Genomic DNA, 53,472 nt, shown 5'->3' with positions numbered 1-53,472 from the left:
ACGATATCTCCATAAGTTATAGAAAACTATGCACGAACTTGTCACGTGATTACCCCGTGGCTATGGGAAAGAATTATATGAGTCCTCCCCATACTATGTGATGTATTATGACTGGATACTATGACTACGTGCTCGGCCTCATCCCGCTTGCGCTGCTCGGAATCACACTCACCCTCAGCGTCGTCGGGTTCCCCTTGACGACGGCCGTGCCCGTCGCCTCGGGCGTTTCCGGTCTCTTCATCGGGCACGCCCTCTTCGTCAGGAGTCCAGTCGACCCGACCGCGCCCGCGGCGTCGCCCAAGACGCAGCGGATCAACGCGGACTGAACGCCCGGCCCTTTTCACCCGCATCGTTTTGGTCCTTCCCGCCGTCGCTTGACCCATGACGGAGACGGTATTTTTGACGAGCGACGACGTGACCGGGCTCGCCACGCCGGCGGAGTACGTCGACGCCGTCCGCGACGGCTATCGCCAGCGAGGCGAAGGCGCACCGGCGGAACCGCGGACGATGCTCGAACGCGACGAACCGCGCGGGATGCTCACCACGTACGCCGCGATACTCCCCGAGACGGGGGCGATGGGCGGCTACACGTACTCGGCCGGCTTCGGCGCGAGGGACGCCTGGTTCGTGACGCCGCTCTTCGACGCCGACTCCGGCGAGCCGCTGGCGCTCGTCGACGGCGCGAGCATGAATCCGTTCAAGACGGGCGCGGCGGGCGCGGTCGGCGTCGACGCGCTCGCCCGCGATGACGCGGAGACGGTCGCGATCATCGGCAGCGGCGCGCAGGCGCGCGGCCAGCTCCGCGCGGTCGACGCGGTGCGCGACCTCGACACCGTGTGGGTGTACTCGCCCACGAAGGAGAACCGCGAGCGGTTCGCCGGGCGGATGAACGAGCGCCTCGACGCGAGCGTCGCCGCGGTCGCCTCCAGCGCCGCCGCGATCGAGGGCGCCGACGTCGTCATCACCGCGACGACCGCCTCGGAGCCGGTGTTCGACGGCGACCTCCTCGAACCCGGCGCGCACGTCACCGCGATGGGGCAGTACCACCCGGAGCGGCGAGAACTCGACGCGACGGCCGTCGCGCGCTCGACGTACGTGCTCGACCTGCGCGCCCGGGCGACGCGCGACGCCGGATCGCTCATCCGCGCCGTCGAGGAGGGCGCGGTCGGCGAGGACCACGTTCGCGCCGAACTCGGGGAGATCGTCGCCGGGGTGGCCGAGGGCCGTACAGACGACGAGGAGATCACGGTGTTCGACAGCGGCGGGACCGGCATCGAGACCGTCGCCGCCGCGCACATGCTGTACGAGAAGGCGCTCGACGCGGGACTCGGGACGACGGTCGACCTCGCGCCGGCGAGCGAGGCGCTCACCGGAGAGTGAAATCCGGCTTATTCCGATCGAGGATCGGGCGTTCACGCCCCCATCGACCACTTCGCCGTCCGTCGGACGCCAGCGAGCACGCGCGGCAGCGGCGCGAGCAACGCCGGAATCAGCGCGACCGGGACGACGACGCCGACCCACCACCGACCGGTGGCGAGTTGCGCCGCGCCGCCGAGGTACGAGCCGAGACCGAGGAGCCCGCTGTAGTACGCGGAGCGGATCGGCAGCGTCACGAGGTCGCCGGCGGCGGGCCAGCGCCCGTCGCCGACGTACCCGCCGCGGAACGTTCCCACCGCGAGCACCGTCGCGACGAGCGCCGCCGTGGCGGACAGCGACACCGCGACGGGGTTCGGCGCGAAGAGCAGGAGAAAGAGCGCGGGCATCCCGAGCACGCACACCTCCATGCCGGCGAAGAAGACGTAATCCAGCCACCGCTCGACGCGGGCGGTCACCGTTCGGTTCGATCGGTGAGCCACGCGCGAAAATCCGGGTTCGACGCGCTAAACGGTTACTCTAATTAGAATTTTTATATATTTCGCGACGACGATCACTGGAGCCGGTAGCGCAGCAGCGCGGCGATCCCGCCGAGGTTCTTCAACTGGTCGCCGGGCGCGAACTCGACCGAGAAGACGGTTATCTCGCCGCCCTTGCGCTCGACCGTTTGGATCACCTCGTTCACGTCCACGGTCCAGTCGCCGCGACCCTGTCGCTCCTCGCGCAGCCGCTCGTCGAGCACGAGCAGCGTCTCGACCGCGCCGAACTCGGCCGCCTCGGCCACCTCCTCGATCCCGTAGGCCGCCTTCGCGCCTTCGGCGATGCGCTCCATCAGCTCGTCGATCAGCGTCGCCTCCTGCGCGATGCGCGTCTCCGCCTGGATCTCCTCCAGCGCGCCGCGCTTCAGCACTTCGTGGACGCCGCGGCCGCCGCTCGCGCTCGTGTCGACCGTCGTGACCTTCTCCGCCACGTCGGGGTAGTTCTCGTCGAGATAGTCCTTCGCGTCCTGCTTGGTGAAGCCCGGTCCGGCGAGGACGATCGCCGCCACGTCGAGGTGCGACAGCGCCGACCCGAGTTCGGCGAACAGCTCGTCGCGCGGACGGGCGTACTCACCCTTCCCCGTCGGCCGCGTGAACGAGGCGTACTCCTCGACGCCGTGCTGGGCGACCGTGTGGACGTACGCCTCGCCCTCCTCGACCGTCGCGATGGCCACGTCCGGGTTTTCGGCGGCCTCCTCCGCCTCCTCGATCCGGTCGATCTGGTCCGGCTTGAACCACTTTTCGATCGTGATCTCGGAGTGTTCCTCGACGTTCAGGGTGTGGTGCTGGTTGAGCACGTCTTCGCGGGACGCCGACCTGATGACGCCGCCCACCCGCAGGCGGTTGGCGAAGCGGGCGAACTCCACGTCGTCGACCTCGATCGTGGCGTTGATGTGCTCGCGCTGGCCGCCCGTGTCGCGCATCTGATCGTCGGCGCGCTGGATGCGCCGGGTGGTGTCGCCGGTGACGAGATCCCCCGGTTCGAGGACGTAGGAGAGGTGCCAGAGGTCGTCGACGTTCTCGGGCACGAGCGTCAGGCGCTCGCGACCCTCCTCGCCGCGACCGCGGCTTACGATTCGCATGCTCGGTGGGTCGCGCGCGAGGGTAACAACGCTTGCCTTCTCGCGCGCCGTGAACGGGCGGGTGCGACGGAACTCCCCGATCAGCAGGCGACCGTCGACGCCGCGACCCCTCGGCCCCACACGGCTGCGGCGAGCACCTCGGCGTAGAACGCGAGGAAGAACCCGATCACGACCGGCGTGAGCGGCGCGGCGACCGCCGCGGCGACCGTCGCGACGGCGACGCCGGCCCACCACGCGACGAAGTAGTCCGCGTCGATCGCGGCCCTTCGGATGGTTCGAAGCTCGAACGCGGCCCGAAGCCGGCGTTCGACCGCGTAGTTCGCGAGCGCGGCCGGCAGGAGGTAGGCGAACGCGAGCGCGACGAAGAGCGTCACCGTTCCCCCCGCGAGCACGCCCGCCGTCGCCGCAGCGCCGAGGTCGCCGGTTTCCCCCGCCCGCGTGACCGCGCCGCCGACGGTCACGAGGAGCACGACGGTCGGGACGAGCAGGTACGCCGCGGCGATCCCGACCGCCGCGAGCCCGTCGCGCCCGAGCCGCCGCCAGTCGTCGAACGTCGGCGGGTCCGTCGCGCCCCGGAGCGCGTCCCGGCCGCCCGTCGACGCGTGCGCGAGCACGCGAACGAGGTAGCCGGCGACGAACACGAGCGGGACGACGGGGAGAAACGCGGCGAGGAGGTGCAATCCGCCGCCGACGAGCAGCGTCTCGACCGCGTCGTCGCCGCGGAGCGGGTAGCGGAGCGCCTCACGGAACACGGACGGTCCCCCGTCGGTCGCGGGACGACCGGTTCGGACTCATTCGGTCGGATCCTCCGCGCCGCCCCAGACGAATCCGTCGGCGGCGACCGCCTCCGGGTCCGTCTCGTCCGCGGGGGTCCCCCCGTCGTCGAGGTCTCTCCCGCCGTCCGGCGTTCCCCGCACGGTCGGTCGTCCTCTCGCTCTCCGTCGCGCGTCGATCGTTCGACCCGTCTGGATCTCCGGCGGGACCTCCGGCGGGATCGCCGGGTCGAGGGTCGAGGCGTCCGCCGTCGAAGCGTCCGAGTCCGAGGCGGTCGAATCGGCCGCCGGACGATCGAGGTCGACGGCCGTCGACGCCGCCCGGCCGTACGTCGCGTGGGCCGCAGAGCGGACGTAGAACGCGAGGGGAAACCCGACGACGAAAAGCTCCAGCGGGAGGGCGAACGCGAGTCCGACGACGAGGACGAGCGAGCCGACGAACCAGCCCGCGGCGTAGTCGTCGTCGCGGGCGACCCGCAAGACGGTGCGCGGGGCGAACGCCGCGCGCAGGCGGCCGGTCGCGACGAGGATCGAGAGCGCCGCCGGACGGACGTAGACGTAACAGAGGAGGTACGAGGCGCAGAGCAGGCCGGTCAGCACGATGAGAGCCGAGACGGCGGGGTCCGCGCCCGGGAGCGCGTCGAGCCGTCCCGACTCGGAGGCGTAGGCGACCCCGCCGGCGAGGCCCGCGAGAAGGCCGACCGGCAGGAGATACCCGAGACTGAGCAGCAGCGACTTCCCGCCGTCGGCGACGAGGTCGCCCCAGCGGACGAACGAGGGCGTCGCGGGGTCGCCCCGGATGCCGGTCCGGACGGCCCCGACGTAGTACCCGCGGAGGACGAGCGGGGCGACCGCGACGAAGGGAGCGAACGCGAACGCGAGCGGCGTCGTCGCGACGCCGACGAGGAGCAGGAGGGGCCCGACCGTCGAAACGAACACCAGCACTCCGCCGAGAAAGACGGTCGAGACGGCGTCCGGCGTCCGCGCGGGCGCGTTCAGGGCGTCGCTGAACATTCGGTCGACTAGATGAATCGCGGGCACATAACGGTACCCCAGTTCGACGTGGGTCCGCCGGGCACGCGTTTCACCGCACGAAGTGCGAACCGCCAAAAATATCATATATACGTCTTTTTCGGCGCGCGACGCGCGAATAGTCACCGACAAAAGAGGTCGTCCGATACCAATCGTCCGAAAAAAGTCCGAACCGCGTCAGACCGCGGGTCGTTCGTCGGTCAGCTCGCCCTCGCGCATCTCCACGGGGTGGAGCTTCGCCCAGGTGCGCCCGATGATGTAGTACGCCGCGACGGCCGCGTAGAACGACACGAACGCGCCGACGACGAAGCCGACGAGCGGAATCGCGTTCAGCAGACCCGAGACGGCCCCGCCGGCGACGACGACGAGGAAGGCGTACAGCCACCCGGTCGCGTAGGTGCCCGACGCGAGCACCGGGCGGAGGTCGGAGACGGCGAAGCCCGCGCTGAGGCGGTCGTGCTCCGCGTAGTTCGCGAGCGCCGCCGGGATCACGTACGCGGCGAGCAGGCCGAACACGAGCGCGATCAGCGCGCCGACGAGCGCGACGATGCCCCCGAGGGTGCTGACGACGCCGGAGTCGCCGGCCGACGCCCCGATGACGCCGAAGGCGACCAGCGCGACGCCGACGACGGCCGGCACGAGACCGTAGATCACCGCGATGACGGTGCCTTTCACCCCGTCGACGAGGAGGTCGCCCCAGTCGTCGAACTCGGGGGCCTCGTCGACGCCGCGCATCGTCGCGCGGACGACGCGCAGGAGGTAGCCGACGACGGCGAACGCCGGGATCACGAGGAAGGACAGGAGGGTGAGGAGCCCCCCGATGAGGACGGTCCGGACCCAGTCCTCGCTGTTCCGCAGGTAGGTGAGTGATTCGCTAATCATGGTTGATCGGAGAACGTAGTCACTTCGACTCGGGTAGTTCTCACCGCAGTGATACGTGCGCCGAGGGATTAAAGATTTCTTCGGAGTTCGGACCGATTCGGTCTCGACGGGCGTCGAACCGTCCGATTTCGGGACGATCGCTCCGGAGTCACTCCTCGACGATCTCGCTGCCGCCCGGCGGGAGGAATTCCTGGATGAGGTCGGGGCTCGCCACCTTCCGGACGAACGACTGGTCGGCGAAGCGCTTTCGCAGTTCGCGGTAACACATCTTCGCGGCGTCGTTCTGGGCGTACCGACCCGGTTCGAGTCGGATCGACGTCTCCGCCCGCGATTCGATCGCCGAGGGCGGGCCGCCGACGACGCGCGTCTCCGGTTCGCAGACGATCCCGACGGCGACGCCGACGGCGACGTCGCGGTAGTACGTCCGATCGCCGCGGATCGCGAACCCGCCCTTTTCCAGATATTCGCCGCTCTCCGGCGTCTTCGACACCTGATCCGGCGTGACGAGGTACGCGTCGTCGGCGAAGCGGCCGTCCTTCCACACCGAGGAGTAGGAGACGGCGAACTGGGCAGCCTCCTCCCTGCTCCGCTCCGGGATGTCGACGTTCCGGGCGGGCTCGCTCGGCCCGGTCGCCTTCACGATGGTCACCGGACCGCCGTGCGCCTGCGTGTGGACGAACAGGTCGTTGCCGCTCATGTACTTCTTCACCAGCTCCTCGTTCTGGTCGGCGTTGCGCCCGCCGATGACGAGAAAGCCGTCGCTCGTGTGGAACCACCGGAACCGCTCGTACCACTGGTCGTCCCGCCGGATCGGGACGGACGATCGGGAGAGCCAGTCGATCTCCCTCGACTCCTCCTCCTCGTCTTCGTCGTCTTCGTCGTCGTCCGCGTCCCACTCCTCGCGGCGTCGCTCGACCGCGTCGAGTTCCTCGCGCGTGTCCTCGATGGCCGCGAGCGCGCCCTCCTTCTTCTCGGCGATGCGCTTCGCCTCGGTGTAGAGGCGGTCGGCGTTCTTCTCGACGCCCGTGGACGCGTCGAGGTCGATCCGCGTCCCGTCTATCTCGACCGTCACCGTGCCGGTCGATCCGTCCACGCCCCTGACCGCCTCAGCGGCGGGGATGCCGCGCTCCGCGCCCGCTTCGAGCTTCGCCGCGATGTCGTCCCACGGGACGCCCTCCTCTCGCACGCCCCGGACCGTCGAGAGGATCTCGTCCGCGAGTTCGTAGTTCGCGTAGAGCAGCTCAGCCTTCTCGCGCTCGGCCTGCGCCTGCTCTTCGAACCCCTCGATCGCACCCTCCTGCTGTTCGATGATGCGCTTTTGTTTTGCGATCTGTTCTTCGAAGTCGGGTCGGTCGTTCCCACCCCCGCCCGACCCCTCGTCCGCCGCGAGATCGAGCCGGTAGAAGTAGTCGTCCAGCGCGGCGTTGAACGAGTCGAAGCCGACGCTGTCGAGCTCCGCGTACTCCTCCAGCGGGAACGGCGTCACGTCCACGACGCGCCGGGAGCGACCGTCCCCGCCGTCGCTGGGCTCTCCGTCGTCACCGTCCCTTCCGCCTTCGTCGCCCTCACCGTCCTCACCGTCGTCGACCGTCTCGTACACCCGCGGGTCGAACTCCCCCGTTCGGAGCGGTTCCTTGAGGCGCTCTATCGCGTCGTACAGCCTCCGGTACTCCTCGTCGCCGGCGTCGGCGATGTCGAGCGTCTTCTCCACGCCCGCGCGGGTGCACACCTCCTCCGCGTACAGGCCGCCGAAGTTGACCTGCGTCGCGAGCGTCCGGACGACGTCCGTGTCGGACTGGTCCATCCGCGCGGCGAACGCCTCGTAGCTCACGTCGAGGGGGTTGAGTCGAGAGGAGGGAAACTCGTACTGCGACCCCGGCGCGACCGTGCGTGACTTCAGGCGGACGGTTTCGAGGCTCCCCACCACGTCGCGGTTCTCGTCGAGCACGGCGACGTTCCCCCGGCCGAACAGCTCCGCGACGATCTCCGTGTCCCCGTCCTCGCGTTCGAACGAGAAGACGAGGATGCGGTCGAACTCGTACTGTTCGACGCCCGCGAAGTCCGCCCCCGACAGGCGGTTTCGGAGCATCATCGCGAAGTTCGGGGGACGGCCGGGCGCGTCGGGCACGTGCTCCGGTTCGGCGACGTGGGCGCGCTTCACCTCGCCGACCTCGATCAGGAGTTCGACCCGGCCGCGGTCGAAGTCACGAAGCTTCAGCCGCAACAGATCGTCGCCGTAGAGGTACGCCTTGTCGACCTTCGCGCCCTCGTAGCGGCCCAACTCCCTGACGAGGGCGGCGAGGTCGACGCTCGAAAGCTCCCGCTTCGGATCCATACCCCCGCCTACCCGGGGCGACGGAAAAGGCGTGTCGTTGTCGGATGCACGCGAAAAGAACGCGACCGATCACGCACAGTCCACCGTCGGCGAAGGGTCGTCGCCGCCGTTCAGGATGCGGTCGGCGATCTCGCCGAAGTCCGGTGGACTCTCGTCTTCCGGTTCGTCCGACGGATAGTGCGGAACGATTGGCATGCGTTCACACCTCTCGGTTCGGTGAATAATATTCACGTCTCTACACATAACTTTTTCGTCGCCGGTTCGGCGGTGCCACCGAGGATCGTCGGCTCGCACCCGCGTCCGGTTCCTCAGATCTCCTCGACGAGTTCCGACAGCGACCGCACGACGGCGTTCGGGTCGGGGGCGAACGGGTCGTACGGTTCGTTCGAGCGGTTCACCCACGCCGCGCCCATTCCCGCCTCCGTCGCACCGACGACGTCCCAGACGTTCGACGACACCAGCCAGCACTCGTCGATCTCGCGGCCGAGGCGATCCGCCGCGTGCTCGTACGCCGCCGGATCCGGCTTGTACGTTCCGGCCTCGTCCGCGCTGACGATCTCGTCCACGTGCTCGTCGATGCCGACGTTCGCGGCGAGCGGTTCGAGCATCTCCCGGTTCCCGTTCGAAAACACCGCCGTGTCCAGGCCGCTCTCCCCGAGCGCCGCCAGCGCGTCGAGCGTCTCGTCGAACGGATCGAGCTCGCGGTACGCGGCCATCACCGCCCCGATCTCGTCGTCGGTCAGTCCGCGACCGTAGTAGTCGAGCGCGTACGCCAGCGCGTCGGACGTCACTTCCGTCAGCGGGCGGTAGGCGTCCATCGCGACCGCCCGGAACATGTATTCGAGCTGTCTGTCGCGCCACGTCCGCGCGATCTCGCCGACGAGGGGGTCGGGGGCGTCGACGTTCTCGCGGAGCGTCGCCGTGACGGCCTGCGTGTCACAGAGCGTGCCGTACATGTCGAAACAGAGCGCCTCGGGCATGCCTCGGGGTCCGGGCTCCAGCGGCTTAACGACCGAGGCCGCTCGGAGGCGGTTCTTTTCCCGACGTTCGGACGCAAACCATTACCGTCTGCTCGTCGTACGAGAACGCCGATGGTCGAACCGACGCGCGCCGAACCGACGGTGAGCGTCGTCGTCCCGGCCCGAAACGAGGAGGCGTACCTGCCGGAGGCGCTGTCGAGCGTCCGATCGATGGACACAGAGGTCGAGTACGAACTCCTCGTCGTCGACGGCGCGAGCGGCGACGCGACCCGGGAGATCGCCGAGTCGTACGGCGCGGCGGTGTACGACAACCGCGGCCGAGGCATCGGCGACGCCCGCCACCTCGGGGCGACCCGCGCGCGGGGGGAGTGGTACGCGTTCGTCGACGCCGACACGACCGTCAGACCGGACTACCTCGACGAGATGCTGTCGTTCGTCCGCGAGCGGAACCTCGTCGCGGCGTCCTCGCGCTGCCGAATGCCGGGGCTTCGACCGAAGCCGATGCAGGCGACGATCAACCGCGTCTTTCCGCGACTCGACCCGCCGATCCTCCCGGGGTTCAACTTCTTCGTCGCGGGCGACGCCTACCACGAGGTCGGCGGTTTTCCGAACGTCCCGAACGAGGACACCGCGTTCAGCCGCCGCCTCGGCGCGTACGGCGAGACGGCTTACCATCCCGGCGCGCTCGTCGAGACGTCGCCCCGACGGATCCGAGAATCGGGGCTCACCGGGACGCTGTACCACTACCTGAAGCTGGACTGGGGCCGGTACCGCGCGGATTACTGAGGGAAACCATCCCCCGACGACGCGGTCGCGACGCCGCTCGAACGACTCGTCGTCGACGGCGCGTGCCGATCCTCCACTCGGACGTCACCGCTCGCGGATTCGCTCGCGAATCGCGCGCTCCTCGGCGTCTTCGAGGGTCTCCGTTTCGAGCAGCACCTCCAGCTTTCGCTCGAACTGCGCCTCCGTTAGCTCGCCCGCGGCGTACCGCCGCCGAAGCGTTTCCAGCGGCGTCTCCCTCATACCGTCGGGTTCCGCCGCGCGCGCCTCGTCCGTCTCCGTCTCCGACTCCGACTCCGACGATCCCCACCAGTCGCTCCACCAGTCACCGCCCCACCAGTCGTCGTCCCACCACTCACGTCTGTCGTCGTCGTCTCCGAACAGGAGGGCGACGATCGGCACGACGACGATGTAGCCGAAGAGCAGGGCCGCGAGCCACCAGCTCTGGCCGGAAACGAGGGCGGCGAGCCAGAAGCCGGTGACGAGAACGGACGCGATCTCGGTCGCGTTCTCGCGGAGGCGATCTGCGGGGGTGTCCTCGCTCATACGGGCACGTCGGAGGGAAGAGCCGATAAAGATCGACCTTTTGCGCTACACTCCCTCGCTTCGCTCGGTCGTTCGGCAAAAGCTCGACCAAAAGCCTTCGTCGCTCCCTGCGGTCGCTCCTCGGCCCGCTCGCTTCGCTCGCGGTCAGAGACGCTTGCTCACCCCGACCTTTTGCGCTGCACTCCCTCGCTTCGCTCGGTCGTTCGGCAAAAGCTCGACCAAAAGCCTTCGTCGCTCCCTGCGGTCGCTCCTCGGCCCGCTCGCTTCGCTCGCGGTCAGAGACGCTTGCTCACGTACGGGCCGTCCTGATAGTACCCCAACTTGTCGCGGTAGTACCGCCGGACCCCGATGCCGGAGATGACGCTCACCTTGTCGTAGCCGGCGTCGGCGGCGAGTTCCTCCGCTTTCCGGATGAGCTTCCGGCCGTACCCCCTGTGCTGCCAGTCGCCGTCGGCACCGATCCCCGCCTCGCTGCCGTAGACGTGCAGTTCGCGGACGAGCGCGGCGTCCCGTAGCTCCCGCCGGACCGGATCGCCGGGGAACCGAAGCCGGCAGAAGCCGATCAGGAGGTCCTGCTCTCGGTCCTCGAAGCTGATGAAGTGCTCCGTCCCGCCGACGGCCTCGTACGCCATCACGTCGAGTTCGACGGCCGCGGGATCCGGGTCCGCCTCGTTCATCCCGACCTCGCGCGCCCGGATATCCCGAAGTTCGATCCCCCGCTCCTCGGCCGTTTGCTCCGCGAGCTGGCGGAGGTTCGACTTCCAGACGCCGGCGTCGATGAAGTCGGCGGGGATGTCGCGCTGGACGCGCTGGAGTCGGGTGTACTTCGGGATCATCCCCATGACCTCGGCGACGACCTCCGCGGCCTCCTCGTTCGTGAGCGGGTCGTACTCCTCCCTGCGCCACATGTCGTAGACGCGCGTGTCGCGGACGACGAGCGTCGGGTAGATCTTCAGGTAGTCCGGCCGCCAGTTCGGATTCTCGAACAGCTGCCGGAAGTCCTCGACGCACATCTCCCTCGTCATGCCGGGCTGGCCCGGCATCATGTGGAAGCCGACCTTGAACGCCGAGTCGCGCAGCCGGCGGTTGGCGTCGACGGAGTCGCGCGTCCCGTGCCCGCGGTGCATCTCGCGGTTGATCCGCTCGTAGGTCGTCTGGACGCCCACCTCGACCTTCGTCCCGCCGAGGTCCAGCATCCGGTCGATCTGCTCGGGGTCGCACCAGTCGGGCTTCGTCTCGAACGTCGTCCCGACGTTCCGCACGTCGGCCGTCTCGTTCGCCGCGATCACGTCCTCCAGGTACCGGAACTCGACCGCCTCGGGGTCCGGCTTGAAGGACCCATCCTCGCCCGGTTCGGGCTCCGCCGAGCGGTCGTAGTCGTTCATCGCCTCCAGCGCCCGCTTTACGAACCACTCCTGGTAGTCGTGGCTCCGGGCGGTCATCGTCCCGCCCATGAGGATGAGTTCGACCTTGTCGACCGGGTGGCCGATGTGCCGAAGCTGTTCGAGCCGGAGCGTCACCTGCCCGTAGGGGTCGTAGTCGTTCTGGACGCCGCGGGCGGCCGCCGGCTCGTGGCCCGTGTAGCTCTGCGCGGACGAAAACTCCGAGGCGGGGCCGCCGGGGCAGTAGAGGCACTTGCCGTGCGGGCACATGCGCGGGCTGGTCATGATCGCCACCGGCGAGACGCCCGACGCCGTGCGGACGGGTTTGCGCCGGACGACCTCCTTCACGTCCTCGCGGTGGGCGTCGGGCGCGTGCTTCAGGATGTCGGCGTTCTTCGGAACCTTCGGCGAGGAGAACTCCGAGCACGCCTTCAACTTCTCCGATTCGAGGCCGTCGCGGTCGACCTCCCCCGCGACGATGCGCGCCGCGAGCTCTTCGCAGGTCCGCTGGAAGGCGTCGGCGTCGCCGCTGTCCGCGGCGTCCGAACTCACCCTCGGCCCACCTCCGACTGAACGGCGTGGCTCATTGGACGCAATTCGTGCGCTTTCGGGGTTAAGGGTGTCGCTCGCAGGTCGGTCGCGGTCGGCGGACCCGTCGCTCAGCCGCAGCCCATCGTCGTCGAAACGGTCGACCACGACAGCGACCCGTCGTCGTGGACGCCGACGTCCGTCGCCGAGTAGTTGCAGTCGAAGAGGCTCCGCCCGACGTACACCGTCTCCGTCGGTTCCGATCCAGCTTCGAAGACGACGACGGCGTGATCGGCGGGTCGCTCGAGCGCGACCGACAGGCAAGCGTCCGCGTCGGCGGGCAGGGTGACCTCGTCGTCGGCGACGGTTCCGTCCCCGTCTCGCCGGATTCGAACGGCGACCTCCCGCTCTTCGTCCGCGGCGTTCCAGATTCGGACGGCGTGCGGTCGGTCGTCCCGCAACTCGGCGAGCCGCGGGCGCGTCCCCACCGACCACTCGGCGACCGGGTCCCCGTCGTCGTCGGGCTCGAATTCGAGGCCGGGCTCGGCGTAGTCGTCCGGGATCGACACGTCGCCTCCGGCGGACGTTCCGTTCTCGCTCGGCGCTTCGCTCGACCTCGACGCGCCGTCCCCGGCGACGGCGGCGCGATCGAGGCAACCGGCGGGGACGACCGCGGCCGGGAACGCGGAGAGGAGGGCGCGGCGGCGCATACTCGGAGAACCCTCCGGCGCGACAAAGCGGTGTCGGAGGCACAAACGATCGTTTGTGCCTCGATTCGGCCGCACCTGTGCCCTCCGGCTACCCGGCGCCGAACCCTTTCAGACCCGCTCGATCGCCTCCGCGCCGGAAGGCACGCGCCGAGAGGTGGCCACCGCCGCGACGCCGACGGCGATCGAAGCCGCGCCGCTCGCGACGAGGAGGGTCGGGTAGCCGCTCACGGCCGCGAGGCCGGCGAATGCGATCGGTCCGGCCGCCCGTCCGAGGAACGTCGTGCTGTTTCGGAGGCTCAGCGCGCCGGCCCGGTAGGTGCCGGAGACGCCGTCGGAAACCTCGGCGTCGACGCAGGGCAGGATGAGGCCCACGCCCGCGCCGACGGGGAGCATCGCGAGGGCGATGAAGAGCGGCGACGGCGCGAGCCACGCCCCGAAGAGGCCGACGCCGGAGGCGGCGAAGCCGGCGGCGACGAGGTCGCCGTTCGAAAACCGCTTCGCGAGGCGGCCGTTGGCCATCGAGACGACGATGGCCGACGCCTCCGTCGTCGTGAGGACGACGCCGATGAGCACCGGCGCGAGGGCGTACCGCGCTTCGAGGAAGAACGGCAGCACCGTCAGCACCGCGCCGAACAGCAGGAACTCGATGGCGAACGTCGCCCCGTACATCGACAGGATGCTCGGCGTCGAGACGGCGCGTGCGGCCCCCCGGAGGTACGCGAGGTCGAGCGTCGCCTCGTCGCCGTCGCGATCGGGTTCGTCGAGGAGGACGAACGCGAGGGCGGCGAGCGGGACGGCCGAGAAGTACGCGAGGAACGGGACGTTCCACGCGACGGCGACGAGCGCCCCGCCGAGGATGGGAAACGCCGCGGCACCCGCGGAGAGGACCGCGTTGTTCGCGCCGAGGACCGAGTTTCGCTGGACGCCGTCGAAGGTGTCGCCGATGAGTGTGATCGTCGAGATGAAGATGCCCGCGGAGGCGACGCCGCCGACGACGCGCAACGCGAGGACCGCCTCGAACGTCGGCGCGAACGCGGCCGCCCCGCCCGTCAGGCCGAAGGCGAGGAGACTCCACACGAGGACGCGCTTGCGTCCGAGGCGGTCGGCGAGCGCGCCGATGAACGGCGAGAGGACGACGCCGGCCACGAAGTACGAGCTGATGAGCAGGCTCGCCGTCGCGTCGGCCACCCCGAACGCGTCGCGGATGACCGGCAGCGCCGGGCTGACGAGCGGAACGCCGAGCGGCGCGAGCGCCGTGCTGAGGAGGACGATCTGAACCGTCGGCGACCGCCACGGAACGCCGGTCGCCCCGGTGGATTCATCCGCGGTTGTGGCGGCGGTCATCGAGTCACCTCACGGATCCAGGCGGTAGAACCGCCAGAAGTAGTTCTCGATCGGTAAGATCTCGACGGAGGCGAAGCCGGCTTCCTCGGCGTACGACCGGAACGTATCGCTCCGCATGATCGTGCCCGTCTCGGCCGACGGTTCGTCCGACCGTCCGACCGGCAGGCAGTGGAGCGTGCTCGCGCCGTACAGGAACCGTTCGACGTCGGTTCCGGCGGCCGTGAACGCGTCGCCGACCCGCTCGTCCGCGACGATCGCCACGCCGTTGTCGGTCAACAGCCGGCGCATCGTCCGCAGCGCGCCGACGGGGTTCGCCATGTCGTGGACGCACTCGAAGGCCGTCACCAACGTGTACGTCCCTCCGAGGGTCGGATCGCTGGCGTCTCGGACCTCGACGGACACCCGGTCGGCCACGCCGTAGGTCTCGGCGTTCCGCCGCGCCGCCTCGACGGACGGCTCGTCGAGGTCGTACCCGTCGACCCGAACGTTCGGATACGATCGCGCCATGCCGATGCTCGACCAGCCGTGGCCGCAGCCGAGGTCTGCGACCCGCGCCGGCGGATCGCCCCGGAGCCGCGCGTCGACGTCCGGTATCGAGGGCAGCCACTCCTCGCCGAGGAGGCGGAGGAACGAGGGTCGGTTCATCGCCGCCTGCCCTTCGTGGAGGTCCGAGCCGTAGGCCGCGTACGGGACGCCCTCGCCGGTCCGGTACGCCTCGACGACGTCGGAAAGCGGCGCGACGGCACCGGCGAGGAGGCGGCCCAACGGCGCGAGGTAGTACAGGCTGTCGCGGTCGGTCAGCACCTCGACGTGCGCGTCCGGCAGCGAGTACCGCCGGTCGGTCGCCCGCGCCGTCTCGTCGTCGACGCGGAGGACGCCCGACACGGTCTGTCCTTCCAGCCACTCGCGGACGTACCGCTCGTCCGCGTCCGTCCGCGCGGCGAGTTCGACCGACGTGCACGGACCCGCGTCGGCGAGGGCGTCGTACAGTCCCAGCCGCTCGCCGAGGTAGACGCCGAACAGCACCAGCGCCTCGGTGGCGGCACCGAGCAGTCGTTCCGCGAACGCTTCGGTTCCGGGGATCGGTTCGTTTCGTATCGCTTCTCCCATGACGGGGGAGACGCTTCCGGACCGTCTATAGTTAATTTCTGAGAACGAAAGCGGACAACGACACTCGGCTCCCGGCGCGAGACGTGTCTCACCGCGTGAGACAATCGTTATCGTACGACGCATCCTCCTCTCCAGCGAGGCCCCGGAGAGGGGGTGTCGAGAGCGATGGACCGATCACACATCTTCGACGAGTTGGTGCGCAGCTCGCTCGAACTATGGCAGACCGAGGAACCGGGGGACGAACCGGACGAAAGGATCGAGACGGACGAGCTGGTGGCGATCGTCCGGCACGGACCGCTCCTCGAGGCGCTGATGGGCGGACCGCTGGATCGTCGCGACGTCGAAGAGCGCCTCGGAATCTCGCGCGCGACGAGCCACCGCTTCACCCGGTGGCTGGAGGATCGCGGGTTCGCAGAGCGCCGCGACGGACCGTTCGCGCTCACCGGGGAGGGGCAGATCGTCGCCGAGGAGCTGCGCCGGTTCGAGCGGAACGTGCGCGCCGCGCGCCGGCTCGCGCCGCTCCTCGACAGCATCTGTCCGGACCATCAGGAGTTCGTCGTCGAGCCGTTCGCCGACGCCGTCGTCACGACCGCGACACCCGACGACCCGTACCGCCCGGTCACCCGGTTCCTGTCGCTCCTCCGGGAGAGTCGTTCCTTCCGCGGGTTCAACACGACGCACATGGTCCCGCCGCTCTCGGGGCTCGACGGCCGACTGTTCGCCGACCGCGACGTCGAACTCATTTACCTCCCCGACGTGGTCGAGACCCTCCGCGCGACCGACGAGGACTTCGACGCCGCGCTCGAAGCGGGGCGGTTGACGCTGCACACCCGCGAGGCGCTCCCCTACGGCCTCGCCGTCTTCGACGATCGCGTCGGCATCGGCGGCTACGACGAGGAGACGGGCGCGATGCGCGTGTTCGTCGACACCGACGCCGCCATCGCCCGCGAGTGGGCCGAGCGCGTCTACGCCGCCTATCGGGCCGACTCGGAGCCGCTCGTCGCGTGAGCGACGCCCGCACGACCGTTCGCGCTCACTCGAACTGCTCCGCGACGGCTTCGATCACGGCCTCCGTCGCAGCCTCCCTCGCGCCCGCGAGGAACTCGATTCGACCCTCGCGGACGCCCATGACGCCGATTCCGGCCTGCGGGGCCTTCTCGGCGGCCGCGGCCGCGACGGCGCGCACGTCCAGTTCGTCGGTGCTCCGGAGGTACAGTTCGTCCATCGCGACGCCGACCGTCACGAAGCGGTCGCCGTCGCGCTGTCGCCGGTGGAGTTCCTCGAGAAGCAGCGCCTTCGGCGGGAAGTCGAACCGGTGGGTGAACGCGTCGGTGTCGAGGACGGCGAAGGAGACCCCGCCCTCCTCGCGGCGTTCGAGGTTGGCTTCCGCGGTCTCGACCTCGTCGGTCAACTTCACGCGGAACTGCTCGCTGATGTGGGCCGCGAGGCTGCGACCGGCGTCTTCGCCGGCCGACTCCGCCGCCACGGCGTCGCCGAACAGGAGGTCGGTGATGAGCTCGCGCTTGTCCTGGTACGACTGGTAGTACGCCTCCAGCGCGACGGCCTCGCGAAGCTGCGCCACGGTGTTCTCGTCGTACCCTGCCTCGGCGGCGAGGTCGAGGTACCCCTCCGGGGCGTCCTCCCAGTAGCTGACCGCGGGGAGGTGCGAGAGGTCGTCGCGGACGTCCTCGTTGATCGCGCCAGCGAGGTTCGCCGCGAGCGCGCCGGTCGAGAGGCTCCCGGCGCCCGCATCCGCGTCCGCGACGTCGGGGCTGACGAGGACGTCGGCGTCCGATTCGACCGCTTCGTCGGCGGTCGCCGCGTCCACGACGACGCGCTTCGCGCCGTAGACGCCGAGCAGGCCGAGCCCGTCGCTCGACTCGACGGTGCTTCCCGTCCCGAGCAGCAGGACCAGCGGCAGCTTCTCCCCGTGGCGGTCGCGGTCCACGAGCATGCGCGTCACGTCGTTCGTCGCGTCGTCCATACCGTACACCGCGCCGTCGAGCGGCCGCCGCTTGAAGTAGTGGTACTCGGCGTCGCTCTTCGCGTACTCCTCGCGGATGAGCGGCAGGACGGCGCGCTCGACCGCCGCGCCGGCGACGTACCCGTCCGCCGTCGCGGTGTGTCTGACCACGATCGGTCGCGACTCCAGCACCGCGCGGCGGACGGCTTCGGCGGCGTCGAGGAGCCGTTCCTCGACCGCTTCGACCGGCCCGTGCGGTGCCAGCGGCGTCAGCGCCTCGGGCCGCGCCCGGTCGGTGAGAGCGTCCGCGAGCCGACGCTGGACCGCCTCCCTGTCCTCGCCCGCGAGTTCGACGAGCGCCTCGGTCTCGACCTGAATCTCGTTGCGACGAAGTTCGACCTCCCCGTCCAGTCGAACCGTGTCGCCGACCTCGACGCTGGGATACGCCCGGACCCCCGCCTCGACGAAGGCCGCGCAGTCGACGACGCCCGTCTCGTCGCGAAGCTCGAAGACGGTCGGCCCGCCGGTCTGGTGCGCGCTGACGACTTCTCCCTCGATCCGAACCCGGTCGCCGACGCGGTTCGAGAGCGTCCCGATCTCGACGCGGTCGAGATCCTCCGACCGTTCGGGGGCGTCGGTCTCGTCGCCCCCACCGGCGTCGACTTTCTCGGCCGCGCCGGCCGTCGAGTCGCTCGCGCTCCGGTCCGCCGACGCCTCGTCGTCGGTTCGAACCCGTCCGCCGTCGCCTGTTCGCTTGGCTCGGCTCTCGTCGCCCCCGTTCGACGCGTCCGTCTCTCCGGTCTCGTCCGCCGACTCGTCCACGGCGTCGTCGGACCCGTCGGCGTCGCGGTCGCCCTCCGCGCCCTGGACGAGCGCGCCGCGGAACTCGCGCTGCGACTGGCGGATCGACCAGCCGAGGTCGACGTTCCCGTTGTCCCGGACGTTCTTCACCTGAACGTAGACCGTGTCGCCCGGCTCCCAGTCGAGGCTTTCGAGCCGGCGGTCGAGTTCGCTCCGGTGGAGCAACCCGGTGACGCCCGGCGCGAGGTCGACGAACACCCCGAAGTCGGCGTAGCCGTCCACCCGCCCGCTGTAGAAGCGCCCCGGCACGAGCTGCCCCGGTCTGTCTCCGCGAAACTCGAAGACGACGTCCTCTTCGTGGCTCTTACAAATTCTCCCGTCAACGTCGGTACCGCAGATGATACACGAACCCATTTGAGCGGACAGAATGGGCCCGCACTAAAACTGTTGTCGAAAGTCCGCTATCGGAACGGATCGGTGCGATCCGCCGACGCGCTCCCGAACGGTCGCGTGCTATTCGAACACTGAATCCTCTTTACGAAGCCGCTCGACGTCCGAGACGACCGAATTCGCCGCGTCGGGATCGAGCGCGACTTCGATCTCGTTCCCCTCGTCGTCGGCGAAGGCGAGTTTCACCTGGCTGTCGCCGAACGCGCGAGCCTCCGCGCGCTCGACGTGGTACAACTTCGCCGTCGCCGCGGTCGTCGGCGCGCCGACGTGTTTTATCGTCCCGTCCTGCAACTCGAACATGAAGTCGTCGAGATCCAGCGTGAGCATCGCTCCGACGTACGCGCGCCCCGTCAAATAATGTACCACTGCCGGAGCAACGTCAGCACCGCGCCGAAGCCGCGGAAGCCGTACCCGAACACGAGCGCCGCGGGGAGGGCGGACGCCAGCGCCGCGCGGGCGAGCGTCGTGCGGTGGACCACGCCGATCCCCACGGCGAGCAGTACCGCGCCGTAGACGGCGCAGAGCGCCCGGACCTCCGGAACCGGGATCCCCGCGAAGACGCAGGGCGCGGCCGCGTAGGCGATCGTCTGGACGGTTTCGCTCACGCCGGCGCGCGATCGGACGGCGAGGATGAGAAGCACCGTCTGGAGGGCGGCGGTCAGGTGGAGCGCCGCGGGCGCGACGATCAGGCCGACGAGGAGGAGCGAGAGGAGCGCCGACAGGCCCGGTCCGACCCCGATCGAGGGGATCTCGCCCGGCGAGAAGGCGAACAGGCCGCCGACGTACAGGAGGGCGACCGCGACGCCGAAGACGAGCCCGGGCGCTTGATCGCCGGGCGCGACGCCGTTTCGGAAGAACCGGCGCGGACGGACTAGCACCTCGACCCAGGCGCGCGCGAGACCGCGCGGTCCGCGGTCGCGGCCGCCCCGGGGATTTTCGACCCACGTCGTCACGGTCCCACCTAGTCGGTGAGGACGGTATGACAGTTCCGACATCGCGCCTCGTAGGACTCGGCCGCGCCGACCATGATCGTCGGATCGCCGGCGTGGGCGGGCGCGCCGTCGATGAGCCGCTGGTTCCGCGAGGCCGGCTCGCCGCAGACGGTACAGATCGCCTGCAACTTGTCGACGTACTCCGCCAGCGCCATCAACTGGGGGAGCGGTTCGAAGGGCTCGCCGCGGAACGTCTGGTCGGTCCCGCAGACGATCACCCGTCGGCCGTCCGTCGCGAGCGCCTCACACACGTCGATCAGCTCGTTCGAGAAGAAGTTCGCCTCGTCGACGGCGACGACCTCCTCGCCGTTCAACCGGTCGCGGATGGTCCAGACGCCCTCGCCGTCGGCGTCGACGACGGTCGCGTCCCACCCGCGACCGTCGTGCGAGCCGATGGTCGCCCCGCCGTAGCGGTCGTCCACCGCGGGTTTGAACGTCGCGATCTCCTGCCCGGCGATCTCGGCGCGCCGGAGGCGGCGGAGGAGTTCCTCGGTCTTCCCGGAGAACATGGAGCCGGTGATCACCTCGATCCACCCGCTCCGCGTGATGGCGTGCATGCGCTGTGGCGCGCGACCGAAAGCCAAAACCGTTGTCGTCTCGACCGACAATCGTCGTCGCGCGACTGTCTCGCCGAGCCGGTGAAAACCTCATGCTACTGGCGACCCGATCCTTCGGATCAGTCATGTCGTCTCAGTCGTCTCCTTCGATTCGGTCGCTCGCCGGGATTCGCGGCGCGGTGTACGTCCCCGCTCGGGCGTTCAACGCCCACCAGGCGTGGCGCGAGTACGAGCCGCTGTCGGTCGAGCGCGACCTCGGCTACGCGGCGCGGCTGAACCTGAACGCGATCCGATTCTTCGTCAGCTACGAGTACTGGCTCGACGAGCCCGGCGGGCTGGAGCGCGCCCTCGATCACTTCCTCGACTCGGCGGCGGTGGAGGGACTCCGCGCGCTGCCGATCCTGTTCGAGAGCGCGGGCCGGGAACCGACGCGCGAGCACCTGCGGGATCGTGATCCAGAGACGGCCTGCGCGGTCTGTTCGCCGGCCGCGGACGTGATCCGAAACGAGCGCCGCTGGTCGGAGCGCCGGCCGCGTGGGCTGTTCGGAACCGCGAGGCGCGCACTCCGCCTCGATCGGGGCGACCGACGAACGACCGGCGGACCGCGGGAGTACGTCGAGTGGTTCGCGGAGCGCTACGGCGACGACGATCGCCTGCTCGCGATCGAGATCATGAACGAACCCGGCGGCTGGGCGGAGCGGCTGCGCTTCGCCCGTCGGATGCTCCGCGTCGCCGACGACGGCCGGGGAGACGTTCCGCTCACGATGGGCTGTAAGGATCTCGAAACCAACCTCGCGTTCGAGGAACCGAGGCTCGACGCGTTCCAGTTTCACCACAACCTGCCGCCGACGCGGGAGCGCGCGAGGGACGCGTTCGCCGACGCGCGGCGGTTCGGCGACGAACACGGACGACCGGTCTGGCTCACGGAGTGGCAGCGGACGCGGGACGAACCGCCGGACGTCACCCACCCGCACTACGCGTCTCTGGCCGACGTCGTTCGCGAGAGCGACCTCGACGGCGACTTCTTCTGGTCGCTCATGTTGAAGCCCGCCTACCTGCCGAAGCAGCGGGAGAACGGGCGGCTGAACGGCGTCTTCCACGAGGACGGACCCGTCTGGAGCGCCGCGGACGCCCGGGCAATCGCGGGCGACCCGGACCTGCCGATCCGCGAGCGGCGGGACCCGCCGTCGTGGCTGCCCGGTGGGGTTACTCGCGCCGAGTGAGCGTCGCTCGCGTCACTTGTCCGCACCCTTGTTCTGCCCGCTTTCGAAGGTCGCCGGGTCCGGTTCGATGTGCGCGTGCTGGACGGCGCGCTGGCCCAGCACGCGGACGCGCGTTTCCATCCCCCCGTCCGTGAACTCGTCCCCGTCGAACGCGTTCGACGCCCGGGGTATCGCGGCTTGGTGCGGCACGACCCACGCGTTGAGTGCCCGACAGACCGACCGGAGGTGTTCGAGCGCCGTGACCGGGAACGCCCCGCCGGAGACGGCGAGGAGGCCCACCGTCTTTCCGCCGAACTCGTCGAACCCGCAGTAGTCGAGCGCGTTCTTCAGCACGCCGGAGTAGGAGCCGTGGTACATCGGCGTTCCGAGCAGCACCGCGTCGGCTTCCCCGACCGCGCGCACGAGGCGCTCGCTGTCGCCCACGCCGTCGAGGTCGGCGTTCAGCATCGGCAGGTCGTACTCCCGGAGGTCGATCAGCGAGCCGGTCCCGCCGGCCTCCTCGACGCCGCGGAGCGCGTGTTCCAGCCCGAGCCGCGTGTAACTCCGCCGCCGGAGACTCCCGGCGAGCGCGACGACGCGCGTGTCCGTGTCTGGGTCCGCGTCCGTTTCCGTATCCCCCATGCGAAGCCCGTCGGCGCGCGGGAACAAAACGACGACGGTGGGTTAGTATCTGATTTCGCCAGCGACGGCGTTCGCCGCGCGTCGAGAGCGGCTCGCCGACGGAGGCGGACGAGAACTTCCCCCGCAAGTCAGGTAAAAGGTCCTAAGGGAAATCTCACATAGACAATTTTGGCTCTGTTGAAACCCTCTGTTGGTAATAGGTTTCAGTAATCGTGCTGAACACAGAGGGAGTATACCGCAAATTGATACGAGGCCTTCGCGTACCTGACTCTATGGCGCTTACCGACGTTCTCGGTGATGAGTTTTGGGCACGACACACGAATCCGTGGAGTGGATACACCCGTCTCCCAATGGGACCAGTCTTACTACTCGGCCTGTACCGTCGTGACTGGCGGATGGTCGGTTTGACGCTGCTCTACGTCGTCATCAATCCAATTCTTTTCCCGGAGCCGGAGAACAAGGACGCGTGGATAAGCCGGAGCGTCCTCGGAGAGCAACTCTGGCTCGAAGACGGTCACGAGGTATTTGAGGCCAATCTACCCGGTGTTCTCAACGGACTGAACGCCGTCGCGTACTGCTATGGTCTCTACGGGGCGTACAAGCGCAATCCACGGGTGACTGCGCTTGGTGGTGGGGTCGCGATTACGTGTAAACTCGTGTACCTCGCCATTCTCGTGCGGTACTACGACGAACACGCCCCGGTCGAAGACTGAAACAGCGCGAGCCTTACTGGGAGAGGGCTCCCCCATCGCTCCGGTGCGTACGCGCCCTCTATTCAGCACACCGCCATTATCAGATTTTAAATAACTTCAACAGAGCCGTGAGTCGTCCTGTGGCTCTGAGGGATTAGTCCAGCGAATCGAACCAGACTATCGGAGTCGAGCGGTCGTTTGATCGTTCCCTTCTTCAATCTGGACAAGACCGTCGCCAGAGAGGTCTGAGAGGAGATCTCGAAGCCACTCTCGCCCGTGCTCACCGTTGGGTGTGTAATCCACTCGAATCCGATGCCCAAGCGTGTCCAGATCCATTTCGTCGTGTTCACCGAGGAGTCGAACCACGCGCCCCCGGAACTGTCGCCGACTCCCCTCGAAGCTCGGCTGTGTGGGTACGTCGGGCGCGGTGAAGTCGCCAGTTTGGTAGGCGTAACACCACTCTCGCCACGGACATCCGGCCTCGTCACACCGGGGCGTCTTCCCGCAGGCGACACCACCCAGCTCCATGATCGCGTTGTTCCAGATTCGGGACTCTCCGGGCGGCATGAGCGCGTTCGCAACGGTTTCGTAGTCCGGGTCGTCCGCAGTATGGATTTCTGCGAACGCGCGGTGGAGCACCCGCTTCACGTTCGTGTCGACCACCGCGTTTCCCCCGTTGAACGCGAAGCTCGCCACCGCGTTCGCGGTGTACGGGCCGACGCCCATGAGCTCCTGAAGCCCCTCGGGCGTCCGAGGAAACGACCCACCGTGCTCCTCGACGACCTGCTTCGCCGCCTCGTGGAGGTACTTCGCGCGGTTGTTGTACCCGAGGCTGTGGCCCGTCCAGAAGCCGACCACGTCGCTCCTGTCCGCTTCGGCGAGGGCTTCGACGGTCGGCCAACGATCGAGAAACGCCGCCCACGCCTCGACGACGCGTTCGAGCTGGGTCTGCTGGCTCATCACCTCCGAGACGAGGATCGCGTAGGGGTCGTCGGTGCGACGCCACGGGAAGTCGCGGTGGTCCGCCTCGTACCACTCGACGAGCGCCTCGCGGACCGCCTCGACGTCCGCGTCCGACCCGAGCGCGGTCGCGCTGTCGGTCATCGACGTTCCTTGGTCCGGTCGCGGTTTAGGGCTGCTGATCCGATCCGTCATCCGTCCACCAGGATCGGTCGGGAAAGTATTATAGGCCTGTTGCGTCGAGACTCCGCATGCGCGTTTCGGTCCGAGCGGTCGTCCTCGCCGGGTTCGGCGCGGTGGCGCTCCCCGTCTTGCTCTTCGTGCTGGTCGTGTTCGGACCGTTCGCCTGGGTGTTCCTGGGTTTCACGTTGGTGGCCGTCAGCACGGTCGTCCGGTTGCTGCGCGGCGGCGATTCCGCGGCCGTCGAGCGGGCGACCTGCGACGCCTGCGGTGCCGACGTCGCCGCCGCCCTGGACCGCTGTCCGCACTGCGACGAGCCGCTCCCGGAGTAGGGCGCTCTCGACTGCGACGGCTCGATCGCTCCCCTCCGGTCCGGTGACGAGTCGCCCGCCGTGCGCGCCGACGAGTCGAAAGGGGTATTCCGCGTCCGAGCGATTCGGACGACATGAGCCTCGACCAGTTGAACGACGACGTGAAGTCGATCTACGTCGACATCGACGATTCGCCGACCGTCGACCTCGACCGCGAGACGAAGAACGAACTCGCGATGCTCGCGGCGGCGTTCGGCACCGACGACGTCGACGAACTCGTCCGCCGGGGGATCCACGTCCTCTTTCGGTCGACCGTCGACACCGGCGATCTCGACTTCCAGCTCCGCGGGAGCTACGACGTGACCTACGACGAGTACCTGTCCGGGATGACCTACGACGAGATGACGGGACGCGATCAGTACCCCCAGCGGGACGACGAGCGCCGGTACCAGATGTAGAAAGCCCTCGGCGCGCGCCCGGCGGCGGCGCGCGCCTCGCCCTTTGCATGTCCGCCAGGCCCGCGACGCGAGTCGCGCGCGGCGGCGCGACACGCTCTCGGCCTCGTCCTCCCCAGCCGCCTCCCTCGGTCGCTCCGCTCCCTCGGTCAGCCCTCGCGCGACGGGTCGCGGCGACGGAGCGCCGCGACGCCGCGCGCCGATCGAACTGGGCGACCCTCGTCTCACAGCCGAAGGGGGATGGCCATCAAAACTCGGTGATCGTCGGACTTCCGACCGTCTCGAATTCGGTCATCGGGGCGAGCGTCTCCGACGTTTCTTCGAGTGAGACGACACCGGCGATGACGACGTCGAAAAGAGACGTTTCTTCCGCCATCTTTATACGTAGTGGACACCGCGATCGTCTGTATCACGCCCCTCGAGATGCGCATCGACCGCTTTCACGACGTCGCCGATACGTCGGCCGGCCTGCCGAACGTATACCAACCCCGCGTGCTCCAACCCTTCTCCTTCGACTAACGATAAGAAGTCGTCGTCAAACGTCACCAAGATCCAATCGTTCTCGACGGCGTACGCCAGCTGCTCTTGATCCGGCTCACCCAGAGTTCCTTCATCGCGTGCGGTGTGAACCGCCCACCCACGGCGTTTCAACCCGTCAGCGACTGGAATCCAGATACTCTCGTCGCAGTAGATGGGTCTCATGCAGACGCAGAGTTAGCTGAGCGGAAGTCCGTGATATGATCGTAGTAGTAGGCGAGCGCTCGGTGGACGTCGCCGAGTGAGAGGTCCGGATACAGCTGCGTAATCTCGTCAGGGCTGTAGCCACTGTGCTCGTACGCTTCGGCAATCTCCTTGACTCGGATACCCGTACCCTCGATGGTCGGTGCCCCGTTGCTGTGCTGGGCGTCCCGAACGACGTTCATATCCACCGTTTGGATCCACGTCATCTTGAACTCCTGGGTCAGGTGGAATCCGCCGCGTTCGTCGGAAAAGGGAGGGGAATGCGACCACCACCTCGCTTCGTCAGGCGACGTCCGCGATCGCGTCCACCAACAGCTCGCACCCGATCGAGATCTCCCGTTCGGTCACGTCCAGCGGCGGCAGGATCCGGAGCACCTTGTAGCCGCACGCCAGCGTGAGCAGCCCGCGCTCGAACGCGGCGTCCTGTACGTCGTCGCGGCGCTCGTTCGTGTCGAACTCCACCGCGAGCAGCAGCCCCTTGCCGCGCACGTCGACGACGCCCGCCGGGGCCGCGTCGCGCACCGTCTCTTTGAACTGCTCCCCGCGGACGACCGCGTTGTCCAGCAGGTCGTGCTCCTCGATGGCGTCGAGCGTCAGCGCCCCCTGCAGCGAGGCGATCACGTCGCCCGCGCCCCACGTCGAGGAGAGCCGCCCCGTCTCCGACGGGAAAATCTCCTCGCGCGAGATCGTCGCGCCGACCCGGAGCGCCTTCGCCGCCGTGATCACGTCCGGCTCGATCGGGAAGTGATCCGACCCCCACATCTTCCCCGTGCGGCCGACGCCGGTCTGGATCTCGTCGGCGACGAGCGTGATGTCGTACTCCTCGACGACGTCGGCGATCTCGGCCGCGAACGAGTCGCTCGGGATCCGGTAGCCACCCTCGCCCTGGATCGGCTCCACGATGAGGTACGACACGTCCTCGGGGTCGACGTTCCCCCGCTTCGGGTGGAGCTTCTCGCGCAGGCGGGAGGTGCCGCCGTCGAAGAAGCCGCAGTCGCAGGTCCCGGCGGTGCACGACCGGTCGTCGCAGAAGGGGACGGTCTCGATCCCGGCGATCTCCGGGAACCCCCGCCGGTGAACCGCCTTCGAGCGGTTGAGCGAGAGCGCGCCGAGCGTCCGACCGTGGAACGCGCCCTCGAACGCGATGCCGTACTTCGCGCCGCCCGAGTGGTCGTAACAGATCTTGATCGCGTTCTCGACCGCCTCCGCGCCGGAGTTCGAGAGGAACACGGTGTCCATCCCGTAGTGGCTCGTGGCCTCCGTCAGACGGTCCATCAAGCCCGCCGGACCGGGGAACGCCTCCTCACCGGGCTCCGATCCGTCGCTGACGTAGAAGTCCTGCCCGGCGATCTTCAGGGGGTCGCCGAGGTCGAACTCCGCGAGGGTGTCCATGATCTTGGGGTTGTTGTACCCGAGCGGGGCGGCGGCGACGTGGCTCGTGAAGTCCATGAGCACGTTCCCGTCGACGTCGGTGCAGAACGGTCCCTCCGCGGGGGCGGAGCGATCCAGAACGAAGTCGTAGACGTAGGTGCTCGGAGCGGCGGACCGATGGTGGTACTCCACCCACTCTCGGGCCCGTTTTCCGGGCAGCTCCCCGACCTGCGGTTCGACGCTGTCTCGGTCCATGAATCGCGTTCGGAGGGTCGCCTGTTAAGACGTTCGTTATCGTTCACGCAATAATTACGGTCGCCGCGGTGACGACGCCCGCGCCGACGAGGAGCGCGGCGCTCCAGGCCGCGACGCGGCGGGCGAACGCCGGGGGACCGGCGGCGGCGAGCCCGGCCTTGACGACGACGCTCGACGCGGTCGCGAGCAGGACGGTGTTGACGGCCGCGGCCGTCGAGATGGACCCGCCGCGGTAGAGCAGAACGGTCGCGGTCGTCACGCCCGCCGAGGAGACCAGCCCGGAGATGAGCGCGCCGATGTACAGGCCGGCGGTGCCGAACTGCGCCTTCGCGACGGTGCTCCCCGCGAGGATGAGGAGGAACACGCCGCCGAACGCAAGCGCGTTCCGGAGCGAGAAGGGACTTTCCAGTTCGATCTCGACGTACTCCCGCCAGTCGGCCGTGAACCACGCGACGACGAAACACCCGACGACGAGCGAACCGAGGGGGAGGATCGCCTCGAAGAGCGGTTCGGCCTCCGGGGTGAAGAGCGTGAACGCGAGCGCGATCCCGAGGTTGCGAACCGCCATCGCCGCGTCGGCGAGGAGGACCGCGGCGACGGCGTAGGAGACGGCTTCGGAGCGCTGCCGAACGTGATCGAGCATCGTCCCGACGACGGCCGTCGAGGAGGCGAGACCGCCGAGAAACCCGGTGGCAGCGACGCCCCGCCCGCCGTACGTTCGGATGAGCGCGTAGTTCACGATGCCGATCCCGGCGACCGTGACGACCATCAGCCACGCCACGCGCGGTTCGAACGTGAAGCCGAGCACCTGCCGTTCGGTCGGGAGAACGGGGTAGATGACGAACGCGAGGATGGCGAACTCGGTCGTCGAGCGCAGTTCTTCGCGGGTGAGGCCGCCCGCGAAGCCGTGCAACTCGCGCTTCAACACGAGCAGCAGCGACGAGACGACGGCGACGGTGACCCCGGCGAGGATCGCGCCCGACGCGACGAGGACGCCGACGCCGTACGCGACGAGGAGCGAGACGGACGTCGTCAGGGACAGGGCGTCCTCCTCGCCGCTCCGGAGCCCCTGTACCGCGAGGAGGACGCCCTGGACGATGACGAGGACACCGCCGACGACGAGCAGCGCGCCGCCGACGTACTCGGTCTGCGCCGCGAGGGTGAATACCGCGGCGAGGAGGCTCGTCAGGGAGAACGTCCTGATCCCCGCCGACTTCTGCGACCACTCCCGTTCTAGACCGAGAAACAGGCCGAGCGCGGCCGCCAGCACGAGACGACCGATCGGCTCCGCGAGAAACGCAGAGACCAACGAACTGGACTGTAAGACGGAGGCGTACATCGACCGTGAAGTACGCGCCGCCGTCGTTTAACCTCGGCGGCAGCCTTTTTGCCGCGGATGTCCCGTGGTACGGTATGTCGCTCACCGAGATGGATCGCGGCCGACTGACGTGGTGGGCGTTCGGACTCGTCCTGTTCGCCGCGCTCTGCTTCGTCGTCTACTCCTTCGTCGGAACGGTCGTCTTCGGCGTCTTCATCTACTACGCGACGCGGCCGATCTACCGCCGAATCGAGCGACGCGTCGGCTCTTCGAGCCTCGCTGCCGCGATCGCGATCTTCGCGCTGGCGCTTCCGGCGCTCGGCCTCGTCGTCTACGCGTTGGCGATCGTCGTCTCGGAGATCGATCGACTCACCGACACCACGACGCTCGATCCGACGCTCCTACCGGGAATCAACGAGGCGCTCCTCGACCGCATCGCCGATCCGGCGGCCCTCCTCACGTCGGATCTGAGCCGGTTCGTTTCCGTCGAGACGTTGGGGACGGCCGTGGACTCGCTTAGCTCGGCCGCGGGAACGCTCGCGGTGCTGGGGATCGCCGCGATCCACCTGTTCGTGATGATCGCCCTCGCGTTCTACCTCCTCCGTGACGACGACGAGCTGGCGCGCTGGATCTCGAACTACGCCGACGAAGCGGGCGTCGTCCGGACGTACTTTCGCGCCGTCGACCGCGACTTCAACAGCATCTTCTTCGGGAACATCCTGAACGCCGTCCTCACGGGAACGATCGGCGTCATCGCGTACTCCGCGCTGAACGTGTTCGCACCGACGGGCAACGCCATCCCCGCCGCGCCGCTCGTCGGATTGCTCGCCGGCGTCGCCAGTCTCATCCCGGTCGTCGGGATGAAACTCGTGTACGTGCCTGTCGTCGTCTTCATGCTCGTGCGCGCGGCCGCCGTCGCCGGGATCGAGACGCTGTGGTTCGTCCTCGCGTTCGCCGCCGTCTCGTTCGTCGTCGTCGATACGATCCCCGACCTCGTCCTCCGCCCGTACGTCTCCGGCCGGAGCCTGCACGTCGGGAGCGTGATGCTGGCGTACACCCTCGGTCCGCTGCTCTTCGGCTGGTACGGCATCTTCCTGATGCCGATGCTCCTCGTCCTCACGGTCCACTTCGCGCGAATCGTGCTTCCCTACCTGTTCGGACGCGACGCGACCAGACCGTACGAGGTCGACCCGACGAAACTCGTCGAGACGGCGGTGACAAAGGAGGGGATCGACGCCGAGCAGGTCGCCGGGGACGGTGCGGAGCCCGCCGGCGGAGACCCCGGGTCAAAACCCACCGACGGGCGGTCCGCGTCGGAACCCGGCGCCGGCCCGGAGCGCTCGGGCGAGGCCACCGAAACTGGAGGAGAGTAACGACACTAAAACGGTTCGGCGAGTCGGCGAGACGAACTACGCCGTGACGTACCGCGATTCCCAGTCCTTCCGCGCCTCGATCTCCCGGCGACCGCGGCGGGTCAGCGTGTAGTAGTTCGTCCGCCTGTCGCGCTGGCCCTTCTCGACGAGTCCCTTGTCCACCAGCGTGTCGAGGTTCGGGTACAGCCTGCCGTGGTGGATCTCCTTTTCGTAGTACTGTTCGAGTTCCTCCTTTATCGCGAGTCCGTGCGGCTCTTCGAGCCCGGCGATCACGTACAGCAGATCCCGCTGAAATCCTGTCAGGTCGTACATTGGTAATGTCCGGATACAGCTTATTGTCTATCTGAAATAAATATGACGGCCGAAACGTCAGCTAAACGTTTCAATAGGACGTGACGAACGGCGCTAACCGCTCGTTACGGCTCGGTCGCTCCGCCGATAATCGGACGAAGCGCGGCCGTAGACCCGAGTTCGGCTCGGAGTAGCGGGATTCGTGGTGGAATCAGTCGGGCTATACGTTGCGGACGCACGAGTCCGTCCTGTTTGGTCACAGTCGAAAATCGATTCGCGCGCTCGGTCGTCACCCGTTCGCGTCGCTCGACGCGTAACGACCCGAAAAGGAAAGCAAGCCACGCGAAAATCGCGTGGATGCTTGCCGCCCTGAATTGGTCCCCGCTGACGCTTCGGCCCTCCAAAGCGAAGCGTCACATGGTCGTATCGGATGTTTACACTTAAAGGTACCGACGAGCGTCCGGTTCGACCGACGCGGTCCCGCTAAATGTACTCCTCTTCGAGGACCCAGCCGAGGGCGCGTTTGTAGTACGTGAACATCTGTCTGATTCCCTCGTGGCGCATGTCCTCGTCTTCGAGCTGTGCTTTCAGGAACTCGTACTGCTCGCGGATCTCCGCTTCGTCGCGCATGCGTCCCGGTTGACGACCCCGAGGCATGTATCTCGCGGCCTCGACTACGCGACGGCTGACGTCGAACGTCGCGAGCGCGGCTCGTGACTCAAATTCGCGGGCGTCCCGACAGCCCGTGCCAGACGGCGTCGACGAGGCGGTTCGCGCCGCCGCGCGTCGTGCCGTCGTCGCTCGTCGCACCGTCGACGTTCGCGTCGTCCCATCCGCGGGCGAGCGCGTCCTCGATGGCCGCGAGCGAGTGGTTTTCGAAGTTGTTCACCCCGCGAAACGTCGCGAGCGCCGTTCGCTCGTCGTCGTCGAAGGCGGCCACGCCCTCGGGATCGCCGCCGTAGAACCCGGCGTCCGCGAGCGCTCCGGCCACCGCCGCGGCGGTTTCTCCCGCCAGTGTCCGGAGTTCGTCCGGTTCCGCCCGCGGCAGAAGCGTCACGTCGTACAGCTTGAACACGCGCTCCAACTCGTCGATCGGCCGCTCGTGGTCGTCGACGCGGACGTCGATCCAGCGATCGTTGCCCCCGTCGTACCCGCCCCCTTCCTTCGCCACGTACAGCGCCGCGCTCTGTTCGCCCCGGCTGTCGCCGCCGGCGTCGTTACCGGCGCGCAGGGCGCTGATGAGGCGCTCGGGAAGGCCGCCCGCCGTCGCCTCGAACGCCTCGGCCATCGCCGGCAGCACGTCCTCGTTCGCGAGGACGTTGCCCTGCACCGCGTAGCCGTCACCCTGTACGTCGCCGGCGACGTCGAGGCAGTCCGTCCCCGTAAACGCCGCTACCGACCCGTCCCGTCCGACCACGCCCGCCTGCCGCGACTCGGCTTCGTCGTCGACCGCCGTGAGACGCTCGACGACTTCCGCGGCCGCGAGCCCGTCCCGAAGCAGGTCGAGTCCGTCGGGGCCGTACGCGACGTTCGCGAAGCTCTGGGTGGCGATCGCGCCCGCGTCGGACGCCGCGAACGGGACGACCGCGCCGACGCTCACGAACTTCGACTGGACCGCGACCCCGACAGCGCCCGTCCCCGGGTCGCGCGCGACGATGGAGAACGTCATAGCCGACCCTGGAAAGCCGCCGACAAAAGCGTTCAGTCCGCGGGGAGCGCTTCCTCCTTCGGCGGATCGACCGCCGTTCGATCCTCGGCATCAACGCCCCGCTTCCGAGCGGTCAACGGCTGGCGCTTCACGAGTTCGCAGTCGAACCGCGGGTGTTCCGCGAAGTGCCTGAGGAGCACGTGACGACGGCCGCCGGTGAGTCCGGTCCGCCCGACCTCCGCCGCGGTGAACTCCTCGGGCAGTTGATCGTAGAGCCGTTCGAGTTCGCGGAAGCTCCGAAACACCTTGCTATGGCCCGCCGAGTCGGCGGCGCGCCGCGAGACGACGTAGCTGCCGTCGTCCCGGTGTTCGCCCGCCGTCCTGAAGAACTCCTCGCGCCGGGTGAGCGCCTCGCAGAGCGAGTCGCGGAGCGACGCCGCAGCCTGGCGAGAAAGCTCGTGCGAGTCTCCGTTCAGGGTCAAAACCAGTCGCGAACCGTCTTCCGACACCTCGACTTCCGTCCCCTCGTTCGGGGCGCGCGTCTCACGCCCGGAGAATTTCTCGACCAGCCGCCGCGCGACGGCTTCCCGTATCCTCCGGATCGAATGGGTTCGAACAGTCGTTCGACATTCTACCGCCCCGTAGGCGAACGCGCCTCATAAAGTGTGGGGGTCGTACAGATCCCGCCGAGATCGACGCCGCCGGTTAAGTTCGTCGACGTCCAACGAACGACGGATCCGGTATGTACGACGCTATCCTCGTTCCGACCGACGGAAGCGAACACGCGGAGGCCGCCGCGGACCACGCCGTCTCCATCGCCGCGCGGTACGGCGCGACGGTCCACGCGGTGAACGTCGTCGACCTCACGGCCGAGGCGGGGCTCTTCGACGCGGGCGGCCTCCCGAAGGAGTTCGTCGAACGCCTCGATGCCGAGGGCGAGAAAGCGACGGAGCGGATCGCCGAGAAGGCGGATCGGGCGGACGTGCGCGTCGCTACCGCCGTCCTCCGCGGGACGCCGCACCGGGCGATACTCGACTACGCGTCCGACAACGACGTCGACCTCATCGTCATGGGCGGTCGCGGTTTGACCGGCGTCCACCGCGTCCTCCTCGGCAGCGTGACGGAACGGATCATCCAGCGCGCGGACGCGCCGGTACTCACGGTGCAGCGGTCGTCGGACGGTTCGTAGCGACGGACTGGCGGTTCGTACCGACCGCCGGTCGATCCGCGGCGACGCCTCTCCGCGCCCTCCCCTCGTCGGCGCGCCCACCATCCGCCGGACCTTTGACGCGCTGGCACCTACGCACGGGTATGAAGATTCGGGGGTACCGCGAATGCAGGGAGTGCGGACACCGCTGGTCGTACTACGACACCGGAAGCGTCGCCTGCCCGGATTGCGGGAGCCTCAGAAGCGTCGGGATCGACGATCGCAAACGGCACACGGACGCGCCGTCGGCCCTCGATCTCAGCGACCACCGGAACGCGGTCGACGAGGGGTCCGTCGCGGCCGTCGCCGACGATCTCAAGCGCGACCTCCGCGAGTACGTCCGAAGGCGCGGGTTCATCCGCGGCGGCGACCTCCTCGATCTCGACGACACCTACCTCGCCGCCCACGAACTCCTGCACGCCGTCGACGTGTACGTCAGAACGCGGGACCCGACGGACGACGAGCGACTGTACGTCCTCTCTCTCCTGCGCAACGTCGACGCCGGCGAACGCCCCGCGAAAGACGACGCGCCGGCGTCGATGGCCGCCGCTCGGGGGCTCGCGTACGCGAACGCCGTCGAGGCGTACCGGCGGGACGTGGGGACCTGGCTCGACGACAATCCCGATTCCGAAGCCCGGCGGACGCTCGAAAGCCTCGAAGATCGGATCAAGCGGGCGAAGGCGCTCCGGGGCGACGTCCCGCTCGGCGAATCGGAGGCGCTGGTCCGGGTGACGAAGGATCTCGCGGCGTACCTGCGGGAGGGAGACGAGTCGGCGCTCGTCACGGCGCGGGACAGGCTGGCACGGATGGGGTGACGGCCGCCGCGGCGGCTGGTCGAGAGGAGGAGTACTTCGACGTCGTAGTGCGAGTTCTCGGCGGCCGCACCCGGTCCGCGGACCGATTCAGCACCGTCGGGCCGACGCCGGATCGGACCGGACGACAGGGCGAACAGGCGGCTATAGCTGGACCGCGAGACGGCGCGCCGCGCAACCGCTGTCCGGGAGTGACTCCCGCGACCGCCCCGCGTCGGTCGTCAGATCACGGGGATTCTGGCCGCGGGTTCAATTATAAACTCTCGCCCCGCTCGAGGAGCGCGACGACGAGTTCCCGATCGTAGGTGTCGGCCGGAATCGTCTCGCGCCACTCGACCGCGGTGATTTCCTCGCCGTCGAGCCCGGGGTCCTCGGTCGGTTCGGTCGTCGCGGGCGTCGCGTCGAACGTGGCGAAGTGGAACCGGAAGGCGTCGTCGCCGCTGACGAACGTCTGTTCCGAGATCGCGGCGAGGCCGTCGATCTCGACCTCGATTCCCGTCTCCTCTCTGACCTCCCTCGCGGCACCCTCGGCGGGCGTCTCGCCGGGTTCGAGCATTCCCCCGGGGAGGAACCAGCTGCCGTCCTGTCTGACGAGTAACGCGCGCGATCCGTGGACGACGAGCGCGCCGGTGCCCCAGCCGCGTCCGGCGCGCCGACGGACGGATTCGAACGCCTCGGCGTCGAGTTCGAACACGTTCTCGTTTCGGATCGCGTCGCCGTGGCGGTCGAGCAGGGCGTCGGGGCGGGGATCCGGCGCCTCCGTCATCTCAGGGCAGCGCTACGTCCACGCCGGACTGTTCGCTCGCCGCCTTCACCGCGTTGTAGAGGAGCATCGCCCGCGTCATCGGGCCGACGCCGCCGGGGACGGGCGTGATCGCGCTCGCCTTCTCCTTCGCGCTCTCGAACGCTACGTCGCCGACGAGTTCGTACCCCTTCTCCGTGTCCGCGTCCACCCGATTCACCCCGACGTCGATCACGACGGCACCCTCGGAGAGCATCTCCCCGGTGACGAGTTCGGGGACGCCCGCGGCGGCGACGACGACGTCCGCCTCGCGGGTCTTCGACGCGAGATCCCTGGTCCGGGAGTGACAGACCGTCGTGGTCGCGTTGCCGCCGGGGGCCTTCTGGATCAGGAGGTTCGCCATCGGCTTGCCGACGATGTCCGAGCGGCCGACGACGACGACGTCCTTGCCCTCGGTGTCGACGCCGGTCGCGTCGAGGAGCTTCTGAACGCCGTGTGGCGTGCAGGGCTTGAACCGGGCGTCGCCAGCGACGAGCCGGCCCACGTTCTCGGGGTGAAAGCCGTCCACGTCCTTGCGGGGATCGATCCGGCGGATGACCTCTCGGGTGTCGACGTGATCGGGCACGGGCATCTGGACGAGAAAGCCGTGCACGTCGGGATCGGCGTTCAGGTCGTCGATCGTCGCGTACAGCTCCTCGGCCGGGGCGTCCGGATCGAGCTCGACGTGAATCCCGTCGATTCCGACCTCCTCGCAGTCGCGCTGTTTCATCGAGACGTACGTCTCGCTCGCGGGATCGTCGCTCATCAACACGGTCGCGAGCCCCGGCGTGACGCCGGCGTCCGCGAGCGTCTCGATGCCGGCTTCCAGACCCGACCGCACGTCCGCGGCCACGGCGTTCCCGTCGATGATCTCCGTCATCGTTGGAAGGACCGACGCGGACGCTAATCAATCCGCGGATTCGTGCGTATCTTTGGATCGGATTCGGCGAAGATATACACGATCGTGTCGTCGTCGAGGGCGTTCTTGAAGTGACCCACCCGCGTAGGTTGGCCGGAGATGTACGACACGATCCTGCTGCCGACCGACGGAAGCGAGGGCGCACACGCGGCCGCGGAACACGCGTTCGACATCGCACGCCGGTACGACGGCGTCGTTCACGTCCTCTACGTGGCGGACACGAACCGCGACAGTCTGACGGTCGTCGGAGACGAGGCGGTCGACGCGCTGGAGGAGGAAGGGCAGGCCGTCGTCGAAGAGGTGGTTCGACGCGCCGGATCGGTCGGCGTCGAGACGGTCACGGCGGTCGTGCAGGGCGGACCGCACCGGACGATCCTCGACTACGTCGACGAGTACGGCGTCGACCTCGTCGTGATGGCGACGCACGGCCGACGCGGGTTGGAGCGGTACCTCCTCGGCAGCGTGACGGAGCGCGTCGTCAGAACGTCGCCGGCCCCCGTCCTCACCGTCAGGACGGCAGAGGACTGACAGACGGGGCTGAATCGAGCGACCCCGAATCCCGTTCGAACGGCGCTACTCGTACAGCGTGTGCTCGTCGCACAGGGCCTGCACGCGCTCGGAAGCCTCTTCGAGAACCGCGTCGTCGTCGTGGTTGTCGACGACGCGGTAGATGAGGTCGCCGACCGCCTCCATCGCCGACTCGTCGAAACCGCGGGTCGTCAGCCCGGGCGTCCCGGCGCGGATGCCGCTCGGGTTGAAGGCCGACCGGGTCTCGCCGGGGACGGTGTTCGCGTTCAGGACGACCCCGACCTCGTCGAGCGCCTCCTCCGCCTCGCCGCCGGTGAGATCCGGGTGGGATTCGCGGAGGTCGACGAGCACGAGGTGGGTGTCGGTGCCGCCGGAGACGACGGAGAGGCCGTGCGATTCGAACGTCTCCGCGAGCGTCTTCGCGTTGGCGACGACCTGCTCCGCGTACTCTTCGAACGCCGGTTGCAGGGCCTCCTCGAAGCCGACAGCCTTGCCCGCGATGTTGTGCATGAGCGGCCCGCCCTGCCCGCCGGGGAAGACGGACTTGTCGACGTCGTCGGCGTACTCCTCCCCCGTCATGATGATGCCGCCGCGGCCGGCGCGGATCGTCTTGTGGGTCGACCCGGTGACGAAGTCCGCGACCCCGACCGGCGAGGGGTGGACGTCAGCCGCGACGAGGCCGGTGATGTGAGCGATGTCGGCGAGGTGGAGGGCGTCGACGTCGTCGGCGACGTCCTGAATGCGCTCCCAGTCGACCGCGCGGGGGTACGCGGAGTAGCCGGAGACGATGACGTCGGGTTCGAACTCGCGTGCCGTCTCCTCCAGCGCGTCGTAGTCGATGTACCCCGTCTCGGGGTCGACGTAGTACTGTTCGACGTCGTAGAACTTCCCGGTGAAGTTCGCGGGGTGGCCGTGACTGAGGTGCCCGCCGTGGGTGAGGTCGAGCGACAATATCCTGTCGCCGGGTTCGATCGTGGCGAAGTAGACGCCCATGTTCGCCTGCGTCCCGCTGTGCGGCTGAACGTTGACGTGTTCTGCGCCCCAGAGCTCCTTCGCTCGCTCGATCGCCAGCCGTTCGATCTCGTCGGCGTACCGGCAGCCGGCGTAGTACCGCTTGCCGGGGTAGCCCTCGGCGTACTTGTTCGTCAGCACGCTCGATTGCGCTTCGAGGACCGCCTCGGAGACGTGGTTCTCGCTCGCGATCATCGCGAGGGTGTTCCGCTGACGGTCGACTTCACCTTCCAGCGCGTCCGCGACGGCCGGATCGACCTCGCGGACGTGACGGTAGTCCATAGGTGCAATCCGGTCAGGTTCCACAATAAGTGTGTCCTTCGGGGGCCTTTTTCCACCGTCGGTGTCCGTTTTTTCCGACCCTCCGACAGAGATATACGTCCGCCGCCGGTTGATTTGGTTGTACAACTGGGTATGATCGAGGTGGTGTCGTCCGAGACGGGAGTGCAGGCCGTCGACGCCGCGAAGACGTCAGTCGAGGTCTTCGCCGACGACTGGCGGCCGAGAGAGACGCGACCGTCGTTTCCCCGTCCGACGGACGCGACCGTCGGCGGTCGAACCGGCGAGCTTCGATTCCCGCCGGTGTTCCTCGTCGCCGAACGGCTCGACGACGACGGGACGTACGAACTCGGAAGCGCGGTCGGCCCGATCGAACTCCCCGCGGGGGAGTACATGGTCCGCGTCGACGCCAACGTGCTGACGTACGTCCGCTTTTCCGGCCCCGCGACGATCGAGAAGCCGAACTACGAACGGGCGGTGCTGTCGTTTCCTGAGCGGGTCGACGTCGGCCTCGGCTTCCGGAGCCGCGTCCTCTCGCCGCCGGAGACCGTAACGGTTCCCCGAACGCCCGAGGGCGTGGCGACCGCCCTCACGTACTTCCCGGCGGGGCATCGGACCACGACGCCGGATCGTTCGTTCCCGACGATGCGCGGTCACCCGCCGCTCGTCGAGTTCGGCGACGAGGTCGACGTTCCGGGTCTCGTCGCCGAGCGACGGGAGGAAACCGGCGTCGAACTCGTCGTTCCGGCGGATTTCGACTACCTGTTTCCGGTCGCCTCGCTGTCGCACTACCTCGGCGCGAGGGTCCGCACCGAGCCCGGCGCGACGCCGACACTCGGAACGCCCGACGAAGTGCGCGCACTCCCGTCGCTGCCGGCGTTCCAGTGGGAGGCGGCGTCGCTGCTCCGCCGCGTCTTTCTGCTCGACTGCCTGGTCCGGAACGCCGGCCCGTACGGGACGGACATGGCGGAGACCGAGCACCTTCGGACGCTCGGTCTCGACGCGTCCTCGCTGTACGATCGCGGCATCGCGACCCGACTGGAGGCCTATCTCGACGCGCCGTTCGACCGCGTCTCGGACGAACTGCCGCCGTGGCACCTGTCGATGTACGTCGAGCCGCGTCCGTCGCACGTGCGGACGCTCCCCTATCTCCTGCACAACGTCCCCAACCTCTTTCTGGCCGAGGCCGAACCGCTCACGCACGACGAGCGTCTGACCCGGTCGCTGGACGACTTTTACAGGCGGCAGGGGCGCGACGCCGTCTCGGTCGATCTGGTGAAGCCGAAGCTCGGTCCCGGTCGCGCCCACGGGTGGCTGGCCGACGGTGCACCGATAGACGTATTCAAAGCGATCCCGAGCGCCTACCGAAACCGGTTCAAGTACCACGAACGCGCCAGCGAACCCATCTCGGTCGTCGCCGTGCTCAACGACAGCGAGATGGCCGACGAACACGCGAAGGCGGCGCGCATCTATCGCCAACGGGCGACCGAACTCGACATCGACATCGCTGTGAGACAGCGTCTCACGAGGGACGAACTGGCCGACGTGTTCGAGACGCCTCACGACCTCGTCCACTACATCGGGCACTGTGAGGAAGAGGGGCTCCGCTGCGCCGACGGACACCTCCCGGTCGCCGACCTCGAAGCGTCGAACGCCCAGACGTTCTTCCTCAACGCCTGCGGGTCGTACAACGAGGGGATCGCGCTCGTCGAACAGGGCAGCGTCGCGGGGGCCGTGACGTTCAACAAGGTGCTGGACAGCGACGCTGCGCGGGTCGGGACGGCCTTCGCCCGCCTCCTCGTTCACGGCTTCTGCATCGAGCGCGCGCTCCAGTTAGCCCGCCGGCGGATCATCATGGGGAAGGACTACGCCGTCGTCGGCGACGGGACGCACGTGCTCGCGCAGTCGGACAACTTCGTCTCGCCGGACGCGCGTCTCGAACGGCTCTGCGACGACCGGTTCCGGATGAAGTTCTCGGTTCACTCGCCGTGGGTCAACGGCGGATACTACCAGTCGCACCTCCCGCGGGACGGGCTGTCACACCTCTACGGATCCGAACTGGAATTCGAACTCGACGGGAACGAACTGTCCACGTATCTCGGCCACGCCGACATGCCCATCGTCTACGACGGGGACATCCACTGGTCGAACGATCTCAAAGAAACGCTGAAAATCGAGTGATTCGATGCAGTTATGGGCCGTTCGACGCGCTGTGGCTGCTCTGGGTGCCGACCACGAGGTCGCCACCGGACTCCACTGCGCCGACGGTACCCTGCGTGGCGAGAAGCAGCACGGCCAGGACGATCATTGTCGCGACCCGCGGGTTGCGAGCCAGGAAGGCGGTCACTTCTTCGGCGTTGAGGCCAGACTGTCGCATAGCCAACCATTTCTGGGGGCTTGGATAACTTAGGAGTTTCCCAAAATGAAATCTAACAAATATAATGGTCTATAACGGTTTTCATTCGTCTGTCGGGGAATTAACACAAGTGGTTAGCTTCCACCAACTCCACAGCGTTAATATTAAATATTCGAACGCCGTTTATCACCTTAGAGTCATGAACTCGAATTTACTGGAAACGCAGATAGAGGATATCCTCCGGGCAGTCCTCTCGGACGCCGACGAAGAGCTTCTCATCGTCGATCCGTCCGCCGAGGCCGTGGACGAACTCATCGGCGTCGCCACGACGTTCGACGGCGACCTGCCAACGATCCGGATGATCGCGGAGGAGTCCGTACTCAAGGGCGTCATGTCCGACTTCATCGTCGCGAGTAACGCCGCGGACCTCATCGACGCCGGGGCGCTCTCGATGCGTACGAGCGAGGAAGCCGCCGACAACGCGCTCCTCATCACGCACGACGCCGTCATGGCGCTCGTCGCCGCGGGCGACCGCGTCGCAGCGCTGTCGACCGACGACGGGGAGTTCGTCGAGAGCGCCTTCGAGACGTACCAGGACCTCTGGGAGGAATCGCCGGACTTCAAGCTCCGCACGCCGCCGATCTCGCGCGTCCGCGACACCCTCAAGGCCGACATCAGCGATCAGGCCGAGGCCGACTTCGACAGCGTCCTCGCCTCGCTCGAAACCGCCCGCGGCGACGGCGACGGCCTCGACGAGGTCACGATCAGCCTCCTCGTCGCGGCGAAGAACGACGTGCTGCTCTACGACATCTCGAAGTGGGGCGAGGACGTCGGAATCGCCAGCAAGGCGACGTTCTCCCGGACGAAAACCCGCCTCGAGGACATGGGCCTCATCGACACCGAGAAGGTCCCGATCGACGTCGGCCGGCCGCGCCTGCGTCTGAAGCTCGGTGACGACCGGCTCCGACAGGCCGACGCGGACCAGCTCGCGGGCGTCGCACAGAGCCTGCTCAACTGAGCGGATCTCGGGCACCCCGGCTTTTTTCGTTTTTCAGGCTCCGAGCGGCAGCGCCATTTGATCGGTCGAACGGCGGGTTCCGCGCGCGTCGGACGTACATTGGCGAAACGACCGGACTCGGCTGCGACCGCGTCGTCTATGGACCGCTACGTTCAGCATTATAGATTCTGATGGAATGAATTATTAACTCCTTTTAATGATGAATATTATGCGCCGACGTTCCTTCCTCAGCGCGCTCGCGACGGCGACCGCGGCGGCGACCGGCGGGCGGACGTTCTCGCGCCGTGCGCTCGCATCGACCGACGGACGGCTGAGCGCCCTCGAATTCGATTCGACGGCGAGCCTCCTCGACGCCGACTACGCCGAACTGACCGACGAGACGATCGTCGCTGTCTGGGCCGAGGACACCGCGACGAACGAAGACGGCGACGGCGACGGGTACGGCGTGGTGTACGCCGACTCGACGCCGATCCCCCTCGTCGCGAGCGAGCGGGGCGTCGTCGGCTTCGGGGCGATGCTCGTCGACGACGGAACCGACTGGCAGCGCGGCAACGAGGAGTTCGTGTTGAACGTCTGGGACGCCGAGGTCGACGGCGAGGTCGTGCTCTGGGACGAGGGACACGGGCAGTACTACGCGCTCTCGGAGTTCTCCGAGTTTCGCGCGTACGCCGAGGACAACGGGTACGACGTTCGGGCGACGTCGGATCTCGCGGCCGACCTCGACGGCGCGGACGCGGCGGTCGTCACGTCGCCGAGCGCGGCGTTCGGGTCGGACGAATTGGACGCGCTGGCCGACTTCGTCGCCGCCGACGGCGCGCTCTTTCTGCACGACCAGTCCGACTACGAGAACTACGACGAGACCGCGAACCTCAACGACGTGCCTGGTCGCCTCGGACTGTCGTTCCGTTTCAACGACGATCAGGTGCTCGACGAGATCCGAAACGGGGGTCAGGAGTACGAGCCGACCACGGAGTCGTTCAACGACGACTTCGATTACTTCGCGGAACACGAGGGGCTCGGTCTCGACCCGGCGGAGACGTACACGGTTCCGGTGACCGAGGTTCTCGACGGCGACACCGTCGCGGTGGACCTCGACGGAACCGAGGAGAACGTCCGCGTGCTCGGGATGGACACACCGGAAACCAGTTCGAACAGCCAGTACGAGCGCACGCAGGAGTGGGAAGGGATCGAGGACACGGACCATCTGGAGACGTGGGCCTCGCGCGCGACCGACTTCGGAAAGGCCGAACTGGGTGGGGAGACGGTCGACCTGCGCTTCGACCCGAACGAACCCGTCCGCGACGCCTTCGGCCGCCTGCTCGGGTACGTTCACTACGACAACGGGAGCGGGAGCCGCGACGCGCTGTACAACCGCCGGTGCGTCGCGGAGGGGTACGCCCGCGTCTACGACTCCGGCTTCTCGAAGCACGAGTCGTTCTGGAACGCCGAGGCCGCCGCTCGCGCCGACGGCGTCGGTCTCTGGGCCGAGAGCGCCCCCGAAAACTCCGACCCGATCCGAAACCGGGACGTCGACGACCTCTTCTTCCCGAAGGCGGCGAGCGTCCGCGCGGCGGACGGGCGAATCGACGGCGATCGCGTGCCGGTGTTCGCCGAGTCGACCGCGGGTCAGGAGGGAGGCGACGTCTCCTACGACCGCATTCCGCTGGTCGGCGTCGACGAGGCGGTCCGCGTCGCCGTGATCGGCGGCGAACTCGTCGACGAGTCCTACGAGGCTGACGAGGGGTACGCCGCAGACACCTCGACGTTCGAGAACTTCGTCTTCATCACGAACCTCATCGACTCGCTCTCCGCGCGAACGGGCGACGTGCTCGTCGACGGCGGTCACGGGCAGTTCGGGGCTACTTTCGGCCTCTCCGCCGAGGACGCCGCCTACTACGGTCGTTACCTCGAAGGGCAGGGGATCGACTTCGAGGGCGTCAACGCGCTCACCGCGGACAACCTCTCGCGCGGACGGGCGCTCATCGTGACGACGCCCGCCGAGGAATTCACGCGAGAAGAGCTGGACGCGGTGGCCGGCTTTGCCGAAGACGGCGGCGCAGTGATTCTCGTCGGTACCGGCTGGACGAGCGACGAGGCCCGTGGCAATCTTAACGCCGTGGCGAGCGCGCTCGGGACCGACCTGCAGCTCAGCGCCGATCGCGTGACGGACGAAGCGAGCAACGTCGACGACGACCCGACGGTGCTCGCGACGACCGACTTCGACGACCGGTTCGACCTCTTCGACGCCTACGACCGGAGCGAGTCCGGCGAGGAGGGCGAACTGACCATCGTCGAGATCCACGAGGACGCCGAGGGAGACGATTGGGACAATCTCGACGACGAGTACGTAGTCTTCGGCAACGACGGCGACAGCGCGCTCGACCTGACCGACTGGCAGGTGCGAGACGAGGCCGAGAAGACGTACACGTTCCCCGCGTTCGTGCTCGACGCGGGCGCCGAGGTCACGCTCTACACGGGGGAGGGCGAGGATACGCAGACGGAACTCTACTGGGACAGTGGATCGCCCGTCTGGAACAACGAAGGCGACACGGTGTACGTCTCCGACGCCGACGGGACGCTCGTCGTCGAGGAATCGTACTGACGCCCGCCACGACAGACGTTCTTTCACTTCCCGCCGATCGATCCCGACGCTTTTTCTTCCGTCCCGCCACCGTTCCACCATGAACATCGGTATCGTCGGCGACGGTCCCGCGGTCGAGTCGCTCGGGGCGGCCTTCTCCGACATCGACGCGACGGTTTCGAACGTCGATCCGAGCGAACTCGGCGCCGTCGATCTCGCCGTCGTCGTCGCCCCCGCGGGCGCGGACGCGTTCTCTCGGGCGAACGAAACCGCGAGTCGGTGGCTCGCGGTCGAGATCGGCGGGGTCGGCGGGTACGCCGTCGACGAACTCGACGCGTCTGTGGCGGCGTTCGGAACCGAAACCGGGTGCTACGAGTGTCTGCGGAAACGGGTTGCGTCGAACTGCCCCGACGAGGTCGGTTCGAACCGGCCGCGGGGGGATCGAAGCGCCGTCCGTCTCGCCGGCGCGATCGCCGGCAGACGGGCGATTCGGTCGCTCGTCGGCGAACCGATCCCCGGCACCGTCGTCGAGGTTCCCGGACCCGAGCGGACGTTCCTCCCGGTTCCGGGGTGCGGTTGCGGCGACGACCCCGAGCGGACGCTCGAATTCGAAGGCCGGGAGGCGTCCCTCGACGACGCGCTCGCGCGCGCGGAGCGGGCGCTGGACGGGCGAGTCGGTGCGATCCGACAGGTCGGCGAGCGCGAGTCGTTTCCCGTGCCGTACTACCTCGCGCAGACGGCGGACACGACCGGGTTCAGCGACGCCAGAGCGGCCGAGTTCGCCGCGGGCGTCGACTCGGACTGGAACGCCGCCTTCATGAAGGCGCTCGGCGAGGGGCTGGAACGGTACTGCGCCGGTATCTACCGCTCGTCGGCGTTCACCACGGCCCGCGCGACGGACGTGGACCGTCCCGTGCCGCCGTCGCGGTTCGTCCGACCGGCGGGGACGGAGAATCGGCGATCCGATCGTGAAGATCGACTCCGGTGGGTCGAAGGAGTCGACCTCGCGACCGGCGACGAGGTGTCGCTCCCGGCGGAGTTCGTCCACTTCCCGCCCCCCGAACGACGGCACAAGCCGCCGATCACGACCGGCCTCGGTCTCGGTAACTCGACGGTCGAGGCTACCCTCTCGGGGCTGTACGAGGTCGTCGAACGGGACGCGACGATGCTCGCGTGGTACTCGACGTTCGAGCCGCTCGAACTCGACGTCGACTCCGAGACCTTCGAGACGCTCGTCGGCCGCGCCCGAGCCGAAGGGCTCTCGGCGACGGCGGTTTTGGTCACGCAGGACGTGGACGTTCCGGTCGTTGCCGCGGCGGTTCACCGCGAAACGGCGTGGCCGCGGTTCGCGATGGGTTCCGGCGCGGAGCTGGACGCGGCCGCGGCCGCGGAGTCAGCGCTCGCGGAGGCGCTCCAAAACTGGATGGAGCTGCGCGCGATGGGACCGGACCGTGCCGTCGACGAGGAGGGACCGGTCGGACGTTACGCGGAGGCTCCGGGCGAAGCGCGCGCGTTCGTCGAGGCGAACGAACGGATCGCGGCGGAGGGGGTGGGAGGAGACCCCGTTTCCGGTGAAACGGAGCTGGAGACGGTCGTCACCCGCGTCGCGTCTGCAGGTCTCGACGCCTACGCGTCACGCGTGACGACGCGCGACGTCGCGGAGCTGGGCTTCGAAGCGGTTCGGGTGCTCGTCCCGGACGCGCAGCCGTTGTTTACGGGCGACCCGTTTTTCGGCGATCGAGCCGAGTCGGTGCCGCGGGAGCTGGGGTTCGAGCCGCGGCTCGAACGGGCACCGCACCCGTATCCGTGAAGCGAACGCTACGGTGGAGGCGAACAGACGGCGGAGTCGGCTCGCGAAACGGATCGCCGTGCGACCGCGGACCGTTTCGCGGCGGATCTTCAGGTCACGGCGGGCCTGGCCTCGCTTTCGCACATAAACCTCCGGGATCAGATACCGAACGTCGCCCGGAGCATGTCCCTCGTCCCGGGGCCGAGACCGACGGCCAGTATTGCGATCAGGAGCAGCAGGGAGTACCGGGGACTCTCTTCCATGATGTCGTCTTCGAACACCCAGACGACGAACGTCGCGGCGGCGAGTTTCACGAGGAGGAAGGGCCACGCGTCACCCGTCACCGCGAGCACCGACTCGGGGAGCACCGCGCCGGTGATGTCGACGATGGCGGCGTTCACGGGGTGTTTCGGGACGAGATTCTGTCCGGCTCCGAGGGCGGGCATCCAGTCGAGACCGACGACGTTCGCGACACCGTCCACCGCGTGTCCCCAGATGATCACGAGGCCGATCAACCCCGTTCCGACGTTGATCGCGGGCGCGCGGGTCTCGATGAGCCACCAGACGACGCCGGCCGAGGCGGTCGCGCCCGCGAGGATCACGACGAGCACCTGCGGGTAGAAGGAGACGTAGTCAGTCGTGACGGCGAGAACGCTCAGGTAACCGACGGTGAGGCCGAGAACCGCCACGCCGGCGGCGAAGATTCCGTACTCGTATCGCGGGATGACGCCGCGTCGGGCGAGCGCGACGCTACCGACGACGGCGGTGAGCGTGACGAAAAAGACGGTGAAGTAAATGAACGGACTGATGATGAGTGCGCTCCAGGGGAACGGGATCGCCGGCTCGATGCCGGCGCGCATCGCCGCGACGCCGGCGTCTTCGACGACGCGGAGCGCGCCGCCGAACAGCATGAATGGAAACAGCGCGAAAAAGAAACCCCTGTCAGTCCCGAGGTTGAGCCGGCGAAGAAGGAGTACGACTCCCATCAGCATCAAAAGCAGCGTGACGATGTATCCGATCTCCGAGACGAGCGTGTACCCGGGGTACGCGACGAACCCGTCCGCCGCGGCGCAGGCCGACTGGCTGCCCAGCAGCTCGGTCTCACCGCCGGAGCGAACCGCACAAACCGAACCGGTGCCGTCGGCGACGACGGGACCCCAGAAGTATCGCCACAGGAAGCCGTCGTACACCGCGCGCGGAAACGCGACCGAACCGCCGACGAGCGCCACGAGGAGAGCTAACATGGTCCCGCCCCACAGCCGCTCCGGGGCGACGCCGAACCGATCTGCGACCGTTGCCATATGCCGAAAGGTGGTGCACGCCCTGTTGAGCGTTCCGATCTACGGGCGGAGCAGGCCGAGTATCGAAACCGGCGCTGACACGCGTTGAACGCGGAACGCGCGGCAGGCGGCGGCTCACGCCGGCGACGCGACTTAGATCGGCAGGCCGGGGTTCTCGTACTCGGTGCCCAGGATGACCATCGTCTGCGAGCGCGCGAAGCCGTCCATGTGGGCGACGTGGTCGAACATCAGATCGCGCAGCCCCTCGGTGTCCGCAGCGTAGACCCGGAGCATCACGTCCCACTCGCCGGTAGTGAGGTGGATCTCCCGAACGCCCTCGATCCCTCTGAGCTGTTCGAGCGCTTCGGCCTCGTGGCCCTGCTTCACCCGGAGGCCGACGAGCGCGGAGGTTCCGAACCCGACCTCCTTCGCGTTCACCTTCGCGTGGTATCCTTCGATGACGCCGGCCTCCTCCATCCGTCCGACCCGGTCGTGCACCGTCGCGCTCGACATGTCGATGCGGCGGGCGATCTCGCTGAACGGGGTCCGAGCGTCCTCCTGTAGAATCCGCAGGATCGCCCGGTCTGTGTCATCGAGTTCCATGCGTGCGTGGTGTCCCGCGGAGACCTTTGGCGTTGCGAATAGCGCAGAAAAGAACGTGTGACGCGGCGGGCGGACGGTTTCGACCGCCGCCTCCGCTCGACGCTCGGGCGGCGATAGAACGCGAACGCCACGGTTTGGACTCGGACGGGTGACGTTTTCGTCGACCCTTACGACTCGTCCGTCGTCCGCCGCTTTCGCGACGAACTCGGTTTCACGAACGCCACTTTCGCGTCGTCCGCTACTTGGCCTTCGCGCCGTTCCTTCCGGAACGGTTCCGGGTCGGGGCGGTTCTCCTTCGGCGCTTTGACCTCGTTCCCCTGTTACGGAGCGCTTGGTGTTCGCGCCTCACCGACTCCGGTTTACGTCGGTAAACCGGCTCCGGTCGTCCGATGTGTTCCCGCGGTTCCCGCAATCATGGTATACGGTACCTCACAACATGAAATTTTCGGCGTTGTTTCCAACAAATTCAGCATTGCGAAAAAGTGACGTTCGCCGACTCGAACCTAGATTTACTCAGTTACGAAATAGAGTAGTTTTTTAATCCTGCGCCGATAATCGGGATGTATGCGCCCGGAGACAGCAGCCAGGCAACTGGAGTACGTGGTCGCATCCCGCCTCGACGAGGACAGCTGGAGTCACTGGGAGAACACGGTGTACGGCGAGGTGTTCGAGTACGTGTACGAAAACGGCACGAACCGAGACATGGCCGCCGTCATCGACAGGATCGGCGCGGAGGTGCGAGACGGGTACCGACCGAAGCCCGCGCAGGTCCGCGACTACGCCGCCACGCTCTGTACGGAGCGCGGGCGTCCGCTCGCCGACGGCGGCGAGCAGTAGAACCGACTCTTCTCCGGCGGATACTCTTTTGATCGGTCGAACGGCGAGCGACCGGGAGAGCGACTACGACACTCGCGCGCCGCACTTCGGACACTCGCTTGGGTACCGTCGGCCGTCGACGGCCGGAACGCCGTACTCGGCGTTTTTCGGGCGCTGCAGAGACAGGCGCGCCCCGCACTCGCGACAGTTCTTCATGCGTGTTACTCACAAGGTCGGCGGGATATTTGAGTGATTCCCCGGGCGCGCGCCGACGGCGACGTCGATTCACGTTCGTTCGCGCCGAAAACAGTGCGAAGGGAGGGATTTGAACCCACGGACTCCTACGAGAGCGGATCTTGAGTCCGCCGCCGTTTCCGGGCTTGGCTACCTTCGCGCGGTCGTGAGTAGCGGCCGGACGCGCTTAAAACGTTCCGAAACGCCGTGCGGCGGTTCGCCGGTTCGTTCTCTGGAGCCGATGGAATTACCCGCTTCGACGGACAGACCATGGTATGAACGAGCACACCCGCGACCCGAGCGTCGCGCCGCCCCTCGGCGACCCGACCGGGTGGCGGACGGACGTCCGCCAGTGGGAACACGCGACCCTCCGTCGCGCGGTGGAACACGGGGTGCGCCTTTTCAACTCCGGCGAGTTCCACGAGTCGCACGACTGCTTCGAGGACGAGTGGTACAACTACGGGGGCGGTACGACCGAGAGCGCCTTTCTCCACGGGATGGTGCAGGTCGCCGCCGGGGCGTACAAGCACTTCGACTTCGAGAACGACGAGGGGATGCGGTCGCTCTTTCGCACCGCGTTGCAGTACTTCGCGGGCGTCCCGGAGGACTTCTACGGCGTTGACCTCGCCGACGTCCGCCGGACGCTCGCGGCGGCGCTGGAGGATCCGACCGTCCTGGAGGGGTGGCGAATCGCCGTCGACGATCACCGCCCGACCGCCTACGACGCCGACTACGAGTACGCCGATCGGCTGGACTGATCGATCGGCTCGTGCCGACGAGAGATCGCCCATCCGACGACGACGAGCGGATCGCGAGTCGCGGCCGACGCGAGTCTTAACAGATATGAACGACCGCACGAACTCTCCGGGGATGCGGATCTACCAGCTTGGAGACGGCACCCCGGAGGTCGCCGTCGTCGCCGCGATTCACGGCGACGAACCGTGCGGCGTCCGGGCGATCGAACGACTCGTCGCTGAGGAGCCGGACGCATCCCGTCCGGTGAAGCTCGTCGTCGCCAACGAGGAGGCGCTCGCGCGCGACGTCCGCTATCTCGACGAGGACCTGAACCGCGCGTTTCCGGGCGCGCCCGACGCCGACACACTGGAAGGGCGGCTCGCACACGAACTCGACCGGGAGCTTCGCGACTGTACGACCCTCTCTCTGCACTCGACCCAGTCGTACGGCGAGCCGTTCGCGCTCGTCGACACCGTCGACGCGGTGACGCGGTCTCTCTGCCCGCACCTCCCGATCGACGTCGTCGTCGAGACCGACCGCTTCACCGACGGCCGGCTCATCCAGCACCCCCACACCGTCGAAGCGGAGTGCGGCTTTCAGGGCAGCGAGGAGGCGGCAGACAACGCCTACTGGCTCGTCCGGGCGTTCCTCGCGGCGACGGGTGCGCTCGCCGCGCCGCTCTCGGACGATCCGATCGAGGCGAACAACCGCGACGAAGTGGCCGTCTTCCGCCTGTTGGAGGAGATTCCGAAGGCGCCGGCCGCGGAGTACGAGGTGTTCGCGACCAACTTCGAGCGGATCGATGCCGGCGAGCGATTCGCCGCCGCCGGCGGCGAAGTTCTCGCGGCCGACGAGGCGTTCTACCCCGTCCTCATGTCGCCGTACGGCTACCGGCGCGTGTTCGGCTACGCCGCGGAGAAGGTCGGCGTGCTGTCCTGACGCCCGCGGTCACTTCGACTTCGACGCGAGCTCGACGAGCGTCAGTTTCCGGCCCAGCATGCAGTGGTCGTGCGGCGGTTCGCCGAGCACCTCCTCGATGCGGTACTCCCGGTCGAAGCTGATCCCGTCCGGGACGCAGTACTCGTGGCTGGGGCACTGGACGTACGGGCACGGACCCTCCAGTTCGGCCGTGCTGCCGGCGTAGGCTCCGCGCGACGCGACGTTCGCGGGCGCGGAGGTCGGCTCGACTTCCACCGCCCTGACGCCCTCGTCGTGGACCGCACAGTCGAGCGTCTGCGCGTTCTCCCTGAGGCCGGTGACGCGGTACCGCTCTCCCTCCGCGAGGTTCAAACACTGCGCTCTGTATGGACAGCCCTCGCAGGCGCTCGATTCGCCCTGGTAGACGAACTCCCTCCCCACGTCGGCGAGGCGGGTGCCGATGAGGGTCACTTTCGACATGGACGACCGTTCGCGGCCGGGGCGGATAAGGCTCGCGTCCGGTCGATCCGCGTCCCGTCGATCCGCCCGTGACACCGTCGACGGAGGCGTCCGGCGGCCGAGTTCGGGTCGGCGCTGGCTCGTCCCGTTTCGGATACCCTTAAGCGACCGCTCCCGTTCTTTCGGGCATGACCGTTTCGAGCGCCCCCGGCAAGGTCTACCTCTTCGGGGAGCACGCAGTCGTCTACGGCGAGCCCGCGGTCCCCTGCGCCATCGAGCGGCGGGCGACCGTGGCCGTCGAACCGCGCGACGACGACCACGTCCGCGTCGAGGCGGAGGACCTCACCCTCGACGGCTTCACGGTGGAGTACAGCGGCGACGCGAACGACCGCCCGGACGTGGACGTGCCGACGCCGCTCGTCGACGCCGCGATGGGGTACATCGACGCGGCGGTCGAGCAGGCCCGCGACGCCCTCGGCGCGCCTGACGCCGGGTTCGACGTCGTCGTCGAGAGCGACATCCCGCTCGGGGCCGGACTCGGCTCCTCCGCCGCGGTCGTCGTCGCCGCCATCGACGCGGCGACCCGCTCTCTCGGTCGAGAACTCGACCCCCGGGAGATCGCGGAGCGGGCCTACAGGGCGGAGTACGAGGTGCAGGACGGGCAGGCTTCCCGCGCGGACACGTTCTGTTCGGCGATGGGCGGCGCGGTCCGCGTCGAGGGCGACGACTGCCGAACGCTCGACGCGCCGAACCTCCCGCTCGTCGTCGGCTTCGACGGCGGGGCGGGCGACACGGGCGCGCTCGTCGCGGGCGTTCGGGCGCTGAAAGAGCGGTACGACTTCGCGGCGCGGACCGTCGGAAGCATCGGCGACGTCGTCCGCGCGGGCGAGCGCCTCCTCGCCGACGCGGACCCGACGGAGGAGCCGGACGAAGTCCTCCTCTCGGAACTCGGTCGCCTCATGGACTTCAACCACGGGCTGCTGGAGGCGCTCGGCGTCTCCTCGCGGTCGCTCGACAACATGGTGTGGGCCGCGCGCATGGCCGACGCCCACGGCGCGAAGCTGACGGGTGCGGGCGGCGGCGGCTGCATCGTCGCGCTCGATCCGACGGAGGAGACCGAGACGGCGCTCCGGTTCACGCCGGGCTGCGAGGACGCGTTCCGAGCCGAACTGGCCGACGAGGGCGTCCGGGCGGAGGACGACCGAGCGGCACGTCGCCGCGAGGATGAGGGGGAGTCGTGACGACCGTACTCAAGCTCGGCGGCAGCCTCGTCACCGAGAAGGACCGCCGGGAGACGGTCGACGAGGCGGCGCTGGGGGCGGCGATCGACGCCATCGCCGAGGCCGAGGTCGGGGCCAAGACGGCGGTCGGAACCGGCGACGACGACGACCTCGTCCTCGTCCACGGCGGCGGGAGCTTCGGCCACTACCACGCCGAGAAGTACGGCGTGAGCGCCGACGCGGGGACGCGCGACGCCGCGGCCGCGACGGCGATCCACGCCGCGATGAAGCGGCTCAACGACGCGGTCGTCGACGGACTGCACGACCGGGGCGTGCCGGCGCTCCCGGTCCACCCCTTCTCGGCGGGGGTCCGCGGCGCGGACGGCGGCTTGACGTTTCCGCTGGAGCCCGTCGAGACGATGCTCGGCGAGGGGTTCGTCCCCGTCCTTCACGGGGACTGCGTCACACAGGTCGAAAAGGGCGTCACGATCCTCAGCGGCGACGAACTCGTCGTGCGTCTCGCCGACGGCTTGACGGCCGACCGGGTCGGCCTCTGTTCGACGGTGTCGGGCGTGCTCGACGGCGAGGGCGAGGTGATCCCCGAAATACGCGCGTTCGCGGACGCGGCGGACGCCCTCGGCGGGAGCGACGCGACCGACGTGACGGGCGGCATGGCCGCGAAGGTGCGGGCGCTGTTGGAACTGGACGCGCCGTCGTACGTGTTCGGACCCGAGGGGCTGGAGGCGTTCCTGGCGGGCGGATCGCCGGGGACGCGCGTCGAGCGGAACGCGCGGTAGACGGTTCCCGTTCGCGGCGGATCGGCCCCGATCGGAGGGGGACACCGCGGGAAGTTAAACCTCGAACCGCAGGCCGTCGCGGGCGAAGCGAACGTCGCCGTCGAACCCCGCCCGCTCGACGGCGTCGAGCATCTCGCGGTGCTTGCCCTCCGTGTGCGGGTAGAGGTGCGTGAGGTACACTCGACCGACGTCCCGGCCGGCGAGCGCCTCGCCCAGCTGCGTCGGCGTCGGGTGGTTCGACACGTCGACCTCATCGGGGAACGAGCAGTCGTGCGCGAGCACCCGCGAGCCGTCCGCGAAGTTCGCGAGCCCTTCGAACGCCTCCGTGTCGCCGCTGAAGACGAACCGGTCGTCGAACCGGTAGGCGAAACACCTGACCGAGTGGCGCGTCTCGAACGACGAGACGTCGAATCCCGCGACCTCCTCCGTCCCGTCGCGACCCGTCTCGCCGATCTCGCGCACGCGCAGGTCGATCCGGCCGTCGAGGTAGGCGTACGCCTCGAAGGACGCGTCGAGGAGCGCCTTCGTCCCCGCGGGACCGACGACTTCGAGGTGCTCCTCGCCGGCCAGCCAGCGCGCCTTCACGAGCGGCAGGAGGTCCGAGACGTGATCGAGGTGCAGGTGCGTGAGGAGCACGGTCGAGACGCCCTCGTAGCCGACCGCCGTCCGGCTCAGTCGGTGGAGCACGCCGCTGCCGCAGTCGACGAGCAGCGGTCCCGCGTCGTCGGCGTCATCGGGTCCACCCTCGACGAGGAGGCCGGTCTGGACGCGGTCGGGGACGGGCATCGCGCTGCCGGTTCCGAGGAAGGTGACGCGCATACCGTCCCGTCGTCGGCGACGGTGAAAAGACGTTCCGGCGGACGGTGGGGCGATCGACCCGGCGCAGGAGCAGGGCCGACGCGAATCGGCGATCTACTCCGGAAGGTCGACTCTGGGGTTACGGTAGTGATCGAGGAACGTCTCGTGGAGTTCGCCGTTCGTGGCGACGACGTCGCCCTCCAGGATCGCGTCGATGTCGCCGCAGCCTTCGAAGTCGGTGACCGTCCCGCCGGCCTCCCTCACGATCACGGTGCCGGCGGCGACGTCGACCTCCTTTAAGTCCTGCACCGAGAACGTGTCGAAGGCTCCCTCGGCGAGGAAGGCCATGTCGATCGCCGCCGCGCCGAGCTGTCTGATGCCGAGCGAGTCGCTGACGAGTTCGCGGAACAACAGCAGATACCGGAGGTCGTTCACGCCCTGCTCGCTGTAGAAGCCGACGGAGTTGTGCGACTCCTCGATCGTGTCCACGTCGGTCACCGACAGCGACACCGGGGTGGCGACCCCGTCGCCCTCGTCGGTGAACTTCAGCGCGCCCTCGCCCGCGATCGCGCCGTACACCTCATCGCGCGGCGAGTAGTAGATGAGTCCGAGGTACGGCTCGCCGTCTCTGAGCACGGCGATGGAGACGCAAAAGTGGGGGATGCCCCGAACGTAGTTCGTCGTCCCGTCGAGCGGGTCGATGATCCAGACGTAGTCACCCGACTGGGT

Annotated in this window: 58 protein-coding genes and 1 tRNA gene (1 of these 59 running past the window's edge); 21 read left to right on the top strand and 38 right to left on the bottom strand. The window is 68.2% G+C overall.

The window, feature by feature from the left end:
- The first annotated feature begins 107 nt into the window (after nucleotides 1–107).
- Together C3L37_RS21095 and C3L37_RS21090 are read left to right on the top strand one after the other, a co-directional pair.
- Nucleotides 108–326, top strand: coding sequence for a hypothetical protein (locus tag C3L37_RS21095; protein ID WP_129116519.1), 219 nt, complete (start codon nucleotides 108–110; stop codon nucleotides 324–326).
- A gap of 55 nt (nucleotides 327–381) precedes the next feature.
- Nucleotides 382–1,380: an ornithine cyclodeaminase family protein gene (locus C3L37_RS21090; RefSeq protein WP_129116518.1), complete on the top strand. Its 999-nt coding sequence runs from the start codon at nucleotides 382–384 to the stop codon at nucleotides 1,378–1,380.
- Nucleotides 1,381–1,412: 32 nt separating this feature from the next.
- On the opposite strand, the gene C3L37_RS21085 is transcribed toward C3L37_RS21090, so the two are convergent.
- The 8 genes from C3L37_RS21085 to C3L37_RS21055 all read right to left on the bottom strand — a co-directional run bounded on the left by C3L37_RS21085 (nucleotide 1,413) and on the right by C3L37_RS21055 (nucleotide 8,997).
- Nucleotides 1,413–1,856 carry a hypothetical protein gene (locus C3L37_RS21085; RefSeq protein WP_228546413.1) on the bottom strand — a complete coding sequence of 148 codons (444 nt, stop codon included), beginning with the start codon at nucleotides 1,854–1,856 and terminating at the stop codon, nucleotides 1,413–1,415.
- Between the two features lie 71 nt (nucleotides 1,857–1,927).
- Nucleotides 1,928–2,995 (bottom strand): mRNA surveillance protein pelota, encoded by a 1,068-nt coding sequence (locus C3L37_RS21080; RefSeq protein WP_129116517.1) that lies wholly within the window; start codon nucleotides 2,993–2,995, stop codon nucleotides 1,928–1,930.
- A gap of 80 nt (nucleotides 2,996–3,075) precedes the next feature.
- Nucleotides 3,076–3,747, bottom strand: coding sequence for a DUF4013 domain-containing protein (locus C3L37_RS21075; RefSeq protein ID WP_129116516.1), 672 nt, complete (start codon nucleotides 3,745–3,747; stop codon nucleotides 3,076–3,078).
- Between the two features lie 39 nt (nucleotides 3,748–3,786).
- Nucleotides 3,787–4,782, bottom strand: a complete 996-nt coding sequence (locus C3L37_RS21070; RefSeq protein ID WP_164974833.1) for a DUF4013 domain-containing protein — start codon at nucleotides 4,780–4,782, stop codon at nucleotides 3,787–3,789.
- A 195-nt stretch (nucleotides 4,783–4,977) separates the two neighbouring features.
- Entirely contained in the window at nucleotides 4,978–5,682 is a 705-nt protein-coding gene (locus C3L37_RS21065; protein ID WP_129116514.1) for a DUF4013 domain-containing protein, read from the bottom strand.
- Nucleotides 5,683–5,830: 148 nt separating this feature from the next.
- Nucleotides 5,831–8,017, bottom strand: a complete 2,187-nt coding sequence (rqcH, locus tag C3L37_RS21060) for a ribosome rescue protein RqcH (protein ID WP_129116513.1) — start codon at nucleotides 8,015–8,017, stop codon at nucleotides 5,831–5,833.
- 69 nt (nucleotides 8,018–8,086) lie between these two features.
- Nucleotides 8,087–8,212, bottom strand: a complete 126-nt coding sequence (locus C3L37_RS25455) for a hypothetical protein (RefSeq protein WP_267195351.1) — start codon at nucleotides 8,210–8,212, stop codon at nucleotides 8,087–8,089.
- Nucleotides 8,213–8,325: 113 nt separating this feature from the next.
- A complete protein-coding gene (locus tag C3L37_RS21055; protein WP_129116512.1) occupies nucleotides 8,326–8,997 on the bottom strand; it encodes a haloacid dehalogenase type II in 672 nt (223 codons plus the stop codon).
- Between the two features lie 111 nt (nucleotides 8,998–9,108).
- Between C3L37_RS21055 and C3L37_RS21050 the strand changes: the two genes are divergently transcribed.
- Entirely contained in the window at nucleotides 9,109–9,783 is a 675-nt protein-coding gene (locus C3L37_RS21050; RefSeq protein ID WP_129116511.1) for a glycosyltransferase, read from the top strand.
- A gap of 84 nt (nucleotides 9,784–9,867) precedes the next feature.
- Here the strand turns inward: C3L37_RS21050 and C3L37_RS21045 are convergent, their stop codons facing one another.
- From C3L37_RS21045 to C3L37_RS21025, 5 genes are all read right to left on the bottom strand, one after another.
- Nucleotides 9,868–10,326, bottom strand: coding sequence for an SHOCT domain-containing protein (locus C3L37_RS21045; RefSeq protein WP_129116510.1), 459 nt, complete (start codon nucleotides 10,324–10,326; stop codon nucleotides 9,868–9,870).
- Between the two features lie 275 nt (nucleotides 10,327–10,601).
- Nucleotides 10,602–12,260 (bottom strand): tRNA uridine(34) 5-carboxymethylaminomethyl modification radical SAM/GNAT enzyme Elp3, encoded by a 1,659-nt coding sequence (locus C3L37_RS21040; RefSeq protein ID WP_228546412.1) that lies wholly within the window; start codon nucleotides 12,258–12,260, stop codon nucleotides 10,602–10,604.
- A gap of 107 nt (nucleotides 12,261–12,367) precedes the next feature.
- Nucleotides 12,368–12,946, bottom strand: a complete 579-nt coding sequence (locus C3L37_RS21035; protein WP_129116509.1) for a hypothetical protein — start codon at nucleotides 12,944–12,946, stop codon at nucleotides 12,368–12,370.
- 108 nt (nucleotides 12,947–13,054) lie between these two features.
- The gene (locus C3L37_RS21030) at nucleotides 13,055–14,290 is read right to left on the bottom strand and encodes an MFS transporter (protein WP_129116508.1); all 1,236 of its coding nucleotides are present in this window, start codon (nucleotides 14,288–14,290) and stop codon (nucleotides 13,055–13,057) included.
- Between the two features lie 9 nt (nucleotides 14,291–14,299).
- The gene (locus C3L37_RS21025) at nucleotides 14,300–15,400 is read right to left on the bottom strand and encodes a class I SAM-dependent methyltransferase (protein WP_129116507.1); all 1,101 of its coding nucleotides are present in this window, start codon (nucleotides 15,398–15,400) and stop codon (nucleotides 14,300–14,302) included.
- Nucleotides 15,401–15,565: 165 nt separating this feature from the next.
- On the opposite strand from C3L37_RS21025, the gene C3L37_RS21020 reads away from it, so the two are divergent.
- The gene (locus C3L37_RS21020; RefSeq protein WP_228546411.1) at nucleotides 15,566–16,408 is read left to right on the top strand and encodes a helix-turn-helix transcriptional regulator; all 843 of its coding nucleotides are present in this window, start codon (nucleotides 15,566–15,568) and stop codon (nucleotides 16,406–16,408) included.
- A 25-nt stretch (nucleotides 16,409–16,433) separates the two neighbouring features.
- On the opposite strand, the gene C3L37_RS21015 is transcribed toward C3L37_RS21020, so the two are convergent.
- From C3L37_RS21015 to C3L37_RS21000, 4 genes are all read right to left on the bottom strand, one after another.
- Nucleotides 16,434–18,578: a DHH family phosphoesterase gene (locus tag C3L37_RS21015; protein ID WP_129116506.1), complete on the bottom strand. Its 2,145-nt coding sequence runs from the start codon at nucleotides 18,576–18,578 to the stop codon at nucleotides 16,434–16,436.
- 99 nt (nucleotides 18,579–18,677) lie between these two features.
- On the bottom strand, nucleotides 18,678–18,941 hold the full coding sequence (locus C3L37_RS21010; protein WP_129116505.1) for a hypothetical protein: 264 nt from the start codon (nucleotides 18,939–18,941) through the stop codon (nucleotides 18,678–18,680).
- A 23-nt stretch (nucleotides 18,942–18,964) separates the two neighbouring features.
- On the bottom strand, nucleotides 18,965–19,567 hold the full coding sequence (locus tag C3L37_RS21005; protein ID WP_129116504.1) for a YIP1 family protein: 603 nt from the start codon (nucleotides 19,565–19,567) through the stop codon (nucleotides 18,965–18,967).
- A gap of 8 nt (nucleotides 19,568–19,575) precedes the next feature.
- Nucleotides 19,576–20,163 (bottom strand): thymidine kinase, encoded by a 588-nt coding sequence (locus tag C3L37_RS21000; RefSeq protein WP_129116503.1) that lies wholly within the window; start codon nucleotides 20,161–20,163, stop codon nucleotides 19,576–19,578.
- A 125-nt stretch (nucleotides 20,164–20,288) separates the two neighbouring features.
- Between C3L37_RS21000 and C3L37_RS20995 the strand changes: the two genes are divergently transcribed.
- Nucleotides 20,289–21,386 (top strand): glycoside hydrolase, encoded by a 1,098-nt coding sequence (locus tag C3L37_RS20995; RefSeq protein ID WP_129116502.1) that lies wholly within the window; start codon nucleotides 20,289–20,291, stop codon nucleotides 21,384–21,386.
- A gap of 12 nt (nucleotides 21,387–21,398) precedes the next feature.
- On the opposite strand, the gene C3L37_RS20990 is transcribed toward C3L37_RS20995, so the two are convergent.
- Nucleotides 21,399–22,007, bottom strand: a complete 609-nt coding sequence (locus C3L37_RS20990; RefSeq protein WP_129116501.1) for an NADPH-dependent FMN reductase — start codon at nucleotides 22,005–22,007, stop codon at nucleotides 21,399–21,401.
- Between the two features lie 272 nt (nucleotides 22,008–22,279).
- Between C3L37_RS20990 and C3L37_RS20985 the strand changes: the two genes are divergently transcribed.
- A complete protein-coding gene (locus C3L37_RS20985; protein WP_129116500.1) occupies nucleotides 22,280–22,720 on the top strand; it encodes a DUF6653 family protein in 441 nt (146 codons plus the stop codon).
- Nucleotides 22,721–22,876: 156 nt separating this feature from the next.
- Here the strand turns inward: C3L37_RS20985 and C3L37_RS20980 are convergent, their stop codons facing one another.
- A complete protein-coding gene (locus C3L37_RS20980; protein ID WP_228546410.1) occupies nucleotides 22,877–23,803 on the bottom strand; it encodes an A/G-specific adenine glycosylase in 927 nt (308 codons plus the stop codon).
- A gap of 107 nt (nucleotides 23,804–23,910) precedes the next feature.
- On the opposite strand from C3L37_RS20980, the gene C3L37_RS20975 reads away from it, so the two are divergent.
- A complete protein-coding gene (locus C3L37_RS20975; protein WP_129116498.1) occupies nucleotides 23,911–24,171 on the top strand; it encodes a hypothetical protein in 261 nt (86 codons plus the stop codon).
- Nucleotides 24,172–24,284: 113 nt separating this feature from the next.
- On the top strand, nucleotides 24,285–24,608 hold the full coding sequence (locus C3L37_RS20970) for a hypothetical protein (RefSeq protein WP_129116497.1): 324 nt from the start codon (nucleotides 24,285–24,287) through the stop codon (nucleotides 24,606–24,608).
- A 244-nt stretch (nucleotides 24,609–24,852) separates the two neighbouring features.
- On the opposite strand, the gene C3L37_RS25450 is transcribed toward C3L37_RS20970, so the two are convergent.
- From C3L37_RS25450 to C3L37_RS20950, 5 genes are all read right to left on the bottom strand, one after another.
- On the bottom strand, nucleotides 24,853–24,981 hold the full coding sequence (locus tag C3L37_RS25450) for a hypothetical protein (protein ID WP_267195350.1): 129 nt from the start codon (nucleotides 24,979–24,981) through the stop codon (nucleotides 24,853–24,855).
- A 2-nt stretch (nucleotides 24,982–24,983) separates the two neighbouring features.
- Nucleotides 24,984–25,307 (bottom strand): DUF5615 family PIN-like protein, encoded by a 324-nt coding sequence (locus C3L37_RS20965; protein ID WP_129116496.1) that lies wholly within the window; start codon nucleotides 25,305–25,307, stop codon nucleotides 24,984–24,986.
- Nucleotides 25,304–25,552 carry a DUF433 domain-containing protein gene (locus C3L37_RS20960; protein WP_228546409.1) on the bottom strand — a complete coding sequence of 83 codons (249 nt, stop codon included), beginning with the start codon at nucleotides 25,550–25,552 and terminating at the stop codon, nucleotides 25,304–25,306. Before C3L37_RS20960 ends, C3L37_RS20965 begins: the two co-directional genes overlap by 4 nt.
- Nucleotides 25,553–25,628: 76 nt before the next feature.
- Nucleotides 25,629–26,972 carry an aminotransferase class III-fold pyridoxal phosphate-dependent enzyme gene (locus C3L37_RS20955; protein ID WP_129116495.1) on the bottom strand — a complete coding sequence of 448 codons (1,344 nt, stop codon included), beginning with the start codon at nucleotides 26,970–26,972 and terminating at the stop codon, nucleotides 25,629–25,631.
- A gap of 43 nt (nucleotides 26,973–27,015) precedes the next feature.
- Nucleotides 27,016–28,311 carry an MgtC/SapB family protein gene (locus C3L37_RS20950; RefSeq protein ID WP_129116494.1) on the bottom strand — a complete coding sequence of 432 codons (1,296 nt, stop codon included), beginning with the start codon at nucleotides 28,309–28,311 and terminating at the stop codon, nucleotides 27,016–27,018.
- 74 nt (nucleotides 28,312–28,385) lie between these two features.
- Here C3L37_RS20950 and C3L37_RS20945 point away from each other — a divergent pair, with 74 nt between their 5' ends.
- Nucleotides 28,386–29,663 (top strand): AI-2E family transporter, encoded by a 1,278-nt coding sequence (locus tag C3L37_RS20945; RefSeq protein WP_129116493.1) that lies wholly within the window; start codon nucleotides 28,386–28,388, stop codon nucleotides 29,661–29,663.
- 36 nt (nucleotides 29,664–29,699) lie between these two features.
- On the opposite strand, the gene C3L37_RS20940 is transcribed toward C3L37_RS20945, so the two are convergent.
- From C3L37_RS20940 to C3L37_RS20930, 4 genes are all read right to left on the bottom strand, one after another.
- On the bottom strand, nucleotides 29,700–29,975 hold the full coding sequence (locus C3L37_RS20940; RefSeq protein WP_129116492.1) for a PadR family transcriptional regulator: 276 nt from the start codon (nucleotides 29,973–29,975) through the stop codon (nucleotides 29,700–29,702).
- 462 nt (nucleotides 29,976–30,437) lie between these two features.
- Nucleotides 30,438–30,584, bottom strand: coding sequence for a hypothetical protein (locus C3L37_RS24565; protein WP_164974832.1), 147 nt, complete (start codon nucleotides 30,582–30,584; stop codon nucleotides 30,438–30,440).
- A gap of 88 nt (nucleotides 30,585–30,672) precedes the next feature.
- Nucleotides 30,673–31,623: a DUF1028 domain-containing protein gene (locus C3L37_RS20935; protein WP_129116491.1), complete on the bottom strand. Its 951-nt coding sequence runs from the start codon at nucleotides 31,621–31,623 to the stop codon at nucleotides 30,673–30,675.
- A 32-nt stretch (nucleotides 31,624–31,655) separates the two neighbouring features.
- Nucleotides 31,656–32,111 carry a DUF7528 family protein gene (locus C3L37_RS20930; RefSeq protein ID WP_228546408.1) on the bottom strand — a complete coding sequence of 152 codons (456 nt, stop codon included), beginning with the start codon at nucleotides 32,109–32,111 and terminating at the stop codon, nucleotides 31,656–31,658.
- A gap of 233 nt (nucleotides 32,112–32,344) precedes the next feature.
- Here C3L37_RS20930 and C3L37_RS20925 point away from each other — a divergent pair, with 233 nt between their 5' ends.
- Both C3L37_RS20925 and C3L37_RS20920 read left to right on the top strand, forming a co-directional pair.
- Complete coding sequence (locus tag C3L37_RS20925) at nucleotides 32,345–32,791, top strand: universal stress protein (RefSeq protein WP_129116490.1); 447 nt, start codon at nucleotides 32,345–32,347, stop codon at nucleotides 32,789–32,791.
- Between the two features lie 122 nt (nucleotides 32,792–32,913).
- On the top strand, nucleotides 32,914–33,624 hold the full coding sequence (locus C3L37_RS20920) for a DUF7117 family protein (protein WP_129116489.1): 711 nt from the start codon (nucleotides 32,914–32,916) through the stop codon (nucleotides 33,622–33,624).
- A 250-nt stretch (nucleotides 33,625–33,874) separates the two neighbouring features.
- Here C3L37_RS20920 and C3L37_RS20915 read toward each other — a convergent pair whose 3' ends face one another.
- Both C3L37_RS20915 and C3L37_RS20910 read right to left on the bottom strand, forming a co-directional pair.
- Nucleotides 33,875–34,387, bottom strand: coding sequence for an NUDIX hydrolase (locus C3L37_RS20915; protein ID WP_129116488.1), 513 nt, complete (start codon nucleotides 34,385–34,387; stop codon nucleotides 33,875–33,877).
- Nucleotide 34,388: 1 nt separating this feature from the next.
- A complete protein-coding gene (locus C3L37_RS20910) occupies nucleotides 34,389–35,282 on the bottom strand; it encodes a bifunctional methylenetetrahydrofolate dehydrogenase/methenyltetrahydrofolate cyclohydrolase (protein ID WP_129116487.1) in 894 nt (297 codons plus the stop codon).
- Between the two features lie 138 nt (nucleotides 35,283–35,420).
- Here C3L37_RS20910 and C3L37_RS20905 point away from each other — a divergent pair, with 138 nt between their 5' ends.
- Entirely contained in the window at nucleotides 35,421–35,849 is a 429-nt protein-coding gene (locus C3L37_RS20905; protein ID WP_129116486.1) for a universal stress protein, read from the top strand.
- A gap of 45 nt (nucleotides 35,850–35,894) precedes the next feature.
- Here C3L37_RS20905 and glyA read toward each other — a convergent pair whose 3' ends face one another.
- Entirely contained in the window at nucleotides 35,895–37,142 is a 1,248-nt protein-coding gene (glyA, locus tag C3L37_RS20900) for a serine hydroxymethyltransferase (RefSeq protein WP_129116485.1), read from the bottom strand.
- A gap of 132 nt (nucleotides 37,143–37,274) precedes the next feature.
- Between glyA and C3L37_RS20895 the strand changes: the two genes are divergently transcribed.
- Nucleotides 37,275–39,320, top strand: coding sequence for a hypothetical protein (locus tag C3L37_RS20895; RefSeq protein ID WP_129116484.1), 2,046 nt, complete (start codon nucleotides 37,275–37,277; stop codon nucleotides 39,318–39,320).
- A gap of 10 nt (nucleotides 39,321–39,330) precedes the next feature.
- Here C3L37_RS20895 and C3L37_RS20890 read toward each other — a convergent pair whose 3' ends face one another.
- On the bottom strand, nucleotides 39,331–39,516 hold the full coding sequence (locus tag C3L37_RS20890) for a hypothetical protein (protein WP_129116483.1): 186 nt from the start codon (nucleotides 39,514–39,516) through the stop codon (nucleotides 39,331–39,333).
- Between the two features lie 178 nt (nucleotides 39,517–39,694).
- Here C3L37_RS20890 and tbsP point away from each other — a divergent pair, with 178 nt between their 5' ends.
- From tbsP to C3L37_RS20875, 3 genes are all read left to right on the top strand, one after another.
- Entirely contained in the window at nucleotides 39,695–40,513 is an 819-nt protein-coding gene (tbsP, locus tag C3L37_RS20885) for a transcriptional regulator TbsP (RefSeq protein ID WP_129116482.1), read from the top strand.
- A 208-nt stretch (nucleotides 40,514–40,721) separates the two neighbouring features.
- The gene (locus tag C3L37_RS20880) at nucleotides 40,722–43,115 is read left to right on the top strand and encodes a DUF4350 domain-containing protein (RefSeq protein WP_129116481.1); all 2,394 of its coding nucleotides are present in this window, start codon (nucleotides 40,722–40,724) and stop codon (nucleotides 43,113–43,115) included.
- Between the two features lie 79 nt (nucleotides 43,116–43,194).
- A complete protein-coding gene (locus C3L37_RS20875) occupies nucleotides 43,195–44,904 on the top strand; it encodes a YcaO-like family protein (RefSeq protein ID WP_129116480.1) in 1,710 nt (569 codons plus the stop codon).
- A gap of 137 nt (nucleotides 44,905–45,041) precedes the next feature.
- Here the strand turns inward: C3L37_RS20875 and C3L37_RS20870 are convergent, their stop codons facing one another.
- Together C3L37_RS20870 and C3L37_RS20865 are read right to left on the bottom strand one after the other, a co-directional pair.
- Complete coding sequence (locus tag C3L37_RS20870) at nucleotides 45,042–46,184, bottom strand: DUF63 family protein (RefSeq protein ID WP_129116479.1); 1,143 nt, start codon at nucleotides 46,182–46,184, stop codon at nucleotides 45,042–45,044.
- 132 nt (nucleotides 46,185–46,316) lie between these two features.
- The gene (locus C3L37_RS20865) at nucleotides 46,317–46,766 is read right to left on the bottom strand and encodes an Lrp/AsnC family transcriptional regulator (RefSeq protein ID WP_129116478.1); all 450 of its coding nucleotides are present in this window, start codon (nucleotides 46,764–46,766) and stop codon (nucleotides 46,317–46,319) included.
- Between the two features lie 564 nt (nucleotides 46,767–47,330).
- Between C3L37_RS20865 and C3L37_RS20860 the strand changes: the two genes are divergently transcribed.
- On the top strand, nucleotides 47,331–47,603 hold the full coding sequence (locus tag C3L37_RS20860; protein WP_129116477.1) for a hypothetical protein: 273 nt from the start codon (nucleotides 47,331–47,333) through the stop codon (nucleotides 47,601–47,603).
- A gap of 289 nt (nucleotides 47,604–47,892) precedes the next feature.
- Here the strand turns inward: C3L37_RS20860 and C3L37_RS20855 are convergent.
- A tRNA-Leu gene (locus tag C3L37_RS20855) sits at nucleotides 47,893–47,976 on the bottom strand.
- A gap of 115 nt (nucleotides 47,977–48,091) precedes the next feature.
- Between C3L37_RS20855 and C3L37_RS20850 the strand changes: the two genes are divergently transcribed.
- The gene (locus C3L37_RS20850; RefSeq protein ID WP_129116476.1) at nucleotides 48,092–48,574 is read left to right on the top strand and encodes a DUF309 domain-containing protein; all 483 of its coding nucleotides are present in this window, start codon (nucleotides 48,092–48,094) and stop codon (nucleotides 48,572–48,574) included.
- Between the two features lie 112 nt (nucleotides 48,575–48,686).
- Nucleotides 48,687–49,490 carry a succinylglutamate desuccinylase/aspartoacylase domain-containing protein gene (locus tag C3L37_RS20845; RefSeq protein ID WP_129116579.1) on the top strand — a complete coding sequence of 268 codons (804 nt, stop codon included), beginning with the start codon at nucleotides 48,687–48,689 and terminating at the stop codon, nucleotides 49,488–49,490.
- Between the two features lie 9 nt (nucleotides 49,491–49,499).
- Here the strand turns inward: C3L37_RS20845 and C3L37_RS20840 are convergent, their stop codons facing one another.
- Nucleotides 49,500–49,949 (bottom strand): UPF0179 family protein, encoded by a 450-nt coding sequence (locus tag C3L37_RS20840; RefSeq protein WP_129116475.1) that lies wholly within the window; start codon nucleotides 49,947–49,949, stop codon nucleotides 49,500–49,502.
- A gap of 167 nt (nucleotides 49,950–50,116) precedes the next feature.
- Here C3L37_RS20840 and mvk point away from each other — a divergent pair, with 167 nt between their 5' ends.
- Nucleotides 50,117–51,169, top strand: a complete 1,053-nt coding sequence (gene mvk / locus C3L37_RS20835; RefSeq protein WP_129116474.1) for a mevalonate kinase — start codon at nucleotides 50,117–50,119, stop codon at nucleotides 51,167–51,169.
- Nucleotides 51,166–51,945 carry an isopentenyl phosphate kinase gene (locus C3L37_RS20830; RefSeq protein ID WP_129116473.1) on the top strand — a complete coding sequence of 260 codons (780 nt, stop codon included), beginning with the start codon at nucleotides 51,166–51,168 and terminating at the stop codon, nucleotides 51,943–51,945. The genes mvk and C3L37_RS20830 overlap by 4 nt, the downstream gene beginning before the upstream one ends.
- Nucleotides 51,946–51,999: 54 nt before the next feature.
- On the opposite strand, the gene C3L37_RS20825 is transcribed toward C3L37_RS20830, so the two are convergent.
- Together C3L37_RS20825 and C3L37_RS20820 are read right to left on the bottom strand one after the other, a co-directional pair.
- Nucleotides 52,000–52,764, bottom strand: coding sequence for an MBL fold metallo-hydrolase (locus C3L37_RS20825; protein ID WP_129116472.1), 765 nt, complete (start codon nucleotides 52,762–52,764; stop codon nucleotides 52,000–52,002).
- A 93-nt stretch (nucleotides 52,765–52,857) separates the two neighbouring features.
- Nucleotides 52,858–53,472 carry the 3' portion of an inositol monophosphatase family protein gene (locus C3L37_RS20820; protein WP_129116471.1) on the bottom strand. It continues 423 nt past the right edge of the window, so the window shows 615 of its 1,038 coding nt (coding positions 424–1,038); its start codon lies off the right edge, out of view; the stop codon is at nucleotides 52,858–52,860.

This window comes from Halegenticoccus tardaugens, from assembly GCF_004116405.1.
In the GTDB taxonomy this organism is placed as follows: Archaea; Halobacteriota; Halobacteria; order Halobacteriales; family Haloferacaceae; genus Halegenticoccus; species Halegenticoccus tardaugens.
Note: the sequence above shows the minus strand (reverse complement) of the source record. Positions and strands in the feature narration are given on the sequence as shown.

What these genes read in the sequence shown, in the direction of transcription:
- C3L37_RS21095 (WP_129116519.1), top strand. Translation starts at nt 108, where the DNA reads ATGACTGGATACTATGACTACGTGCTCGGCCTCATCCCGCTTGCGCTG.
- C3L37_RS21090 (WP_129116518.1), top strand. Translation starts at nt 382, where the DNA reads ATGACGGAGACGGTATTTTTGACGAGCGACGACGTGACCGGGCTCGCC.
- C3L37_RS21080 (WP_129116517.1), bottom strand. Translation starts at nt 2,995, where the DNA reads ATGCGAATCGTAAGCCGCGGTCGCGGCGAGGAGGGTCGCGAGCGCCTG.
- C3L37_RS21070 (WP_164974833.1), bottom strand. Translation starts at nt 4,782, where the DNA reads ATGTTCAGCGACGCCCTGAACGCGCCCGCGCGGACGCCGGACGCCGTC.
- C3L37_RS21065 (WP_129116514.1), bottom strand. Translation starts at nt 5,682, where the DNA reads ATGATTAGCGAATCACTCACCTACCTGCGGAACAGCGAGGACTGGGTC.
- rqcH (WP_129116513.1), bottom strand. Translation starts at nt 8,017, where the DNA reads ATGGATCCGAAGCGGGAGCTTTCGAGCGTCGACCTCGCCGCCCTCGTC.
- C3L37_RS25455 (WP_267195351.1), bottom strand. Translation starts at nt 8,212, where the DNA reads ATGCCAATCGTTCCGCACTATCCGTCGGACGAACCGGAAGACGAGAGT.
- C3L37_RS21055 (WP_129116512.1), bottom strand. Translation starts at nt 8,997, where the DNA reads ATGCCCGAGGCGCTCTGTTTCGACATGTACGGCACGCTCTGTGACACG.
- C3L37_RS21050 (WP_129116511.1), top strand. Translation starts at nt 9,109, where the DNA reads ATGGTCGAACCGACGCGCGCCGAACCGACGGTGAGCGTCGTCGTCCCG.
- C3L37_RS21045 (WP_129116510.1), bottom strand. Translation starts at nt 10,326, where the DNA reads ATGAGCGAGGACACCCCCGCAGATCGCCTCCGCGAGAACGCGACCGAG.
- C3L37_RS21035 (WP_129116509.1), bottom strand. Translation starts at nt 12,946, where the DNA reads ATGCGCCGCCGCGCCCTCCTCTCCGCGTTCCCGGCCGCGGTCGTCCCC.
- C3L37_RS21030 (WP_129116508.1), bottom strand. Translation starts at nt 14,290, where the DNA reads ATGACCGCCGCCACAACCGCGGATGAATCCACCGGGGCGACCGGCGTT.
- C3L37_RS21025 (WP_129116507.1), bottom strand. Translation starts at nt 15,400, where the DNA reads ATGGGAGAAGCGATACGAAACGAACCGATCCCCGGAACCGAAGCGTTC.
- C3L37_RS21020 (WP_228546411.1), top strand. Translation starts at nt 15,566, where the DNA reads ATGGACCGATCACACATCTTCGACGAGTTGGTGCGCAGCTCGCTCGAA.
- C3L37_RS21015 (WP_129116506.1), bottom strand. Translation starts at nt 18,578, where the DNA reads ATGGGTTCGTGTATCATCTGCGGTACCGACGTTGACGGGAGAATTTGT.
- C3L37_RS21010 (WP_129116505.1), bottom strand. Translation starts at nt 18,941, where the DNA reads ATGCTCACGCTGGATCTCGACGACTTCATGTTCGAGTTGCAGGACGGG.
- C3L37_RS21000 (WP_129116503.1), bottom strand. Translation starts at nt 20,163, where the DNA reads ATGCACGCCATCACGCGGAGCGGGTGGATCGAGGTGATCACCGGCTCC.
- C3L37_RS20995 (WP_129116502.1), top strand. Translation starts at nt 20,289, where the DNA reads ATGTCGTCTCAGTCGTCTCCTTCGATTCGGTCGCTCGCCGGGATTCGC.
- C3L37_RS20990 (WP_129116501.1), bottom strand. Translation starts at nt 22,007, where the DNA reads ATGGGGGATACGGAAACGGACGCGGACCCAGACACGGACACGCGCGTC.
- C3L37_RS20985 (WP_129116500.1), top strand. Translation starts at nt 22,280, where the DNA reads ATGGCGCTTACCGACGTTCTCGGTGATGAGTTTTGGGCACGACACACG.
- C3L37_RS20980 (WP_228546410.1), bottom strand. Translation starts at nt 23,803, where the DNA reads ATGACCGACAGCGCGACCGCGCTCGGGTCGGACGCGGACGTCGAGGCG.
- C3L37_RS20975 (WP_129116498.1), top strand. Translation starts at nt 23,911, where the DNA reads ATGCGCGTTTCGGTCCGAGCGGTCGTCCTCGCCGGGTTCGGCGCGGTG.
- C3L37_RS20970 (WP_129116497.1), top strand. Translation starts at nt 24,285, where the DNA reads ATGAGCCTCGACCAGTTGAACGACGACGTGAAGTCGATCTACGTCGAC.
- C3L37_RS25450 (WP_267195350.1), bottom strand. Translation starts at nt 24,981, where the DNA reads ATGGCGGAAGAAACGTCTCTTTTCGACGTCGTCATCGCCGGTGTCGTC.
- C3L37_RS20965 (WP_129116496.1), bottom strand. Translation starts at nt 25,307, where the DNA reads ATGAGACCCATCTACTGCGACGAGAGTATCTGGATTCCAGTCGCTGAC.
- C3L37_RS20960 (WP_228546409.1), bottom strand. Translation starts at nt 25,552, where the DNA reads ATGACGTGGATCCAAACGGTGGATATGAACGTCGTTCGGGACGCCCAG.
- C3L37_RS20955 (WP_129116495.1), bottom strand. Translation starts at nt 26,972, where the DNA reads ATGGACCGAGACAGCGTCGAACCGCAGGTCGGGGAGCTGCCCGGAAAA.
- C3L37_RS20950 (WP_129116494.1), bottom strand. Translation starts at nt 28,311, where the DNA reads ATGTACGCCTCCGTCTTACAGTCCAGTTCGTTGGTCTCTGCGTTTCTC.
- C3L37_RS20945 (WP_129116493.1), top strand. Translation starts at nt 28,386, where the DNA reads ATGTCGCTCACCGAGATGGATCGCGGCCGACTGACGTGGTGGGCGTTC.
- C3L37_RS20940 (WP_129116492.1), bottom strand. Translation starts at nt 29,975, where the DNA reads ATGTACGACCTGACAGGATTTCAGCGGGATCTGCTGTACGTGATCGCC.
- C3L37_RS24565 (WP_164974832.1), bottom strand. Translation starts at nt 30,584, where the DNA reads ATGCGCGACGAAGCGGAGATCCGCGAGCAGTACGAGTTCCTGAAAGCA.
- C3L37_RS20935 (WP_129116491.1), bottom strand. Translation starts at nt 31,623, where the DNA reads ATGACGTTCTCCATCGTCGCGCGCGACCCGGGGACGGGCGCTGTCGGG.
- C3L37_RS20925 (WP_129116490.1), top strand. Translation starts at nt 32,345, where the DNA reads ATGTACGACGCTATCCTCGTTCCGACCGACGGAAGCGAACACGCGGAG.
- C3L37_RS20920 (WP_129116489.1), top strand. Translation starts at nt 32,914, where the DNA reads ATGAAGATTCGGGGGTACCGCGAATGCAGGGAGTGCGGACACCGCTGG.
- C3L37_RS20915 (WP_129116488.1), bottom strand. Translation starts at nt 34,387, where the DNA reads ATGACGGAGGCGCCGGATCCCCGCCCCGACGCCCTGCTCGACCGCCAC.
- C3L37_RS20910 (WP_129116487.1), bottom strand. Translation starts at nt 35,282, where the DNA reads ATGACGGAGATCATCGACGGGAACGCCGTGGCCGCGGACGTGCGGTCG.
- C3L37_RS20905 (WP_129116486.1), top strand. Translation starts at nt 35,421, where the DNA reads ATGTACGACACGATCCTGCTGCCGACCGACGGAAGCGAGGGCGCACAC.
- glyA (WP_129116485.1), bottom strand. Translation starts at nt 37,142, where the DNA reads ATGGACTACCGTCACGTCCGCGAGGTCGATCCGGCCGTCGCGGACGCG.
- C3L37_RS20895 (WP_129116484.1), top strand. Translation starts at nt 37,275, where the DNA reads ATGATCGAGGTGGTGTCGTCCGAGACGGGAGTGCAGGCCGTCGACGCC.
- C3L37_RS20890 (WP_129116483.1), bottom strand. Translation starts at nt 39,516, where the DNA reads ATGCGACAGTCTGGCCTCAACGCCGAAGAAGTGACCGCCTTCCTGGCT.
- tbsP (WP_129116482.1), top strand. Translation starts at nt 39,695, where the DNA reads ATGAACTCGAATTTACTGGAAACGCAGATAGAGGATATCCTCCGGGCA.
- C3L37_RS20880 (WP_129116481.1), top strand. Translation starts at nt 40,722, where the DNA reads ATGCGCCGACGTTCCTTCCTCAGCGCGCTCGCGACGGCGACCGCGGCG.
- C3L37_RS20875 (WP_129116480.1), top strand. Translation starts at nt 43,195, where the DNA reads ATGAACATCGGTATCGTCGGCGACGGTCCCGCGGTCGAGTCGCTCGGG.
- C3L37_RS20870 (WP_129116479.1), bottom strand. Translation starts at nt 46,184, where the DNA reads ATGGCAACGGTCGCAGATCGGTTCGGCGTCGCCCCGGAGCGGCTGTGG.
- C3L37_RS20865 (WP_129116478.1), bottom strand. Translation starts at nt 46,766, where the DNA reads ATGGAACTCGATGACACAGACCGGGCGATCCTGCGGATTCTACAGGAG.
- C3L37_RS20860 (WP_129116477.1), top strand. Translation starts at nt 47,331, where the DNA reads ATGCGCCCGGAGACAGCAGCCAGGCAACTGGAGTACGTGGTCGCATCC.
- C3L37_RS20850 (WP_129116476.1), top strand. Translation starts at nt 48,092, where the DNA reads ATGAACGAGCACACCCGCGACCCGAGCGTCGCGCCGCCCCTCGGCGAC.
- C3L37_RS20845 (WP_129116579.1), top strand. Translation starts at nt 48,687, where the DNA reads ATGCGGATCTACCAGCTTGGAGACGGCACCCCGGAGGTCGCCGTCGTC.
- C3L37_RS20840 (WP_129116475.1), bottom strand. Translation starts at nt 49,949, where the DNA reads ATGTCGAAAGTGACCCTCATCGGCACCCGCCTCGCCGACGTGGGGAGG.
- mvk (WP_129116474.1), top strand. Translation starts at nt 50,117, where the DNA reads ATGACCGTTTCGAGCGCCCCCGGCAAGGTCTACCTCTTCGGGGAGCAC.
- C3L37_RS20825 (WP_129116472.1), bottom strand. Translation starts at nt 52,764, where the DNA reads ATGCGCGTCACCTTCCTCGGAACCGGCAGCGCGATGCCCGTCCCCGAC.